Here is a 54,993-nt window from a genome sequence, read left to right as displayed (position 1 = left end):
CAGCCGCGCACCGCCAGCCGTACGTCGGGGCGCTCCTCGAAGACCGGACCGAACTCCGGATCGGCGCCGAGCGCCGCCAGGATCTGCCGCTCCTGCGCCGCGAGCGCCCGCCGGTAGACCCGGCGCACGGCCTGGTCACCGGAGGCGTCGGCACGGTGGAAAGCCCGGTAGCCGTGGGCGTGGGCCGCCACGTACGTCAGATAGGCGTCGAGGCCGGACGCCAGCTGCGCACGGACCGGGATGCCGGGAACCGCCGCCGTCATGCGCAGCATCCGCTCGCTCTCGCGCTCCACGACCGCCGCGAAGAAGTCCCGCTTGGTGGGGAAGTAGTGGTAGAGCAGCCCACGGGAGACCCCGGCGATCTCGGCGACCTGCTCGATCCACACGTCGTCGTACGGGCTCTCCGAGAACAGCCGCGCACCGACCGACAGGAGTTGCTCCCTGCGCTCCTCGGTGCTGAGTCTGCGCCGGGTGCGCTCCCCCTGGTTCGCGGCCATGTCCGCACTTTACTTGACGTCGGTTCAACAGCGGCACCAGACTGAGCGCGCTATTGAACCCACGTACAACATGCTCAACCTGCCGCTGCATCAAGGGAGATCGCGTCATGGCGGAGACGACGGGGACGACAGGGACGCCGGAGACGACAGGAACGACGGGCCGGCCGGCCACGACGCGTCCGACGGGGACGGCGACGGCGGACGCCCTGCCGAAGGGGTTCCGCAGCGCGGAGCTCGGCTGGCCCGAGCTGGAGCGCATACCGCATCCGCCGCGCCGGATCCCCCTGCTCGGCGACGTCCTGGGCGCGAGCCGGCGCACGCCCCTCCAGGACTCCCTGCGGTACGCCGGGCAGCTGGGGCCGATCTTCCGCCGCAAGGCGTTCGGCCGGGAGTTCGTGTTCGTGTGGGGCGCCGAGCTGGCCGCCGACATGGCCGACGAGACGCGGTTCGCCAAACATGTGGGGCTGGGCATCGCCAACTTGCGGCCCGTCGTCGGGGACGCCCTGTTCACGGCGTACAACCACGAGCCGAACTGGCAGCTGGCGCACGACGTGCTGGCGCCGGGGTTCAGCCGCGAGGCGATGGCGGCCTACCACCCGATGATGCTGGACGTGGCGGAGCGGCTCACCGGTCACTGGGACCGGGAGCTGGCCGCGGGCCGTGCGGTGGACGTGCCCGGCGACATGACCAAACTGACCCTGGAGACGATCGCCCGCACCGGCTTCGGGCACGACTTCGCGTCCTTCGAGCGGACCCGGCCGCACCCCTTCGTGACGGCGATGGTGGGCACCCTCACCTACGCGCAGCGCCTCAACACCGTGCCCTCCCCCGCCCTGCTGCGCCGGGCCACGCGCCGCAACGAGGCCGACATCGCCTACCTGAACCGCACGGTCGACGAGCTGGTGCGGGCGCGCCGCGACGGCGGCGGCGGGGACGGCGACCTGCTCGACCGGATGCTCGACACCGCCCACCCCACGACGGGCGAACGGCTGTCGGCGCAGAACGTGCGGCGTCAGGTCGTCACCTTCCTGGTCGCCGGCCACGAGACCACCTCGGGCGCGCTCTCCTTCGCCCTGCACTACCTGTCCCTCAACCCCCGCATCGCGGCCCGCGCCCGCGACGAGGTGGACCGGGTGTGGGGGGACGCGGCCGTACCGGGGTACGAGCAGGTCGCGAAGCTGCGTTACGTCCGCCGGGTCCTCGACGAGGCGCTGCGACTGTGGCCGACGGCGCCCGCGTTCGCCCGCGAGGCCCGGGCGGACACCGTGCTGGGCGGGGAGCATCCGGTGCGGCGGGGCGGGTGGGCGCTGGTCCTCACGGCCATGCTGCACCGCGATCCCGAGGCCTGGGGTCCGGACGCCGACCGGTTCGACCCGGACCGTTTCGACGCGGCGGCCGTACGCGCGCGTGCCCCGCACACCTTCAAGCCCTTCGGCACCGGGGCACGGGCCTGCATCGGCCGGCAGTTCGCGCTGCACGAGGCCACCCTGGTGCTCGGGCTGCTGCTGCGCCGCTACGAGCTGCGGCCGGACCCGGCGTACCGACTGCGGGTCACGGAACGGCTGACGCTGATGCCGGAGGGACTGCGGATGCACCTGGAACGGCGGACACCGACGCCGACACCGGCCGGCGGGCCGGTCGGCGAGGAGCGCGCGTCGACGGCTCCCTCAGAGCGCTGTCCAGTGCACGGGGCGGGTGACTGACTCCGGCAGCCTGGTGCCCGCGCTCCCCCGGGCGGCGTTCAGCTGGGGCTGGGTCAGAAAGAAGGCGTCGGTCAGGTCGGCGTCGGCGAGGCCGGTGTCGCGCAGGTCCGCGCCGATCAGATCCGCTCCGCGCAGATCCGCGCCGGTGAGGTCGGCGGCGATCAGACAAGCCCCGCGAAGGTTGGCGCCCCGCAGGTCGGCGCCCCGCAGTCGGGCGCCCATCAGGTCGGCTCCCCGGCGCTCCTTCTTGCGGCCACGGATTCCCGCCCGGGCCAGTTCGCTGGTCTTCAGCAGCAGCACGTTGACGTCCTGACGGTGCGCCGGGACGTCGAGGGCGATCAGCTCGTCCGGGGACAGCCGGGTGAGTTCCTCGGTCTTCGCCAGGGTCCGGCGCAGCTCGCCGTGGATCGGGCGGGCGGCGGGGAGGCCGAGCGCCTCGGTGAGGTACCAGAGGAGTTCGTGGAGCTGCCGGACGACCGGGAACACCTCGGACATCCGGCGGGCTTCCTCGGGCTCCGCCGTACGCCGGTCCCGGCCGCCGAAGGTGACCTGCGAGACCTTCTGCCCGGCGCCGAAGCAGTCGTAGACCGTGCAGCCGGTGAAGCCGCTCTGCCGCAGTCGCGCGTGGATCCCGCAGCGATGGTCCTCGCCGAGGTTGGGGCACGGCCTGCCCGCGGGCTTGTCGATCGCGAAGTCCGCGGAGCGGGCGAAGGGCAGGGCCACGCAGCACAGGCCGAAACAGTTCTCGCAGTCGCCGCGCAGTCCGGTCCGGTCCACCGTCTTGTCTTGCATGCCGTCCAGCCTACTGACCTGCCCTGCCTACTGACCTGGCCTGACCTGCCCCGGCCTGCCTCGGCCTGCCCCGGCTACCGGTCGGACAGCTCCCCTACCGGTTGAACAGCTCGAACGCCACGGCCGGCCTGCCGCCGAACCGTTCGCCCACCGACTTCGCCACCCCGGTCAGGAAGCCCCGTACATAGCTTTCCGGCTCCTCGTCGGTCAGCGCCTCGATGTAGGTGCGGTGTTCGAGCAGCGAGCCCACCGCCCGTTCCAGTCCCGCCGACGCGTCCACGGCGTGGGTCGGCGTCGCGGAGCCCGCCACCGCGACCCAGCGCACGCCGTTCCAGGGCTCCAGGCCCTGCTCGACGAGTTCCGGGAAGATCCAGCGGTTCCCCGCGTCCCCGGCCGCGTCGAGGGTGGCGCGGCCGACCGCGACATGGTCGGGGGTGTTCCAGGCGACCCCACCCCAGGTGTCGCGGTGGTTGAGGGTGATCACCAGCTCGGGGCGGTGCCTGCGGATCGCGGCGGCGATGTCGCGGCGCAGCGCGGGACCGTACTCGACCACGCCGTCCCGATGGTCCAGGAACTCCACCCGCGACACACCCACCACGGCGGCACTGGCCCGCTGCTCCCGCTCGCGCAGCGGACCGCACTCGGCGGGCGCGAGGGTGTCGATGCCCGCCTCGCCGCGGGTCGCCAGCACATAGGCGACCTCACGGCCGGCGTCGGTCCAGGCGGCTACCGCCGCGGAGCACCCGTACTCGAGGTCGTCCGGGTGCGCCACCACGGCCAGGGCGCGCCGCCAGTCCTCGGGCATGGGCTGGAGCCGGCTGCTCGTCGGATCGGTCATGCCCGCAGACTAACGCGTGAGGGGGTCGTCACACCTCGTCACGGGCGAGGGCGAGCAGCCGGTCCAGGACGCGCGGGCCGCCGGCCCGGACGCCGTCGTGCTCGAACTCGTCGGTCACCCAGGTGCGCAGGCCGCGGATGGCGTCGGCGGTGCGCAGGGAGTGGACGGTGTCGACGTACAGGTCGTCGTGGTAGATCGCCGCCGCGACGGGCACCTCGTTGGCGGCGAGGCGCGCGGAGTCGTACAGGGCCGGCCAGTCGGTGCGGGCGGCGAGGAGTTCGGCGGTCTCGCGGAGCGGGCGCAGCGCGGGATCGGTGTCGAACATCCACGGGTGGACCGTCTCGCCGGTGAGCAGCAGCGGTCCGTCGCCGGTGAGCGTCTTCGCCGCGTCGAACTGCGGGAACTCGGCGCGCACCCGGTCGGCGGCCCAGTCGGTGGGGCGGCCGCCCTGGCCGTAGATCGCCTCGTGGAGGAGGGCGTAGAGGGGGTGCCCGGCGAAGGAGAGCTGGCTCTGCATCTCCTCCTGGAAGGCGTCGGACAGCGCCGGACCGTGCGGGGTGGGGACGAAGGCCTCTTCGAGGAGGTGGTGCAGCCGGTGGCTGCCCTCGCCGCCGCCGAGGAGGATGCCGAGCGTCTGGAAGGCCTCGACGGTGAGGCGGTAGCCGTTCGGGAGGGTCACCTCGTGGTGGAGGAGGTGGTCGGCGATACGGCGGACTCGTTCGACGTCCTGCGGGTAGCGCGCGTAGTGCGCGGCGACCTTGCGCTCCATGCGCGGGTAGGCGGCGCGGTACACGTCGTCGGCGTGCGCGTCGAGGGCGGGCAGACCGCCGGTGATCAGCGCGGTGGCCAGGCCCTCGGGGGCGAGGGAGAGGTAGGCGACCGTGCAGAAGCCGCCGAAGCTCTGGCCGAGCACGGTCCAGGGGGCGCCGCCGGTGACCTCCGGGCGGATCAGCTCGCAGTCGCGGACGATGGAGTCGGCGCGGAAGTGCGCCAGGTAGTCGGCCTGTGCGGCCGGGCCGCCGCGCAGCGGGAGCGTCTGGCGGTTGGCCGGGGTGGAGTGGCCGGTGCCCCGCTGGTCGAGGAGGAGGACGCGGTACTCCTTCAGGGCCCGCCCGAGCCAGGCCGGCCTGCCCACGAACCGGTTGGCGCCGAAGCCGGGGCCGCCCTGGAGGTAGAGCAGCCAGGGCAGGTCCTGGTCCGCCTTCTCGCTCGCGACGACCTCGCGGGCGTAGAGCCCGATCGTCTCCCCGCCCGGGTCGGCGTGGTCGAGGGGCACGGTGAAGCGGCGGTCGGTGAGGACGACGCCGGGCTGGCGGTAGCTGACGGACAACGGAGGCTCCCGGGACGATCGGTGTACGGGCCGCGTCCCAGTTCAGCACATGTCCGGGCGGTGTCGGAGCCCGGGGGATCATGAACAGCTACTGAACGGGCACTCAGCGCGGTACTGAACCGCCGCTCAGCGCGCCGAGAGGCTGGACCTGCGCACCACCAGCTCCGGCTGGAGCACCACCCGCCGGTGTTCGTGCCGGCCTGCGCCCGCGCCTCCGGCCCCTCCCACCCCTCCTTCTTCGGTCTCCTCCAGCAGCATCTCGGCCGCCAGGGCGCCCATGGTGACGGCGGGCTGCCGTACCGAGGTGAGGGGGACGGCCGCGGCGGCCGCGAACTCGATGTCGTCGTAGCCGACGATGGCCAGGTCCTCCGGCACCTTGACCCCCGCCGAGTACATCGCCTGGAGCACGCCGAGGGCGAGCAGGTCGTTGGCGCAGAACACGGCGGTGGGGCGGCGGTCGCCGAGGCCCAGCAGGCGGGCGCCCGCGTCCCGCCCGGCGGCCACGTCGAGGCGTTCGGTGGGCAGCTCACGCAGGCATTCGGGGCCGAGGCCCGCCTCGGCGAGCGCGTTCAGGGCTCCGGTACGGCGGTCGCGGACCTGGGTGAAACCGGGCGGACCGCTGACATAGGCGATCGAGCGGTGCCCGGCGTCGACCAGATGGCGGACGGCGAGCGCGCCGCCCGCCACGTCGTCCACGGACACCGAGCACTCGGTGGTGCCCTCGGAGACCCGGTCGACGAGGACGAAGGGGATGCCGTGCCGGCGGAAGGAGGCGATGTTGCGGCCGGTCGCGTCGGCCGGGGTGAGCAGCACGCCGCGCACCCGCTGCTCGGCGAAGAGCGACAGGTACTCGGCCTCCTCGCCGGCGCTCTCGGCGCTGTTGCAGACCATCACGCCGAGCCCGGCGTCGCGGGCGGCCCGCTCGGCGCCGCGGGCGACGTCCACGAAGAACGGGTTGCCCATGTCGAGCACGAGCAGCCCCATGATCCGGCTGCGTCCCGCGCGCAGCTGGCGGGCGGACTCGCTGCGCACGTAGCCGAGCCGGTCTATCGCCGAGAGCACCCGCGCCCGGGTCTCCGCGGCGACGGTGTCGGGGCGGTTGATGACGTTCGACACCGTGCCGACGGAGACTCCGGCGGCACGGGCGACGTCCTTGATTCCCACCGGCTGGGCCATCAGGCGGGGACCTCCAGGTGAACGGGGTACGGCGGGACGGCCTTCACATTACCGTCACCCCGCCGCGCCCCTGTCCGAGTACGGATACGGGTCATGCGGGCAGTGCGAAGTCGATGACGTGGAGTGCCGAGGGGGTCGTCCCGCTCGACTTCTCCTGGTACATGAACGACAGCACGTTGTCGGCCTTGACGCGCAGTTCGTCGATCACGACCTCGCCGAAGGCGTTGAGGCCGCTGCCGTCGAAGAGCACCGTCCAGTCCGTGTAGCCGGAGGCCTTGGAGGCCCCGGCGATCCGGCCGAAGGGGAAGATCGCGTAGGCGTTGTCGTACTTGTCCAGGACCAGCTTGGTGCGCTGGCTGGAGCCGAGGACGACGGGGATCTCCGTCTTCTGCCAGCTCCCGGAGGAGTTCTTGCGCAGATGGAAGGCGCGGCCGTTGGCCGTGCGGTCGCCGACGTAGTCGGTGGTGCACTGGCCGAAACGGCCGGGCACGTAGCTGATGATCGCGTGCGGGAGGCCGGTGGAGTCGGTGGTCTGGCTCTCCTGGTTCATCAGGGAGTGGTCGGGGTTGAGCGCGTCCACGACGAGTCCGGCGTCCGTGACGGCGACCTTGTCGGAGCCGCCGGTGGTGCCGACGACGGCGCCCGCGTTGTTGCGCCAGGTACGGCCCCGGTCGGTGGAGTAGACGTAGCCGGTGTCGTGGTTGGTGATGCCGCCGCTGGAGCACATCACGGCGCCGTTCTGCTCGCGCCAGGTGAAGAAGGAGTGCAGCCGGCCGTTGACGTCGTAGTCGATGCCGTGCAGGTACATGTTGCGGACGGTCGAGGTGCCGTGCTCGCTGGTGTAGGTGCCGGTGGAGCTGGACCACTCGCCGAGGTTCGTCCAGGCCGAACCGTCGTACTCCGCGAGGGCGTTGCGGCCGTTGCCGGAGATGCCGACCCGGTAGCTGAGCTGGAGCTTCCCCTCGGGGGTCGCGACGAACTGCGGGTAGGTGAACTGGGTGGTGAGCGCGAGGCCGTCGAGGGTGGTCTGTACGGCGCCGAAGACGGACGACGTCCAGGAGGTGGTCGCCGGGTTGTCGAGGAGTCCCGCGGCCGACTTCACGTAGAAGAAGCCGTCGCTGTGGGAGTCCATGTTGAGGTGCAGACGCCCGTCGACCTTGGAGACGCCCATGGAGATGACGTTGTGCGAGTCGCCGGCCTTGAGCTGGTGCGCGAGGGTGACCGTGGACCAGGTGGTGCCGCCGAGGACGCGGCGGGCGACGACCGCGTTCTTGGTGGAGGTGTACCAGGCGGCGTACTGATAGCCCTTGTAGGTCAGCAGACCGTTCTTCTGGAACGAGTTGTTGTTGACCAGGCCGTCGTAGGACACGAAGAACACGGCCGTGGCGTCGAGTCGGGTGGTGGCCTTCTTGGTGACCGAGGGGCCGGGGTCGGCGGCGCGCGCGGTGCCGGCGGCGAGGACGGGGGACGCCGCGGCGCTGAGGAGGGCGCCGGCCAGCAGGGTGCGTCGTCTCATCTCGGGGGGACTCCATCGTCTGCGAGAGCGGGAAACGGAGGGGAACTGAGGGGAACGGAGGGGGCGAAGGGGACGGAGGGGACGGAACGGGTGTCAGGCGAGGTGGAAAACCTCGGTGAGAGGCTTCATCGCCTCGTCGGGCCGGGCTCCGTCGAGGGCCTCGAAGAAGGGGGCCATCTCCGCCTGCCAACGGGCGTTGACGTCGGTGGCCTCCATGCCTGCTTGGGCGGCGGCGAAGTCCTCGGTCTCCAGATAGCCGACGAGCAGGCCGTCGTCTCTCAGGAACAGCGAGTAGTTGTGCCAGCCGGTGGCCGAGAGAGCGTCCAGCATCTCCGGCCACACGGCGGCATGACGTTCGCGGTACTCGGCCAGCCGGTTCTGACGGACCTTGAGCAGGAAACAGACGCGCTGCATGAAGTACCGCTCCTTCGTGGGGGGTTGAAGCGACCGTCGAGCGGTGACTAGAAGTTGAACTGGTCGATGTTCTTGGCGTCGAACACGGTCGGCTTGCCGAGGCTGATCACGCCGTCCTTGCCGATGGTGTACGAGGTGCCGCCGGCCTTGAAGGTCTCGCCCTCCGCGCCGGTGATCTGGCCCGAGACCAGCGCCACCGCCGTCTGGGCTGCCAGCGCGCCGAGCTTCGCCGGGTCCCACAGCTCGAAGGCGTCGACGGTGCCGTTCTTGACGTAGGTGCGCATGTCGTTCGGGGTGCCGAGGCCGGTCAGCTTGACCTTGCCCTTGTACTTGGAGCCCGACAGGTACTGGGCGGCCGCCTTGATGCCGACGGTGGTCGGGGAGATGATCCCCTTCAGGTTCGGGTACTCCTGGAGCAGGCCCTGGGTCTGCTGGAAGGACTTCTGGGCGTCGTCGTCGCCGTACGCGACCTTGACGAGCTTGATGTCCTTGTACTTGGCGTCCTTCAGCTCGTCCTTCATGAAGTCGATCCAGGTGTTCTGGTTCGTCGCCGTCTGCGCGGCGGACAGGATCGCGATCTCGCCCTTGTAGCCGATCTGTTCGGCGAGCAGCTGCACCTCGGTACGGCCCAGGTCCTCGGCGGACGCCTGTGAGACGAAGGCGTTGCGGCACTCGGGGTTGGTGTCCGAGTCGTAGGTGACGACCTTGATCTTGTTGCTCATGGCCTGCTTGAGCGCGGTGCACAGGGCGCCCGGGTCCTGGGCGGACACGGCTATCGCGTCGACCTGCTGCTGCGTGAGGGTGTTGACGTAGGAGACCTGGCCGGAGGTGTCGGTGCCGCTGTTGGTGCCGACCTCCTTGTAGCTGGAGCCCAGCTCCTTCAGAGCCGCCTCGCCGCCCTTGTCGGAGCTGGTGAAGTAGGGGTTGTTGACCTGCTTGGGCAGGAAGCCGACGGTCAGGCCCTTCTTGGTGGCCGCGTTCGGGTCGGCCTTGCCGGCCGAGGCGGCCGCGCCGGTGCTCTCGTTCTTCACGTCCTCCTTGGTCGTGCCGCCGCAGGCGGTGGCGGCGAGCGCGAGGGAGGAGACGGCGGCGAGGGCCGCACAGGCACGACGGAGGGATGACTTGCGCATCACGGGGTTCCTTTACGAGGTGTGCGAGGCGGAGTTAAGCCGTCGGAGTCGGGGCCGTGGCTCTACGACCGGCCCGTGCGACGGAGATCTGCCGTGCGACCCGGGGGCCGAGCACGGAGACGACGAGCAGGACGCCGGTGACGACGATCTGCGACTGGGCGGAGACGTCCTGGAGGCTCATCACGTTCTGCGCGGCGCCGAGCAGGAAGACTCCCGCGACGGCGCCGCCGAGCGTGCCCCTGCCGCCGTCGAAGTCGATGCCGCCGAGCAGGACGGCGGCGATGACGGACAGTTCGAGGCCGGTGGCGTTGTCGTAGCGGGCGCTGGCGTAGTGCAGGGCCCAGAAGATGCCGGTGAGGGAGGCCAGCAGGCCGGTCACCGTGAACAGGATCAGCTTGTGCCGCCTGACCCGGATGCCGGCGAACCGGGCGGCCTCCTCGCTGGCGCCGATCGCGAACAGCGAGCGGCCGAACGGGGTGGCGTGCAGGACGACCACGGCGATCGCGAGCAGGACGACGAAGGGCAGGAAGGCCTGCGGGAGGAAGGTGTCCCCGAGCCGGCCGGCCGCGAAGTCCAGGTACTGGGTGGGGAAGTCGGTGACGGCGTCGGAGCCGAGCACGATCTGCGCGATGCCCCGGTAGGCGGCCATGGTGCCGATGGTGACGGCGAGCGAGGGAAGCCCGAGGCGGGTCACGAGCAGGCCGTTGACGAGCCCGCACACCACGCCGAGCAGCAGGCAGATCGGGATGATCGCCTCGATCGTCAGGCCCTGGTTCCACAGGGCGCCCATCACCGCGCCGGACAGCCCGGCGGTGGAGGCGACGGACAGGTCGATCTCGCCGGAGACGACCAGCAGGGTCATCGGCAGCGCGATGAGCGCGATGGGCAGGGTGTTGCCGATCAGGAACGACAGGTTGAGGGCGTTGCCGAAGCCGTCCACGAGGGAGAACGAGAACAGCAGCAGGACGATCAGGAGGGCGCCGACGACCGTGTCCCACCTGAAGGAGGACCAGCGGACGGCGCGGGTGAGCGACTCAGGCATGGCCCGCGTCTCCCTTCTTGACGGTGGTCTTCTCGGGGGCGGTGGTGGTCCTGGCGGCGGCCGACTTCTTCTTCAGCGCGGACGCCACCCGCAGGGCGACGACCCGGTCGACGGCGATGGCCAGCAGGAGCAGCACGCCGTTGATGGCGAGCACCCAGACCGAGCTGACGCCGAGCGCGGGCAGGACGCTGTTGATGGAGGTGAGCAGGAGCGCGCCGAGGGCCGCGCCGTAGACGCTGCCGGAGCCGCCGGTGAAGACGACGCCGCCGACCACGACCGCGCTGACGACGGTGAGTTCGTAGCCGTTGCCGGTCCCGGAGTCGACGTTGCCGAAGCGGGCCAGGTACATCGCCCCGGCGAGGCCGGCGAGACCGCCGCAGAAGGTGTACGCGGCGAGGATCCGCTTGCGGACCGGGATGCCGGCGAGCCGGGCGGCCTCCGGGTTGGAGCCGAGCGCGTACAGCTCGCGGCCGCTGCCGAAGTGCTTGAGGTAGTACGCGGTGGCGATGAGCACGGCGAGCGCGATCAGTGCCAGCCACGGCACCGCCGAGAGCCCGCCGGAGCCGAAGTCGACGAACGAGTTCGGCAGGTCGGCGGCGGTGATCTGGCGGGAGCCGACCCAGATGGAGTCGATGCCGCGGATGATGTACAGCGTGCCGAGGGTGACGACGAGGGCGGGCACCTGACCGAGGCTGACCAGCAGGCCGTTGAGGAGTCCGAAGCCGACGCCCAGCAGAACGGCCAGCACGATCGCGATCACCGGGTTGCCGCCGCCGTGCAGATACGTACCGGCGGCGAAGGCGCTGATGCCGAGGGTGGAGCCGACCGACAGATCGACGTTGCGGGTGATGACGACCAGGGACTGGCCGGTGGCGACCAGCACCAGGATGGTCGCGTTCAGCAGCAGGTCCTTGACGCCCTGCTCGGACAGGAACTCGCTGTTGCCTGCCTGGGTGACGGCGATCATCACCAGGAAGACGACCAGGATGGCGAGTTCGCGCATCTTGAAGACGCGGTCGACCAGCCGGGTGCCGCTGGACTTGGGCACCTCGGCGACCGGGGCCTCGGGGGAGGTGGTCACCGTCATGCGGCTGCCCTCCCGGTGGCTGCGGCCATCACGGTTTCCTCGGTGGCTTCGGTGCGCGGGATCTCGGCGGCGAGCCGGCCCTCGTGCATCACCAGCACGCGGTCGGCCATGCCGAGGATCTCGGGCAGGTCGGAGGAGATCATCAGGACGGCGACCCCGTCGGCGGCCAGCTCGCTGAGCAGCCGGTGCACCTCGGCCTTGGTGCCGACGTCGATGCCGCGGGTCGGCTCGTCGACGATGAGCACCTTGGGGCCGGTGGCCAGCCACTTGGCGAGCACGACCTTCTGCTGGTTGCCGCCGGAGAGCGTGTTGACGGTGTCGGCGAGCCGGGCGTACTTCACCTGGAGCTTGACCGCCCAGTCGAGGGAGCGGCTGCGCTCGGCGCCGCGGTCCATCAGGCCGGCCTTCACGGTCGTCCGCAGGCCGGTCAGGCCGATGTTGCGCTCGATGGACATGTCCATCACCAGGCCCTGGGCCCGCCGGTCCTCGGGGACCAGCGCCAGGCCGGCCGCCATCGCGGTGGAGGGGGCGCCGTTCGTCAGGGTGCGGCCGTCCACGGCGACCTCCCCGGCGTCCCAGCGGTCGATGCCGAAGACCGCCCGGGCGACCTCCGTGCGCCCGGCGCCGACGAGTCCGGCGAGGCCGACGATCTCACCGTGCCGGACCTCGAAGGAGATGTCGGTGAAGACACCCTCGCGGGTCAGCCGGCGGACGCTGAGGGCGACCTCGCCCGGGGTCACGTCCTGCTTGGGGTAGAGCTCGTCGAGGTCGCGGCCGACCATCCGGCGGACCAGGTCGTCCTCGGTCATGCCGGCCAGCGGTTCACTGGCGATCCAGGCGCCGTCGCGCAGGGTCGTCACCCGCTGGCAGATCTCGAAGATCTCCTCCAGCCGGTGCGAGATGAACAGCACCGCCGCGCCCTGCTCACGCAGGGTGCGCACGACGCCGAAGAGCCGGGCCACCTCGCTGCCGGTGAGAGCGGCGGTCGGCTCGTCCATGATCAGGACCCGGGCGTCGAAGGAGAGCGCCTTGGCGATCTCGACGATCTGCTGGTCCGCGATGGACAGGCCGCGCGCCGGACGGTCGGGGTCGAGGGCGACGCCCAGGCGCCGCATCAGGCCGGCGGTGGCCGCGTGGGTGGCCTTGTGGTCGATCCGGCCGAGGGCGCGCCGGGGCTGGCGGCCCATGAAGATGTTCTCGGCGATCGACAGGTCGGGGAAGAGCGTGGGCTCCTGGTAGATCACGGCGATCCCGGCGTCGCGGGCGTCGCCGGGGCCGTGGAAGACGACGGGCTCGCCGTCGAGCAGCACCTGGCCCGCGTCGGGTCGGTGCACTCCCGCGAGGGCCTTGATGAGCGTGGACTTGCCCGCGCCGTTCTCGCCGGCGAGGGCGTGCACCTCGCCGGGGAACAGCTCCAGGGAGACGCCCCGCAGGGCGCGAACGGCGCCGAAGGACTTGGTCACGTCCTTCAACGCCAGCACCGGGGCCGGTCCCGCGTCGGACGGGTGAGTCATAAATGGCTCCTCGACGACGCCTGGGACATTCCCTCACAGCGTCGTGAAAGGTTTCAACTGGATTGCCGGGACGTTAGGCATCCGGGCCATGTCACGTCAATGGGTACGTCTCGAAAAGTTTTCGATAGTCGAAGGTCACGCGGCGGTCACGGAGAACGAAGCAGTACGGAGGGCTTGACACTCTCTTCGCGGGCTCATAGCTTCCCGTTCTGAATCGTTTCATCCGGGAGTTGTTCCGGACCGATGTCACAGGAGCCCGAAGTGACCGACCTCGCCGCGGTGAAGGCCGCGCTCAAGACCCAGGCCGTCGAGACGCCGTCGTGGGCGTACGGGAACTCAGGCACCCGTTTCAAGGTGTTCGCCCAGGAGGGCGTCCCGCGCACCCCGCAGGAGAAACTGGACGACGCGGCGCAGGTGCACCGGTTCACCGGCGCGGCCCCGACCGTGGCCCTGCACATCCCCTGGGACAAGGTGGAGGACTACTCCGCACTTGCGAAACATGCCGAGGATCGCGGGGTGAAGTTGGGGGCGATCAACTCCAACACCTTCCAGGACGACGCCTACAAGCTGGGCAGCATCTGCCACCCGGACGCGGCGGTGCGGCGCAAGGCCCTCGATCATCTGCTCGAGTGCGTCGACATCATGGACGCGACCGGCTCCACCGATCTGAAGCTGTGGTTCGCCGACGGCACGAACTATCCCGGCCAGGACGACCTCCGGGAGCGCCAGGACCGGCTCGCCGAGGGCCTCTCCGCGGTGTACGAGCGGCTCGGGGACGGGCAGCGGATGCTGCTGGAGTACAAGTTCTTCGAGCCCGCCTTCTACTCCACGGACGTGCCGGACTGGGGCACGGCGTACGCGCACTGCCTGAAGCTCGGACCGAAGGCGCAGGTCGTGGTGGACACCGGGCACCACGCGCCCGGCACCAACATCGAGTTCATCGTCGCCACGCTGCTGCGCGAGGGGAAGCTCGGCGGGTTCGACTTCAACTCGCGGTTCTACGCGGACGACGACCTCATGGTGGGCGCCGCCGACCCGTTCCAGCTGTTCCGGATCATGTACGAGGTCGTGCGCGGGGGCGGGTTCACGTCCGACGTGGCGTTCATGCTCGACCAGTGCCACAACATCGAGGCGAAGATCCCGGCGATCATCCGGTCCGTGATGAACGTGCAGGAGGCCACCGCGAAGGCGCTGCTGGTCGACCGGTCGGCGCTGGCCGCCGCGCAGGCCTCCGGTGATGTGCTGGAGGCGAACGCGGTCGTGATGGACGCGTACAACACGGACGTGCGTCCGCTGCTGCGCGAGGTGCGGGAGGAGACGGGGCTGGACCCCGACCCCATGGCGGCCTACCGGCGGTCCGGGTGGGCCGAGAAGATCGTCGCCGAGCGGGTCGGCGGGGAGCAGGCCGGTTGGGGCGCGTGAGCGTCTGCCCGGATCCGTCTCCTCGCGGGGCACGGGCCGGCCGTGGCTGGTCGCGCCCGCGCGGCGGAAGCCGCGTATCGATACGGCCCCACGCCCCTGAAGAAGCTCCACTCATCCTCTTCACGTAAGGACTGGAAGTTCATGGCACCGCACCCCGAAGCCGCCGCCCTCCTCGGTCGGTCCCATCGGCTGGGCGCCGATCCCCGTAACACCAACTACGCCGGCGGCAACACCTCCGCCAAGGGCGCCGACACCGACCCCGTGACCGGTGGGGACGTCGAGCTGATGTGGGTGAAGGGGTCCGGTGGGGACCTGAGCACCCTCACCGGGGCCGGGCTGGCCGTGCTGCGGCTCGACCGGCTGCGGGCTCTGCGGGACGTCTACCCGGGCGTCGAGCGCGAGGACGAGATGGTCGCCGCGTTCGACTACTGCCTGCACGGCAAGGGCGGGGCGGCGCCGTCGATCGACACCGCCATGCACGGGCTCGTCGACGCCGCGCACGTCGATCATCTGCACCCCGACTCCGGCATCGCGCTGGCCTGTGCCGCCGACGGGGAGAAGCTGACGGCCGAGTGCTTCGGGGACGCGGTCGCGTGGGTGCCCTGGCGGCGGCCCGGGTTCCAGCTGGGACTGGACATCGCCGCCATCAAGGCGGCCAACCCGCAGGCGATCGGAGTGGTCCTCGGCGGGCACGGGATCACCGCCTGGGGCGACACCTCCGAGGAGTGCGAGCGCAACTCGCTGCACATCATCCGCACCGCCGAGGCCTTCCTCGCCGAGAAGGGGAAGGCCGACCCGTTCGGACCGGTCCTCGAGGGCTACGGGGCACTGCCCGAGGACGAGCGCCGGGAGCGGGCCGCCGCGCTCGCCCCGTACGTGCGGGCCATCGCCTCCCAGGACCGGCCCCAGGTCGGGCACTTCACCGACTCCGAGGCCGTGCTCGACTTCGTGGCCCGCGCCGAGCACCCGCGGCTCGCCGCACTCGGCACCTCCTGCCCCGACCACTTCCTGCGGACCAAGGTGCGGCCGCTGGTCCTGGACCTGCCGCCCACCGTCCCGGTGGAGGACGCGGTCGCGCGGCTGAAGGAGCTGCACGCCGGGTACCGCGAGGAGTACGCCGCCTACTACGGTCGGCACGCCGACGCCGACTCGCCCGCCATGCGCGGCGCGGACCCGGCGATCGTGCTGGTCCCGGGCGTGGGCATGTTCTCCTTCGGCAAGGACAAGCAGACCGCGCGGGTGGCCGGCGAGTTCTACGTCAACGCCATCAACGTCATGCGCGGCGCCGAGGCGGTGTCCTCGTACGCGCCGATCGAGGAGTCGGAGAAGTTCCGCATCGAGTACTGGGCCCTGGAGGAGGCCAAGCTCCAGCGGATGCCCGCGCCGAAGCCGCTCGCCACCCGGGTGGCCCTGGTCACGGGAGCCGGCAGCGGGATCGGCAAGGCCATCGCCCGGCGGCTGGTCGCCGAGGGCGCGTGCGTCGTCGTCGCCGATCTGAACGCCGAGAACGCGGCCGCCGTCGCCGAGGAGCTGGGCGGGGCCGACAAGGCGGTCGCCGTCACCGTCGACGTGACCTCCGAGGAGCAGATCGCCGGCGCCTTCCGGGAGGCCGTGCTCGCCTTCGGCGGGGTCGACCTGGTCGTCAACAACGCCGGGATCTCCATCTCCAAGCCGCTGCTGGAGACGTCGGCACGGGACTGGGACCTTCAGCACGACATCATGGCCCGCGGATCGTTCCTCGTCTCACGTGAGGCGGCGCGGGTGATGATCGCGCAGGAGCTGGGCGGCGACATCGTCTACATCGCGTCGAAGAACGCCGTCTTCGCCGGCCCGAACAACATCGCCTACTCCGCCACCAAGGCCGACCAGGCCCACCAGGTCCGGCTGCTGGCCGCCGAGCTGGGCGAGCACGGCATCCGCGTCAACGGCGTCAACCCGGACGGCGTGGTGCGCGGGTCGGGCATCTTCGCGGCCGGCTGGGGCGCGCAGCGGGCCGCGACCTACGGCATCGAGGAGGAGAAGCTCGGCGAGTTCTACGCGCAGCGGACCATCCTCAAGCGCGAGGTGCTGCCGGACCACGTCGCGAACGCGGTCTTCGCGCTCACCGGCGGCGAACTCACCCACACCACCGGACTGCACGTCCCCGTCGACGCGGGTGTGGCGGCCGCGTTCCTCCGGTGACGGCCGTGCGGTCGTACGCGGCGGTCGACCTCGGCGCGGCCAGCGGGCGCGTCATGGTCGGCCGGGTCGGCCCGGACTCGCTGGAGCTGTCGGAGGCGCACCGCTTCCCCAACCGGCCGGTCCGGGTCCCCGAGGGGCTGCGCTGGGATGTGCTGTCCCTCTACGCCGGAGTTCTTCAGGGGCTGCGGGCGGCCGGCCAGGTGGACTCGGTCGGCATCGACAGCTGGGCCGTGGACTACGGCCTGCTCGACGCCGACGGAAGCCTCCTCGGCAACCCGGTGCACTACCGGGACGCCCGCACCGAGGGGGTCGCCGAGAAGGTGTGGGCGACCGTGCCGGCGGCCGAGCTCTACGCGGCCACCGGGCTCCAGTACGCGCCTTTCAACACCCTCTACCAGCTGACGGCGGCCCGCGAGACCCGGCAACTGGCCCACGCCCGGCGCCTGTTGCTCATCCCCGATCTGCTGGCGTACTGGCTGACGGGCGAGCAGGGCACCGAGCTCACCAACGCCTCCACCACCCAGCTGATCGATCCCCGGACGGGCGACTGGTCGTACGACGTCGCCGCCCGGCTGGGCATCGACCTGAAGCTGTTCGCGCCGCTGCGCCGACCCGGCGACCCGGCGGGGCTGCTGCGGGCGGAGGTGCTGGAGGAGACGGGGCTGACCGGGCCGGTGCCGGTGACGACGGTCGGCTCGCACGACACCGCCTCCGCCGTGGCCGCCGTCCCGGCGACCGGGGAACGGTTCGCCTACATCTGCACCGGCACCTGGTCGCTGGCCGGCCTGGAGCTGACGGCGCCCGTGCTCACCGAGGAGAGCCGGGCCGCCAACTTCACCAACGAGCTCGGGCTGGACGGCACGGTCCGCTACCTGCGCAACATCATGGGCCTGTGGCTCCTCCAGGAGTGCCTGCGGGCCTGGGGCGACCCGGACCTGGGCGGGCTGCTGCGGGAGGCGGCCGCCGTGCCCGCGCTGCGCTCGGTGGTGGACGCCGGGGACGCCGCCTTCCTGGCTCCCGGGCGGATGCCGGAGCGGATCGCCGAGGCGTGCCGTGCGTCCGGGCAGCCGGTTCCCGGCACGCCCGCGCAGATCACCCGGTGCATCCTCGACTCGCTCGCCCTGGCCCACCGGCGGGCCATTGACGAGGCGCAGCGGCTCGCCGACCATCCCGTGGACGTCGTGCACATCGTCGGGGGCGGCACCCGTAACGCGCTGCTGTGCCGGCTCACCGCCGACGCGTGCGGGCTGCCGGTGGTGGCCGGTCCGACGGAGGCCGCGGCCCTCGGCAACGTGCTCGTCCAGGCGCGGGCCCACGGCCTGGTCGGCGACCGCGCCGACATGCGCCGGCTGCTCACCCGTACCCAGCCCCTGACGCGCTACGAGCCGCAGGGCGACACCGGGCGGTGGCGCGAGGCGGAGGCCCGGCTCGCCACGCGGTGAGCCGGGGTCTCCCCCGGGCCCCTGCACGGGACTAGTCTGCACTCATCTCTGCACTCATCCGATGACCTAACCGCGAGGAGCCGCGATGCGTGTCGCACTGTTCCTGACCTGTGTCAACGACACGCTCTATCCGGAGACCGGCCGCGCCGTGGTGAAACTCCTGACCAGGATGGGCGTAGAGGTCGACTTCCCGATGGCCCAGACCTGCTGCGGCCAGGCCCACTACAACACCGGCTACCGCCATGAGGCCGAGCCGCTCGCCCGGCATTTCTCCGATGTATTCGGAGAGTACGAGGCGATCGTGACGCCCTCCGGGTCGTGCGGGGCGATGGTGCGGGAGCTGTATCCGCGGATGGGTGAGCGGGCCCGGGCCGAGGGGCGCGGGGACACCCTCGCCGCCACCCTGGCGCCGGTGGTCCCGAAGACCTACGAGCTCACCGAGTTCCTGGTGGACGTGCTCGGGGTGACGGACGTCGGCGCGTACTACCCGCACAAGGTGACCTATCACCCGACGTGTCACGGGCTGCGGGGACTGGGGCTCGGGGAGCGGCCCCGGCGGCTGCTCCAGGCGGTCAAGGGGCTGGAACTGGTGGAGCTGCCGGGAGCCGACGAGTGCTGCGGCTTCGGCGGCACCTTCGCGCTGAAGAACGCCGACGTCTCGGCGGCGATGGGCGCCGACAAGGTGCGCAACGCCGAGTCGACGGGCGCCGAGGTGCTGTGCGCGGCGGACAACTCCTGCCTGATGCACATCGGCGGGACCATGACCCGGCTGGAGACCGGCATGCGGCCCGTGCACATCGCGGAGATCCTGGCGAGCACGGAGGAGGAGCCGACGTCATGAGCGGGACGTTCGTAGGAATGCCGGCCTTCCCCGAGGCGGCGCACGAGGCGGTCGGCAACCAGACCCTGCGCGCGAATCTGCGGCACGCCACGCACACCATCCGGGCCAAGCGGGCGAACGCCGTGGCCGAGGTGTCCGACTGGGCGGAGCTGCGGGAGGCGGGCAAGCGGATCAAGGACCACACGCTGCGTCATCTCGACCGGTACCTGGTGCAGTTGGAGGAGTCGGTGACGGCGGCGGGCGGCATCGTCCACTGGGCCGCCGACGCGGACGAGGCCAACCGGATCGTGGCCGACCTGGTCAAGGAGACCGGCGAGTCGGAGGTCCTCAAGGTCAAGTCCATGGCCACGCAGGAGATCGGGCTCAACGAGGCGCTGGAGGCGGAGGGCATCCGCGCCTACGAGACCGACCTCGCCGAGCTCATCGTGCAGTTGGGCAAGGACCGGCCGTCGCACATCCTGGTCCCCGCGATCCATCGCAACCGGGGCGAGATCCGGGACATCTTCGCCCGCGAGATGAGCGAGTGGGGCCGCCCCGCCCCCGAGGGGCTGACCGACACCCCCGCCGAGCTCGCCGACGCCGCCCGCCTGCACCTGCGCGAGAAGTTCCTGCGCGCCAAGGTCGGCGTCTCCGGCGCCAACTTCATGGTCGCCGAGACCGGCACCCTGGTGGTCGTGGAGTCCGAGGGCAACGGGCGGATGTGCCTCACCCTGCCCGAGACGCTGATCTCCGTCGTCGGCATCGAGAAGATCGTGCCGACCTGGCGGGATCTGGAGGTCTTCCTCCAGACGCTCCCCCGTTCCTCGACGGCCGAGCGGATGAACCCGTACACGTCGACCTGGACGGGCACGACGGACGGCGACGGCCCCGGCGCCTTCCATCTGGTGCTGCTGGACAACGGCCGCACCGACACCCTCGCCGACGAGGTGGGCCGGCAGGCCCTGCGCTGCATCCGCTGCTCCGCCTGCCTGAACGTGTGCCCGGTGTACGAGCGGGCCGGCGGCCATGCCTACGGCTCGGTCTATCCGGGCCCGATCGGCGCGATCCTCAGCCCGCAACTGCGCGGCACCGGGAGCGAGATCGACGCCTCGCTGCCGTACGCCTCGTCGCTGTGCGGGGCCTGCTACGAGGTGTGCCCGGTGGCCATCGACATCCCGGAGGTGCTGGTGCACCTGCGGGAACGGGTCGTCCAGGGCGGCCCGGTGACGCGCGAGGGCAACAAGGTGGTGCTGAAGCCCGCCAAGGGTCATGCCGCCGAACGGGCCGCGATGCGGGCGGCGCGCTGGGCGTTCGGACGGCCCGGCGCCCTGCGCGCCGGGCAGCGGCTGGCGTCCCGGACCCGCCGGCTCCACCCCCGTACGCTGCCCGGCCCCGGCCGGGCGTGGAGCGATACGCGGGATCTGCCGGCGGTGCCCGCGGAGCCGTTCCGCGACTGGTGGCAGCGTACGAACGGCGGGACCACCGGCGAAGGAGCGGCGAAGTGAGCAGCAGGGAGCGGATTCTGGGCCGGGTGCGGCGCGCGCTGGCCGATGTGCCGCAGGACGACCAGCCGTACGGGGAAGCCGTCGCGCGCGACTATCTGCGCGAGCACGGCGCCCGGAGCACCGAGCAGACGGTCGAGCTGCTGGCGGAGAACCTGGCGGACTACCGGGCCGTCGTGCACCGGTGCGGCGCGGACGAACTTCCGTCCGTGCTGGCCCGGTTGCTGACGGAGCGGAAGTCGGCGGCCGTGCTCGTGCCGCCCGGCCTCGACGAGGCGTGGCTGGCGGAGGCGGACACCGCTCGGGTGACGGACCGGGTGGAGAGCGACGCGCACGAACTCGACCGGGTGGACAGCGTGGTCACGGCGTGCGCGGTGGCGGTCGCCGAGACGGGGACGATCGTGCTGGACGGCGGTCCCGACCAGGGGCGGCGCCGGATCACCCTGGTCCCGGACCACCACATCTGTGTGGTGCGCGTCCCCGAGCAGGTGGTGTCGTCCGTGCCACAGGCTCTCGAACGACTCGACCCGGCCCGCCCGTTGACGTGGATCTCCGGTCCTTCGGCGACCAGTGACATCGAGCTGGACCGGGTGGAGGGGGTGCACGGCCCGCGCACCCTGGAGGTCATCCTGGTCGGCTGAGCGCCCTCGACCGCACGGCCCGGAGATCGCGAAGATCCCCGGGCCGGCTCACGCTCTCCCGTCGTACCCCTCCCGGGCCTGCGCCACCTTGGGCAGGTTGCCGGTGGCCCAGTCGGCGAGGTGGGCGAAGAGCGGGGCCAGGCTGAGGCCGAGTTCGCTGATCTCGTACTCGACGCGCGGAGGCACCTCCGGGTGGTAGGTGCGCACCACCAGGCCGTCGCGCTCCAGCTGGCGCAGGCGCTGGGTCAGCACCTTGGGGGTGATGTTGGTGATCGCGCGTTCCAGTTCGCCGAACCGCTGACGGCCGCGGGCGTGCAGCGTCCACAGGATCGGTGTGGTCCAGCGGCTGAAGACGATGTCCACGACGGGGGCGATGGGGCAGGCGAGTTCGGGATCGGTCGGGTCGCCGGTCATGTGTACCCCTCGGGGAAGTCACTTTCCTCTGGGTACCTACTATACCGGCGGTGTTAGCGTCGCTCAGCAACGTCAACAACCCATTCCGAACAAGGAGTTACCCATGATCGTGGTGACGGGGGCGACCGGGAACGTCGGTCGTGAGCTGGTCCGTTCGCTGGCGGCCGCGGGCGAGCGGGTGACCGCCACGTCCCGGAACATCTCGGACGCCGAAGTCCCGGACGGCGTACGGGCGGTGCGCTCGGACCTCATCGACGCGGAGAGCCTGCGGCCGGTGCTCGACGGGGCCGACGCGCTGTTCCTCCAGAACGGCGGCGGCGGCATCCATCTGCTCAGGCCGCGGGATCTCCTCGACGTCGCCAAGTCCGCCGGGGTCGGCCGGGTGGTGCTGCTGTCCTCCCAAGGGGTGGCGACCCGGCCGGAGTCGGAGTCGCACGGCGCCCTGGCGGGCGCGATCGAGGACGCCGTCCGGGAGTCGGGGCTGGAGTGGACGATCCTGCGGCCGGGCGGCTTCCACTCCAACGCCTACGCCTGGGCGGAGCCGGTCCGCGCCCACCGCACCGTCGCGTCCCCCTTCGGCGACGTCGGTCTGCCCACCGTCGACCCGGCCGACATCGCGGAGGTCGCCGCGGTGGCGCTGCGGGAGGAGGGACACCACGGTCGGGTCCACGAGTTGACCGGGCCCGCCCCCACGACGCCCCGGCAGCGGGCGGAGGCCATCGGCAGGGCGATCGGCGAGCCGGTCCGGTTCGTCGAGCAGACCCGGGAAGAGGCACGCGAGCAGATGCTGGCGTTCATGCCGGAGCCGGTCGTCGAGACCACCCTGTCCATCCTCGGCGAACCGACGCCCGCCGAGCGGCTGGTCAGCCCGGACGTGGAACGCGTCCTGGGCCGCGCTCCGCGCACCTTCGAGGACTGGGCACGGCGCAACGCGGCCGCGTTCCGGTGACCTCAGCAGTAGGTCATCGGACAGCCGTGCCGTAGCGAGAACTGGGCGGCGCGCAGATAGAGCGCCGTGTAGAACGCCGTGGCCAGGTCGTCGGCCCAGGTGCCCGGCCGGCCGGCGGCGGCCTTCTCCGCCTCGCCCTCCAGGAACCAGAAGGTCAGTTCCAGGTTGCCGAGGGGCGCCGGGACCAGGTCCAGCGGCAGACCGAGGGCCCCGGCGAGCCGCTCGGCGAGCGCGAGGACGTACGGCGCCCCGACGACCAGCGTCTCGTCCGTGTACGCGGAGCCGACGGGCAGGACGACGGCTTCGTCCAGGGCGAACGGGACCAGGACCGACCAGTCGAGGAAGGCGTGCCGCTCCTCGGGGGTCAGCCGTGTCCGGCACAGCTGGTCGAAGCCGTCCATCGACGGGCTCAGCTTCTCCTCGAACCGGCCCGGGGCCCTGCCGCCCTTCGGTTCGTACGGCGGCCGGCCGCGCCGCGCCAGTTCGGTGTTCAGCGCGGCGGCCACGTCCGCGTGGCCCTCCTCCCCCGCCGTCGACCAGTCGTCCGCACCCACGTCCACGAGATACACACCCATGGGCGCAACGTACCGGGCGCCACCGACAACGCCCCGATCCCTGATGACAACCGGGGTGAACAAGCGCTTAGATAGGTGATCGAACACTCGCCAGGAGCACGACCGATCCACCCGGAGGCCCCGTTGTTCACGTCCGTCGACGATGTCTCCGCCCGGCTCGCCGAGAGCGGCTACCTCGCCTCCCCCGCCGTCGCCACCACCGTCTTCCTCGCCGACCGGCTCGGCAAGCCGCTCCTCGTAGAGGGCCCCGCAGGTGTCGGCAAGACGGAACTCGCCAAGGCCGTGGCCCAGGTGGCGGGGGCCCGGCTGGTGCGGCTCCAGTGCTACGAGGGCGTCGACGAGTCCCGGGCGCTGTACGAGTGGAACCACGCCAAGCAGCTGCTGCGGATCAGCGCGGGCCGCGACGAGAGCTGGGACGAGACCCGCACGGACATCTTCAGCGAGGAGTTCCTGCTCCCGCGACCGCTGCTGACCGCCATCCGCGGCGACGAGCCGACCGTCCTGCTGATCGACGAGACCGACAAGGCCGACGTCGAGGTGGAGGGACTCCTCCTCGAGGTGCTCAGCGACTTCCAGGTCACCGTCCCGGAACTCGGCACGATCACCGCCACGCGCCGCCCGTTCGTGGTCCTCACCTCCAACGCGAGCCGTGAGCTGTCGGAGGCGCTGCGCCGCCGCTGTCTGTTCCTCCACATCGACTTCCCCGAGGAGGAGCTGGAGCGGCGGATCGTCCGGCTGAAGGTGCCCGGCATCGAAGCGGCGCTGGCCGAGTCGGTGGTCCGGGTGATCGGCGCGCTGCGCGCGATGGACCTGCGCAAGGCGCCCTCCGTGGCCGAGACCATCGACTGGGCGCGCACCCTGCTCGCGCTCGGCGCCACCACCCTGGACGCGGACGTCGTACGCGACAGCCTGGGCGTGATCCTCAAGCACCAGGACGACATCCTCAAGGCCGGCGCGAAGCTCGACCTGGACGCCGTGTGAGCGCCGAGGTCGCCGACCGCCTGGTCGGCTTCGTCGCGGCGCTGCGCGCGCACGGCCTGCGCGTCGGCACCGGCGAGACGGTGGACGCCGCCGAGGCGGCGGCGGCGCTGGGGTTCGCCGACCGTGGGCTGCTGCGCGAGGGGCTGGCCGCCACGCTGCTGCACTCCACCGACCAGCGGCGGGTGTTCGACACCGTCTTCGACCTGTACTTCCCGTACGGCGTCGGCGCGCCCGAGGGTGAGCCCGGCGACCGGGACGACCTGCGTGACCGGCTGGCCGCCGCGCTCGCCGAGGGCGACGCGGAGCTGCTGGGCCGGCTGGCGATCGAGGCCGTCGACGGGCTGGGCGGGTACGGGAGTTCACCGGGCGCGGACGGCTGGTCCTCGCACCAGACGCTGCAACGCCTGCGCCCGCAGACGCTGTTGGCGCGGGTGCGGGACGACATCCGCGCCCGGGGCGGTGACGTCGGGTTCACCGACCGGCTCCTCGAGGACGAGATCCGGCGACGCATCGAGGCCTTCCGTGCGCTGGTGGCCGGGGAGGCGCGGCGCCGGGTGGCGGAGCGGCGGGGGCGGGACGAGATCGCCCGGCGGGCGGTGGCGCCGACCGCCGACCGGGTCGACTTCCTGTACGCCGGGAGGGACCGGCTGGCCGAACTGCGGCGGACGGTACAGCCGTTGGCCCGCAGACTGGCGACCCGCATGGCCGCGCGCCGCCGTCGGGCCTCCCGCGGCACCATCGACCTGCGGCGGACCCTGCGCGGCTCGCTCTCGACGGGCGGGGTGCCGATGCGGCCCGTGCTGCGCCGCCGACGCCCGGCCCGGCCCGAACTGGTCCTGCTGTGCGATGTGTCGGGTTCGGTGTCCGGCTTCTCCGACTTCACGATGCTGCTGGTGCAGGCGCTGCACGACCAGTTCAGCAAGGTGCGGGTGTTCGCCTTCGTCAACCGGATCGACGAGGTGACCGGCCTGCTCGAACACGGCGCGGCCGACCCGGAGGGCCTCGGCGCCCGCATCCGGGCCGAGGCGAGCCTGACGGGTTACCACGGCAGCAGCGACTACGGGGTCGCCCTGGGTGAGTTCACCCAGCGGTACGGTGCGGCGGTCGGCCCACGCACCACCGTGTTCGTGCTCGGCGACGCCCGGACGAACATGAGCGATCCGAACCTGGCCGCGCTCCGGCAGATCGCCGAACAGGCCCGTCACGTCCACTGGTTGAACCCGGAGCCCCGGACCCTGTGGGGCACGGGCGACTCGGCCGCTCCCGAGTACGCCGAGTCGGTCGCGATGCACGAGTGCCGCAACGCTCACCAACTCGGCGTTCTGGTGGGCCGGCTGCTTCCGGTCTAGCGCACTGCCGGACCGGTCCCTGCTTCCCGTCGCTTCCCGTCCCTACTCGGCCTTCGCGTAGTCCTTGGCCATCGCTCCGGCGAAGTCGTACACCACGCACTGTTCGTCGCCCACGACCCAGGCGTCATGGCCGGGCGACACCACGAAGACGTCGCCGGGGCCCAGTTCGCCCTCGCCGCCCTCGTCCATGGTGATGTGCATGCGGCCCTGGACCACATATCCGTTGTGGTGGATCTGGCAGGTGGCGGTGCCCGCGAGCGACGCCAGCGACTCGGACCATCGCCAGCCCGGTTCGAAGGTCGCCACGGCGAAGTCGAGCCCCGTCATATGAACGGCCTCGAGGTGGCCACGGGGGAAATCGCGCCGCTCGTCCGGCTTCTCGAGGGCCTTCACTTCCATCATGACGCTCCCTCCTTCCGGCCGCGCCTCACCACGGCCCGGGGACGGTCTCCCCGGCGGCCCTGGGCGTCGCCGGTCGGGGGCCGAGCCCCACCCCTCCATCCTCCGCCCGTCCTGCGGGGGCCGCCAATCGGTGGTACCGGGCCCTCAGGCGCCTCCGCACAGCTCGGCGAAGCGGCCGGTGTCGATGTTGCCGCCGGAGACGATCACGCCGACGCGCGAGGGCAGGGCGCCGGCCCGCCCGGCGAGGAGGGCGGCGAGCGGGGTGGCGCCGCTCGGTTCCACGACGATCTTCAGGCGCTCGAAGGCGAACCGCATGGCCGCGCGGATCTCGTCGTCGGACACCAGGGCGATGTCGTCCACGAGCCGCCGGTTCACCGAGAAGGTCAGCTCCCCCGGTGTGTGCAGGGCCTGGCCGTCGGCGATGGTGCGCGGCACCGGGATCTCGACCCGCCGGCCTGCCTCCAGCGACCGTTTCGTGTCGTCCCCGGCCTCCGGTTCCACGCCGATGATCCGGGTGCCCGGCCGCAGCCCCTTCACGGCGGTCGCGCTGCCGGCGATCAGCCCACCGCCCCCGACCGGCACCAGCAGGGCGTCCAGTTCGCCCGCCTCCTCCAGGAGTTCGAGCGCGGCGGTGCCCTGGCCCGCCATCACGTGCGGGTGCTCGTAGGGCGGGATCAGCGCCAGACCCCGGTCGGCGGCCAGCGCCTCGGCGATGGCCACCCGGTCGCCGGTGTAGCGGTCATAGGTCACGATCTCGGCGCCGTAGCCCTCCGTCGCCGCCCGCTTGGAGCGGGGCGCGTCCTCGGGCATGACGATCACCGCGGTGGTGCCGAGCTCCCGCGCGGCCAGGGCGACGGCCTGGGCGTGGTTGCCGGAGGAGTACGCGGCGATGCCCCGGGCGAGCTGCTCGGGGGCCAGCCGGGAGGCCGCGTTGTAGGCGCCGCGGAACTTGAACGCGCCGACGCGCTGGAAGTTCTCGCACTTCAGCAGGACCTCGGCGCCGACCAGCGCGTCCAGCGTGCGGGAGCGGAGCACCGGCGTGCGGTGCGCGACCCCCTTGAGCCGGGCGGCGGCGTCGCGCACGTCGTCGAGGGTGATCGGCGGGGGTGTGGTCGTCACGGGTGTGCTCCCTCGGGGTTGTCGTCGGTGCTGCCGGTGCCCTCGGTGCCGTCGGCTCCGGTCTCGTGGGCGGCTCTGGCCTGGGAGAGGTAGCTGTAGGCGGAGGCGCGGGAGATGCCGAGGCGGGCGGCGACCTGTTCGATCGCGCGCCGCACGGCGAACACGCCGCGTTCGTCCAGGCTGCGGAACAGCGTCAGCCGTCGTGACCGGTCGAGGCCGGCCCAGGTCTGGCCCTGACGCCGCAGACGGTCGTCGAGGAGGGCGTCGACGACGGAGTCGATGTCGTCGCCGAACGTGGTCACGGGCGCGTCGGCCCGGCCGCCCGCCACTCCCGCGAGTGCGGCCAGCAGGCCCTGCACCCGGTCGACCTCGGTGACGTCCACGTTGACGCACAGCGCGCCGAAGACCGCGCCGGTGGAGTCGCGCAGCACCATCGTGGACGACTTCACCAGCCGTCCCGCGCCGGTGCGGGTGACGTAGTTCAGCTCGTCGACGGCATCGCCGCCGCGGGCGAGGACCCGCATGCCGATCTCGCTCATCGCCCCGCCGACCGTCCTCCCCGTCACCGATCCGGCGACGGCGACGACGGACTTCTCCGGTCGGCGGTAGTCGTGCAGCACCACCTCGCACACCGGCCCGAACGTGGCCGCGATCCCGTCGACGACGGGGGTGAGCGCACGCAGGATCACGTCGCGCTCGGTCTCCCGGGATTCCATGACACCGATTAGACCACACGTCCAGACACTGGACCAGCAGTCCAGATCGGCCGCGCCGCGGCGACACCTTCAGGGGAACCATCGATCAAGGGGGTGGTTCGCCAATTACCGTGTCCCTAGGATGTGTTGTCGACCGCGCCAGCCCGTGGTGCGGTGGCGTTCTGGGGGAAGAGATGCAGCCTGGCAAGCAGCTGTCCACGTCGATCGATGCGGCCGTCCCCACAGCCGCCCGCATGTACGACCACTACCTGGGCGGCAAGGACAACTACGCGGCCGACCGCGCGGCCTGCGAGGAACTCGACAAGGTCGTCCCGAGCACCCGCGCCCTCGCGCTCAACAACCGACGCTTCCTCCAACGGGTCGTGAAGACCCTGACGCAGGAGTTCGGGATCCGGCAGTTCCTGGACCACGGCTCCGGCCTGCCCACCCAGGACAACGTGCACCAGGTCGCCCAGCGCGTCGACCCGACCGCACACGTCGTCTACGTCGACAACGACCCCATGGTGCTCGTGCACGGCCGGGCGCTGCTGGAGCAGGACGAGCGGACGACCGTCATCCACGCCGACATGCGGCAGACCGAGGCGATCTTCACGCACGAGGACACCCGGCGGCTGATCGACTTCTCGCAGCCGGTGGCCGTGCTGTTCAACTCGGTCTTCCACTGCATCCCCGACAGCGACACCGACGGGCCGCAGGCGGTGGTCCGCCGGGTGACCGAGCGTCTCGCGCCCGGCAGCTTCCTGGTGATGTGCCAGCTGGTCAGTGAGGACCCCCAGGTCAGGGAGTTCGTCACCGACTTCATGGACAAGGCCACCCAGGGACACTGGGGCCGGGTGCGTCAGGAGAAGGACGTCGCCGCGTTCTTCGAGGGCACGGACATCCTCGACCCGGGGCTGGTGGAGGTCTCCACCTGGCGGCCCGACACCGAGGTCACGCCCCGTCAACTCACCCAGGAATGGATCGAGTTCGGCGGTGTGGGCCGCCTGAGCTGAGCCGGTTCACCTCACGGAGCGGCGGCATAGCGCCGCTCCGCCGTCTCTCTCAGCAGCGCCATGGACGCACGCGGATCGAGGGCCTCGTCCGCGAGCCGGTCCAGCGCGACCCGGTACTCCTCCGTCTCGTCCCGGTCCTCCAGGAAGGTCGCGCTCCTGATCTGCTCCAGATAGACGACGTCGGGCAGATCGACGCCGCCGAAGCGCAGATAGGTGACCGGTATGGCCGGCGCGGAGGCATGCGTGACGTCCAACGGCACGACCTGGACCGTGACATGGGGCAGGCCGGCCAGCTCCACGAGATGGGTGAGCTGCTCGCGCATCACCTCTCGGCCGCCCAGCACCCGCAGCAGCACCGACTCGTCGAGGACCGCCCACACCCTCGGGGCGTCCGGCCGCCGCAGCAGTTCGGTGCGCCGCGTCCGCAGCTCCACCCGGCGCTCGACCTCCCGGGACGTGGCCGAGGGCAACCCGCGCTCGACGACGGCACGCGCGTACGCGGGGGTCTGCAGCAGACCCGGCACGTACTGGATCTCGAAGGTACGGATCGCGGTGGCCGCCTCCTGGAGACCGACCAGCCGGTCGAACCACTCGGGCATGAGCCGCTTGTCGTAGCGCTGCCACCAGCCCGGCTCGCCCGCCTGCCGCAGCAACCGGAGCAGCACGGAGGCCTCGTGGTCGTCGGTCTCGTACAGCGACAGGAGCGCGCGGACGTCCGCCTCGACGGGCGGCTTGCGGCCCTTGCCCGCCTCGATGCGCGACAGCTTCGCCGCACTGAACCCGACGGCCCGCGCGGCCTGGTCCTGGGAGAATCCGGCGTCCTCCCGGATTCCCGCCAACTGCACGCCGACCAGCATTTTCAGCAAGGTCGGGGCGGGCTCGGCCCGGTTCAGATACGGTTCGAGGCGGGACACTCGAGGCGACTCGACAGACATCCTGACTCCCCGTGGACCGGCAGACGACAGACCGCAGTATCGCATCCGAAGCCCTCCGGCCGCACGCGGCAGGGGAATTGAGCCTCCATGCGGCCGACTCAGACCAGGTGGTCGAACTCCCCGTCCTTGGCCCCGGCCACGAACGCGGCCACCTCGGCCGGCGTGTACACCAGCGCCGGACCGTCGGGGTCGCGGGAGTTGCGCAGCGCGACGCCTCCCCCGTCCAGGGCCGCGACCTCCACGCAGTTGCCCTCGGCGTTGCTGTGACTGCTCTTGATCCAGCGGGCCCCCAGCGAGCTCGCCCGCACTCCGTTCGACACTGACGACATTGAACTCTCCTCGCTCGTACGCGCAATTTCTCGTGAAATTGCACGAGGACCTCGTCAGCGTGGATAATAGCCATGTCGTCAACCGCACTTCCAACCCCACGTCCTGACGTCGCCTCAGGGAGATGCCCCGTGTCATCACCTGCGCAGATCCGGAGCCACGAGTCCGTCCTCGTCCGCGGCTCCCCCAGAACCGCCGCCCTGTACCTCACGGGCAGCCGCCAGGGATTCGCCCAGGCACGGGAGTTCACCCAGCGCACCCTCGACTGCTGGTCCCTGGAGCACTGCACCGACGACGCGCTCACCGTCGTCACGGAACTGGCCGCCAACGCCGTCCTGCACGGACTCCCGCACACCTCGACGGACGAGTTCCACGTACGACTGCGGCTCACCCTGCGCCGCGCGCACCTGGTGTGCGCGGTCACCGACCCGAGCGACAACCTGCCCGTCCACTCGAGCACCGCGGGCGCCCTCCTGGAACACGGCCGCGGACTGAACATCATCGAGGCCCTCTCCGAACACTGGGGCTGGACCCGGCGCTCCCCCGTGGGCAAGACCGTCTGGGCGATGCTGCCGACCCGCTCCCGTCCTGACCCCGACCCGACATCTGACACCTGACATGACTGCCACGAAGAGACCCGCACCGCTGAAGGACCTGGGACACGTACCGTGGCCCGAGATCAAGGACTCCACCGGCTCCGCGGCGGGCATCCCGTTCCTGCTCACCACGCTCGCCCGCGGCGACGCCGACAGCGCCGGCTCCGCACTCGGCCAACTGCGCCGCCGGATCTGCCAGTTCGGATTCGTCGTCGACGAGGCGACGGCGGCCACGGTGCCCTTCCTCTGGGAACTCGTCCGGCTCCCCCAGGTCACCTGCCGCGCGGAGATCCTGCGCCTGCTGAAGAGCATCGCCGACACCCGGCAGTGGGAGACCACCGCCGCCGCGTATCCCAAACTGCTGCACCACCCCGACAACTACGTGACATGGGAACGCGCGGCCCGGCACGCCGTCCACGCCCAGCGCGACGTCCTGCGTCAACTGCTCGCCGAGCGGGACACCGAGATCGTGCGGGCCACCACGGAACTCGCCGCGGCCCTGGCCGACTGAACACCCCGCCGAAGGGCACACCGAACCCGACGCCGTTCCTTCTGCGCACGGTCGCCGCACCCGACCGCTAGGTTGACCGCATGAGCAACCTTGACCGCGCGCCCGTACCGAGTGTGTGCGGCGGCCGTGGATTCGTCGTCGCCGAACCCGTCCGCGAACTGCTGAGCCCCCGGCACGTGAAGCTCGGCGGATCGACGGAGGTGCGCCGGCTGCTGCCGAACCTCGGCAGGCGCATGATCGGCGCCTGGGCGTTCGTCGACCACTACGGCCCCGACGACATCGCCGACGAACCCGGCATGCAGGTCCCGCCGCATCCGCACATGGGGCTCCAGACCGTCAGCTGGCTGCACGAGGGCGAGGTGCTGCACCGCGACTCGACCGGCAGCCTCCAGACCATCCGGCCCAGGGAACTCGGGCTGATGACCTCGGGGCGGGCGATCAGCCACTCCGAGGAGAGCCCGCGGTCGCACGCCCGGTATCTGCACGGCGCCCAGCTGTGGGTGGCGCTGCCGGACACCCACCGGCACACCGACCCCCGCTTCGAGCACCACGCCGACCTGCCCACGGTCACCGCTCCCGGCCTCACCGCCACCCTGCTCCTCGGCGCCCTCGACGGCTCCACCTCCCCCGGCACGACGTACACCCCGCTCGTCGGCGCCGACCTGGCACTCGCCCGGGGTGCCGACGTCCGGCTGCCGCTGCTCCCCGACTTCGAGTACGGCGTGCTGTCGATGTCCGGCGAGGCGCACGTCGACGGGGTGCCGCTGCTCCCGGGCTCGATGCTCTACCTCGGCTGCGGCCGCACCGAACTGCCCCTGCGGGCCGAGTCCGAGGCGGGCCTGATGCTCCTCGGCGGCGAGCCGTTCGAGGAGGAACTCGTCATGTGGTGGAACTTCGTCGGCCGGTCCCAGGAGGAGATCGCCCAGGCCCGCGAGGACTGGACGCAGGGCACCCGCTTCGGCGAGGTGAAGGGCTACGACGGCGGGCCCCTGCCCGCACCGGAGCTGCCGGCTGTCCCCTTGAAACCCCGCGGGAGGGTGCGCTGACCTGGCGAAACGCCGGATCTTGAGGCGCAAGCCCCGTACCGCAGCTCTGGTCGGACGACTGCTCACCGCGCCTGCAGTTTTCCCACCAGCTGGGCCGCCTTCGGCGGGACGCCCTTCTCCGACACGGTGTCCTGCAGCTGCTTGACCAGCGCGTCCACGTCGATCTGGGCCAGCACCACGTTGGTGACCCGGTTGGTGACCGCCTTCTGCACGTCCGGATCGGAGGCCAGCGGCCCCACGGTGGCGACGTAGCGGTCCGTGTCCCGCACGATGCTGTTCGCCCAGACCGCGACGACGGACAGCAGCGACAGCAGCGCCGCGAAGAGAATCAGCAGGACCGAACCCGTGGACCGGAACGGGTGATGCCGCGCCGCCCGCGGGCGCGCTTCGCTCTCCAGGGCGCCCACTCGGTGCCGCAGCTCTTCGAGTTCACTGCGCTCCCGGTTCGATAGCGGCTCGCCGCCTGCGTCGGTCATGGGCACCAGAAGATCCGCCCGATGCCGAACCGGCGACCCGGGTGAGCCTGACGGGTGAACCGCGCACGACGTGCGACCGCCCCGGTCCGGTGATCCAATGGAACGGGGAAGCCACGAGCCCAGAGGTGACGCCGTGAGCGACGTATTCGACGACGTCGACATATCCGGCGATATGGGGCCGATCGACTGTCTGGTCATCGAGTTCCCGGGCAACCGAATGACCGGCGGGGGCCTCCCCCTCCTGCTCGATCTGGCGGACCGCGGTCTCATCCGGATCCTCGACCAGACGTTCATCCGCAAGGACACCGACGGCTCGGTGACCGGCCTGGAGATCGGCGACCTCACCGGCGACATGACCAGCAAGATCGAACAGCTGAAGCAGCTCGGCGAACTCAAGACCCAGGGCGTCCTGACGGAGGCGGAGTTCGAGGAGCAGAAGCGCAGGCTCCTCGATTCCTGAGCGCCCCTGCGACGGGTGGTCCGAGGGCATCGAACTCCGTGATCACTGGGAGGTTCCCTCCCGGTCTGTGCCGGCCGGCGGGTTTGGGGCTGACGGCCATCGGAGAAGTAGCGTCGTCGCAGCGGCTCCGGCCGCCGTGCCTGTTCCGCGGGGGACCGGGTCGACCACCGGCGCGGTCATCTCCGACGGGCGGCCCGCCCCCATGTCTCGCGGGCACCGGATTCGCGTGGGATCAGCCGGTGATGGCCGTTTGCCGGGCGCCGGAATCGTTCTTCTCTGTCTGCGTCCCGCGGTAATCGCCCGTCACGGGTGAGTCCGGTTTTACGCGGGCTCCGGTGCTATAGGGCAAGGACGTCCTAAGGACGTCCGCACGTGGGAGGTCGCATGAAGACGGCAGCACATGCAAGGAAGCGCCCGGCTCCGCGCTGGACAGCACGTCTGGCCCTGGTTGCGGGAGCGGCGGCGGTGGTGGTCCTGCTGTTGTTCGCCGGACTCCAGAGCCTCCTGCTCGTGGCAGTGGGAGGGGCCGGGCTGGTGATCGCGGCCGCGGGCGTGTGGTGGGCGCTGGCGCGCACGGGGGCGGCCAGGGCGCTGGCCGTCGTACTGGCATGCGCCGCGCCCGTCGCCGTAGTGGTGCTCTACGCGGTGGCAGGGCTGCTGTGGGTTGCGCTCGTCTCGCTCGCCCTGTGGGTACTGGCCATCACCTGCGGCCGAGCCGCGCTGGCCGCCGTCCGCGGACCGGCGGCCGCCCGGGAACGCGCGGTCGCCGCCCCGCTGCGGCCGTTCCTCATCATGAACCCGCGCTCGGGCGGCGGAAAGGTCGAGGCGTTCCACCCGGAGGAGAAGGCGAAGGCCCTCGGCGCGCAGGTCGCCGTCCTGGACCCGGACCATCATCAGGACGTGGCCGCGCTCGCCCGGCAGGCCGCCGACCACGGCGCCGACCTGCTCGGCGTCGCCGGCGGCGACGGCACCCAGGCCCTGGTCGCCGGAGTGGCGGCCGAACGGGGCCTTCCCTTCCTGGTGATCTCCGCCGGTACCCGCAATCACTTCGCCCTGGACCTCGGCCTGGACAGGGACGACCCCTCGCTGTGCCTGGACGCGCTCACCGACGGCGTCGAACTCCGCATCGACCTGGGCTACATCGGCGACCGCATCTTCGTGAACAACGCCTCCTTCGGCGCCTACGCGACCGTCGTCCAGAGTCCCGCATACCGCGACGACAAGGCCGGTACCGCCCTTCAGCTCCTCCCCGACCTGCTGACCCACCACAACGGCCCGCGTCTCACCGTCCGCGCGCAGGGCACGACGGCGGTGATCGAGGCACCCCAGGCCGTACTGGTGAGCAACAACCCCTACCGGATGGACGATCCGGCGGGCATGGGCCGTCGCGAGCGGCTGGACTCCGGCGTCCTCGGGGTGCTCGGCATCAAGGTCGACAACGCGGCCCAGGCAGTGGGTGTGCTCCGCGGCAGGCACTCACCCGCTCTCGCCTCGCTGACCGCCCAGGAAGTCGTCGTGGACGCCGACGCCCCCACCGTGCCCGTGGGCGTCGACGGCGAGGCACTCGTCCTGCCCACCCCGGTCCACTGCCGTATCGAGCCGCGCGCCCTTCGCGTCCGCGTGCCCCGCCACCGCCCCGGCGTCCCCCAGGGCAGGCCCCCCATGAACTGGCGCCGGGTGGAACGGCTGGCGCGGACGATGGGACGAACCGCGGCGGGGCACCACCACGGCTGACACCCCGGCACGAAGTAGGCGCCCCCACGTGCACGGACGAGAGCGCGCAGCGGCTTCCCGCAAGCCGAGGAGGAGCACATGAACCATCCGGATCCTCCCCCCGATCACGCGGCGAGCGCTGCGGCGCGGCCGTCCGGGCCGGCCCGCCGCCAAGCGGTGCTCGCGGTCCTTCGGACGGCCGTGACCTCGACCGGACTCGTCGTCGGGTACTACCTGCTGCCCATGGACTCGGGGTTCTCGGGTGGCTCGGCGGTCGGAATCGTCGTGGGCCTGCTGGCCATGCTGGCGCTCTTCGCCTGGCAGATCCGTACGATCACCCGCTCCCCCTCCCCCCGTCTGCGGGCCGTCGAGACCCTCGCTACGACTCTCCCGCTCTTCCTGCTGCTCTTCGCGGCGGCCTACTACCTGCTCGAGCGCAGCACGCACGGCAGCTTCAGCGAACCCCTCACGAGGACCGACTCCCTGTACTTCACCCTCACCGTGTTCAGCACGGTCGGCTTCGGCGACATCACCGCCGACACGCAGACGGCACGCATCCTCACGATGGTCCAGATCACCGGCAACATCCTGCTCGTCGGCGTGGCCGCCAAGGTGGTGGCCGGGGCGGTGCAGAGGGGTCTGCGCCGGAAGGAGGAAAGTGACAGGTAGCGAGTGGGAGGCCGACGCGGAGACAGGACCTGAGCGATCACGGCGGGCGATCGTCAGGCGCGTACACGGCCTCCGCATCTGCGTCCGACGAAGTGACTGTTTCCGCCCCTCGCAGCGTCCCGGTGAGCTGGGGGTCGTCGACGGATATGTGCGTGAGGTTCTCGACGAGGAATTGCTGGTGGCCCGTCTGCGGTGGGTGGCCGGCGGTGATCCGGCACGGCTGACGGCGGCATGCGGCAGGGGGCGGACAGCGAAGGGACTGACGCCGTCGTGATCGGCGCCGTGCCGACCTGCTCCTCACCGGCATGGGCACGGTGCCGATACGTACGCGTCTGCCTCTCTCCCCCTTGGGCGCGCCTCCCGGTGATACTCCCGGCTTCACCGGCTCGATGCGGCACTGCTCGGCACGTCCTTCCGGCGCAGGGGTCCTCGAACAGCGCCGGGCGGGCTGACTGGGCAGCTGCCCCCACTCATCCTCACCCCCGTCACTGCCAAGCGGCTGACACGCGTGGCGGGTCGCGGGGACCATATCGAATCAATTGCAACTATGCGCCTATGGGATCAACTGCAGACACTGCTGCCAAGTCGGCGACAACCCGTCTCGTCCTGCCGACACTCGCGGCAGGTCAGTTCCTGATGGCCCTCGACAGCTCGGTCATGAACGTGTCGATCGCGACCGTGGCCGAGGACCTGGACACGACGGTGACCGGGGTCCAAGGAGCCATCACCGCCTACACCCTCGTGATGGCGATGTTCATGATCCCCGGCGGCAAGGTCGGCGCCCTGATCGGCCGAAAACGCGCGTTCATGATCGGCTGCATCATCTACGGCTGCGGCTCCCTGACCACGGCACTCGCACCCAACCTGACCGTCCTCCTGATCGGCTGGTCGTTGCTCGAGGGCATCGGAGCCTCGCTCATCCTGCCCGCGATCGTGACGCTCGTGGCGAGCAACTTCACCGTGGAACGGCGCCCCGCCGCCTACGGACTCGTCGCGGCCGCGGGGGCCGTGGCCATCGCGCTGGGGCCGCTCATCGGGGGCCTCGCGACCACGTACTTCTCCTGGCGCTGGGTGTTCGCCGGCGAGGTCGTGATCGTGCTCTTCATCGTGCTGTTCGCCCGCCGCATCACCGACGCGCCAGTCGGCGAACACGCGCGCATCGACCTCGTCGGCACCGTGCTCTCCGCAGCCGGGCTCGGGATCTTCGTCTATGGAGTGCTCCGCTCGGACGAATGGGGCTGGTTCCAGCCGAAGCCCGACGCGCCCTCGTGGCTCGGGGTGTCGCTGGTCGTATGGCTGATGCTGGCCGGCCTGCTTCTGATCTGGCTCTTCCTCCGCTGGGAGGCCCGCGTGGTGAAGCAGCGCAGGGACCCGCTCGTCGACCCCGCCATGCTCCAGAACAAGCAGCTCACCGGCGGCCTCACGATGTTCTTCTTCCAGTACCTCGTGCAGATGGGCGTCTTCTTCGTCGTACCGCTCTATCTGTCGGTCGCCCTCGGCCTGTCCGCACTCGAGACCGGCGCCCGCATCCTGCCCCTCTCCCTGACCCTGCTGGCGGCCGCGATCCTGATCCCGCGCCTCCTCCCGGACGTCTCGCCCCGGCGGGTCGTACGGCTCGGGGTCCTCGCGCTGCTCGCCGGCGCGGTGGTCCTGATGGCCGCGCTCGACACCGACGCCGGCGGGGAGATCGTCACCATCCCCCTCCTGCTGATCGGGCTCGGCATGGGCGCGCTGGCCTCCCAGCTCGGCTCGGTCACCGTGTCCGCCGTGCCAGAGGCGCAGAGCGCCGAAGTCGGTGGAGTCCAGAACGCCGTCACCAACCTCGGCGCCTCGATCGGCACGGCACTCGCCGGCTCCATCATGATCGCCGCGCTCACGACTTCGTTCCTGACCACCGTCGAGCAGAACCCGGACGTCCCGGACCAGGTCAAGAGCCAGGCCAACGTCGAACTCCAGAGCGGCGCGCCCTTCCTGTCGGACGCTCAGCTCGGAGAAGCTCTCGACGACGCCCACGTGAGCGAGGAGAAGTCCCAGGAAGTGCTCGACGCGAACACCGAAGCAAGGCTCGACGGCCTGCGCGCCGCACTCGCCGCCCTCGCCCTCGCCGCCCTGGTCGCCCTGTTCTTCACCTCACGGATCCCCAAGACCCAGCCTGGCGCGGCAAGGCTCACCGCCTGACGACGCTTCGCCGGGCCGAGCGGCCCACGGCCGGAATCCGACGACCGGCTCTGCCCGGCCGGCACGACGGGCGCGAGGCCCCTGCCAGAGCTAGGCTTTTCACATGTGAGACGACCGAAACGAGGCGTGGTCCATGTGCCAGTGGCTCGCTCACCCGGGAACGCTCATCCCGCTCGACGATCTTCTCAACTGACCGGCGCACTCGATCATCGACCAGAGTCTGCACTCACGACTCGGCGTGTAGACCACCCATGACGACGGCTTCGGCATCGGCTGGTACGCCACACCCTGCCAACCTCCGCGACACAGGCCCGGCGTGGAGTTCCCCCTCTCTACCGCTCTCCTTCAGACCCGCGTCGATGCCCTTCGCGCCCTCCACCCCGCGATGGAGGTCCTCCCACATGTCTCCGACGGGACCCGCCTCGCCGTTTCCGAGCCCTTCGGCCCCCGCCAAGAGGCGCGGCGCCCTGTGGCGTCCCATGATTGGTTCATGAGCCATCACCATTACCAGTCCCAACTGTTGGATGACCTGGACACCCGGCTCGTAAGGGCCGGAGCGGTGCTCACCGCCGTCGGCGTGGCGCTGGCATGTTCTGGCATGGCGCTCGCGGGCTTCGCCGTGTTCTCCGCCGGCCGGCGGAGAATCCATCGTATGGAAGTGCCCCCCACCGAGCAGGCAGCGGAAAAGTGGCGGCAGGCCAAGGAAGCGTCCCGGGCGGGCATGCGGGCGTGGCAGGACGCGGCCGCAGGCGGTAACGGGGTGCCGCCGAGCCGGTCCTGATGATGGCGTCCGTCTACGACGTGGTTCGTCGCGAGGGGTTCCCATACCGAGCGGCCTCGGCCGGGCCGTGGCGCACCGGACGGCGCTGACGGCACGGACCTGAGCGCTCCGCCACGAGCAGCCGGGTCCGCCGTGCACGCGCCCTAAGCCTTCCGCAACGGCACCCGCCAGCTCAGCACGGTCCCGCCGCCCTCGGGTTTCCCGACCTCCAGTCCGCCGCCCAATTGCTCGGCCCGCTCTGCCATGTTGCGCAGCCCGCTGCGGCGGCCGCCGGCCGGGATGCCCACACCGTTGTCGGTGACCGACAGGCGCACCTCGCGGCCGTCCGTGGCCAGGACCACGTCGGCACGACTCGCACGGGCGTGGCGGGCGATGTTGGTCAGTGCCTCGGAGAGCACCGCCACCACGTGGTCGGCGGTCTCCTTCGGCACGTCGGTGTCCAGCAGGCCCTCCATCCGCGCACTCGGGGCGAAACCCAGGACCGGTGCCGCCTCCCCCACGACCCGTACGGCGCGGGCCCGCAGACCGGCCTCCCCGGCGCCGTCGCGGGTGCGCAGTCCGAAGATCGTCGATCTGATGATCTTGATGGTCTCGTCGAGGTCGTCCACCGCGCGCGCCACGCGTTCGGAGGCCCCTTCGTGCTCGATGAAACGGCCGGCGCTCTGGAGGGTCATGCCAGTGGCGAACAGCCGCTGGATCGCCAGGTCGTGCAGGTCGCGGGCGATCCGGTCCCGGTCCTCCAGCACGGCGATCTGCTCGGCGTCCTCGCGGCGCTCCGCCAGTTCCATGGCGATGGCGGCCTGCGCGGCGAAAGCCTGCAACGTCTCGGTCTCCGTCGCCGAGAACGCCGGCCCGCCGGCCTCTCGTGCCAGCAGCACCACGCCTCGTGGACCCGCCTCGTCCGTGCCGATGGGCACGGCCACGGCGGGGCCGAGTCCACCGAACCGGGGAGGCTCGAGGGAGATCCGTTCGTCGTGGCCGACGTCGGCGCTGGTGACCGGAGCCGCGCCGGCGAAGGCCAGTCCCATCAGGCTCTTGTCCATGGACAGGACGAGCCCCCGGTGCGCCTCGGCGTCCATCCCGACGGCGATCTCCACAGCGAGCGCCCCGATGTCGCCCATGGGCAGTGCGACCGCGGTCAGGGCGGACTGGGTGATATCGCCCGCTCGCTCGGCGATCAGGCCGAGGACCTCGGTACGCGCACCGCCGGACATGAGGCTGTGGGTGATCTCCGCGTTCGCCCGCAGCCACCGCTCGCGCTGCCGGGACTCGGCGTACAGCCGGGCGTTGTCGATCGCGACTCCGGCCGCCACGGCCAGCGTCAGCGTGACCGAGATGTCGTCCTCGTCGAACTGGGCACCGCCCCGTTTCTCGGTCAGATACAGGTTTCCGAAGACCTGATCGCGCACCCGGATCGGGACGCCGAGGAAGGTGTTCATCGGCGGGTGGTGGGCCGGGAAGCCGTACGAGGCCGGGTGATCGGAGATCTTCGCCAGACGCAGCGGCTCCGGGTGACTGATCAGCTCGCCCAGGATGCCGTGGCCCTCCGGGTACGGGCCGATCTCGGCGATCTGCTCCTCGCTGACACCGACCGTATGGAAGGCGGACAGCCGCTTTCCGTCCGGACCGATCACGCCGAGCGCCGCGTATTCGGCGTCGACGAGCACCGCTGCCGCCTCCACGATGCTGCGAAGGGCCTGTTCCAGGTCCAGCTCGCGGCCGACCGCCAGTACCGCCTCCAGCAGGCTGTGCACCCGGTCGCGGGTGCCGCGGGCAGCGTCCAGCCGCGCCTGCAGCTCCTCCAGCAGCTCGTCCAGTCGCAGCTGCGGCAGCCGTACGCGGGCCTCCTCGGGGCTCACCACCTGTGTTCCTCCCAGGTCCCCTCAACGCTCGGACGCCCACCGGTCCGGTCATGTGCCACGTTAGTGCTCGGCCGGAGCGCGCGGTAACCGATCGGGCCGAGTGCACGGTGTTTCCCGCCTGGGCCGACCGGCCCCGCGGAGGGGCCCGACAGCCCCTGCCCCTCCCGTCCCGGCAGTCCGACGCTGGAGCTGTGTCCAGCCCGCGGACCCACGGAGGAGACCGGCGCCATGGTCCGTTACGTGTACGACTTCGCAGAGGGCCTGCGGCGGCACCCTCTCGACGACGGAGGTTCGCCCCCTGACCCGCCCCGACGAACCCGGCGCGACCGCCGGCCCCGCCGGCGCGCCGTTCGACATCGCCATCGCGGTGGACCGGCTGGTGACGAACGGGCTCAAGGCACTCGCCGACTACGAGGCGCTCGACCAGGAGCAGGTCGACCACATCGTGAGAAGGCGTCGGTCGCCGCCCTCGACCAGCACACGGCGCTCGCGATGCTCGCGGTGGAGGAGACCGGTCGCGGCGTCTTCGAGGACAAGGTCCATGTTTCGACGACCGTCAGGTCCGCGACCGCACTCTCCCGCGCCGGCGCGTGCACCGCGCCGCCCTCCACGGCGACGGTCACCACCGGCAGACCCGGCTGCCGCCGCCATGTCCGCGACGCGGCGCAACGAAGGACCGGTGCGGCCTCGTCGCGGTCCGGGACCGCGTACAGCGGACGAAGGGCGACGCCGTGCCTCTCGGCCTCCGCCGCGGCCCAGTCCGACGCCCGTACTGAGATCAAGGAGCCGTTCACTCCTACGGCTATGTGACGTGAGGTCATGGCTGTCCCCCTGTTGTGGGTATCTGCCCGGTGGAGGCGTCGCGTGCCATGGGCACCGGCCTCCTCGGACCATGCTGCTCGGGCTCCGAGGCCCGCGGCAGACGCCGAGCGGGCCCGCCCGAGTGCCGAACGGCCCTTGTGGCAAGGGCCGTTCAGAAGGGGAGGCGTACGCCGTACAGGGTGCGTCCGGCCGCGAGTTCGCGACCGGTGACCAGCTCCGGATCGATGCGTACGAAGATCTCCCGAGGCGCCGACACCCAGGAACGCGGTCCGGTGCGCAGCAGCCGTTCGTGCTCGGCGGGGTCGGTGATCAGGCCGGCGGCTCCGGTGACCACGACACTCCACCCGGAGTGTGTGGCCGCGTCGACCTCGTCGGCCTCGAAGGCGACCACCGCTCCGTCGATCGCGCGCACCAGTTCCGAGGCGGCCGAGGTGCGTATCAGCACGGCGTCGTCGCGGTCCAGGGCGAAGTTGACCGGCAGGACGGCCGGCAGCGCGTGCCGGGTGTACACGATGCGTCCCACGGGCACCTTGGCCAGCAGGCGTAGGCACTCCCGCCGGTCGAGTTCGCGGAATCCGTCGTTGGCGTCCATCTGCCTTCTCGTCTCTCACCTGGTGAATCCGGGCCGCGCTGGGCCGTCCTCAAGCCGTGAGGAGCCTGTGGCCAGGGACCTTCGGTGCCTGGCCGGCCTGAGAACGACCCCGTTCAGACCGTGATGCGGCGTCCCGTGACGGCGTACGGCTCGACGCGCACCCACACGTCACGCCGACCGCCCGCCCACGGTGTGCTGTAAGCCTGTCGCGCGAGCCGTCGCGCCTCGTCGACATCCGTCACCCTGCGCGCGTGCCCGCGTACCAGCACGCTCCAGCCCTGGCTGAAGGCGTCGTCGATGCGATCGATCTCGAAGGCGACCTCGCTGCCGACCCCCAGCGCCGGCGTCGCGCCGCTTGCGGTCCTGAAGACGATCGTGCCGTCGACGACGCTGTAGTTGACAGGGACGATCACCGGACCCTGGGCGGTGGACACCGCGAGCCTTCCGACACCGTGCGTCGAGAGCAGGTCGCCGCACTCGGTCCTGCTCAGCTCGGTGAACTCGGGTGAGTGCCCGGCCCGTCCGGGACCGGGCGGCAGGTCGGCGTCCCCTCCTGCGAGCGACAGGACCGTGGTCTCCAGGGCCCCCGCCAGTCTGAGCAGCGCGCCGTGGCTCGGTGAGGCGTCGGGATGTTCCTCCAGGTGCCTCAGGTAGCCGGGATCCATGCCTGCCCGGCCGGCCGTCTCCTCACGTGTCAGTCCGAGCTGGGTGCGGCGTGTGGCGAGCCGGCGGCCCAGATCTCCCGACGGTGCTCCCTCCGGCGCCTTCGCCGTGTGTTGTTCGGTCATGACCTGTCACGTCCTCTCGTCAGGCCGCCCGGACAGCGACCTCCTCGTGCGACTGCTCGCCGAGGACCACCTTGAGCGCGCCGGTGTCGGCGGCCCGCGCGAAGACGTCGTACGCCTCCTCCATGCGGTCCAGCGGGAAGGTGTGGGTGACCAGCTGCGCGGTGGGCAGCCTGCTCGCGGCTGCCATGCGCAGCAGGGTGGGCGTGGAGTGGGTGTCCACCAGACCCGTGGTGATGGTCACGTTCTTGATCCACAGGTCTTCCAGGTGCAGGGTGGCGGGCTTGCCGTGCACGCCGACGTTGGCGACGTGGCCGCCGGGCCGCACCACGCGGGTGCACAGCTCGAAGCTCTCCGGCACACCGACCGCCTCGATGGCCACGTCCGCGCCGACCCCGTCGGTGAGATCGGCGATCAGCAGCTCGGGGTCCTCGCGGGCATCGGCCACGGCATCGGCGCCGAGGCGTTTGGCCGCCTCCAGCCGGGACGCGGCCAGGTCGACGGCGACGATCCGCTCGGGTGCGAACAGGCGCGCGGTGGCGATCGCGGCGAGGCCGATGGGCCCGGCTCCGACGACGGCGACGGTGTCTCCCGGACGGACCCGTCCGTTGAGCACGCCCACCTCGTATGCGGTCGGGAAGATGTCCGCCAGCAGGACGGCGTCCTTGTTCTCCACCGCGCTGGGCAGGGCGTGCACCGACAGGTCGGCGAAGGGGACACGGACATACTCGGCCTGGGTCCCGTCGATCAGATGGCCGAGGATCCAGCCCCCGCCGCCCCGGCACTGGCCGTAGCTGCCCTCTCGGCAGAAGCGGCAGCGACCGCACGCGCTGATGCAGGAGACCAGCACACGGTCGCCCGGGCGGACGGTCCGGACGTCGCTGCCGACCTCGACGATCTCGCCGACCGCCTCGTGGCCCAGGACGGTCCCCGGACGCACCTCGGGCACGTCACCCTTGAGAATGTGCAGGTCCGTACCGCAGATGGTGACGGCGCCCACCCGCACGACGGCGTCGGTGGGCTCCTTGATGCCAGGGTCCGGGACCTCCTCCCAGGCGGACTGCCCGGGGCCGTGGAAGACGAAGCCTTTCATGTCGCTCCTCACCATCCCGTTGTTCGCGTGCCGAGTCGCCCTACACATCCAGCTTGTCTGGTGATCACCCGATCCGCTTGGGCCGTCCGGCCCACCTCGCGCGCCGGACGGTCCCTTCACGGCGGGTGCCCTCTTCGGCGCGGTCGAGGGCGGCGCGCAGGTAGGTGCGGCCGATGCGGCCGAAGCCGTTGATGCCGACGCGTACGGTCATGGCGGTGATTCCTCCCAGGCGGTGAGGCGCGGGTCAGCTGTTCCAGGTCCACTCGGCGACCTCGGGCAGGTCGGTGCCGTGTTCGCGGATCCAGGCCTGGTGCCGGGTGCGTGCGTCGGCCATCTGCTGGCGTACGGCGGCGGCGCGCACCGCGAGGCCGGGGACGCGGTCGATGACGTCCATGACGAGGCGGTAGCGGTCGAGGTCGTTGCGCACGACCATGTCGAACGGCGTGGTCGTGGTGCCGGACTCCTTGTAGCCGCGTACGTGCAGGTTGCGGTGGCCGGTGCGGCGGTAGGCGAGGCGGTGGATCAGCCAGGGGTAGCCGTGGTAGGCGAAGATCACCGGCTTGTCGGTGGTGAACAGGCCGTCGTACTCGAAGTCGCCCATCCCGTGCGGGTGTTCCTCACGCGGCAGTAGCCGGGTCATGTCGACGACGTTGACCACGCGGACGGCGAGGTCCCCCAGGTGCCGGCGCAGCAGCTGGGCGGCGGCGAGCACCTCCTGGGTGGGGACGTCGCCGGCGCAGGCCAGCACGACGTCCGGCTCACCGCCGTTCTCCGTGCCCGCCCACTCCCAGATCCCGGCGCCGCGGGCGCAGTGGGCGCGGGCCTCGTCCATGGACAGCCAGTCGAAGCACGGCTGCTTCCCGGCCACGATCACGTTCACGTAGTCCCGGCTGCGCAGGACGTGGTCGGCCACCGACAGCAGGGTGTTGGCGTCCGGCGGCAGGTAGACGCGTACGACGTCCGGGCTCTTGTTGAGGACGTGGTCGACGAAGCCGGGGTCCTGGTGGGAGAAGCCGTTGTGGTCCTGGCGCCAGACATGCGAGGTGAGCAGGTAGTTGAGGGAGGCGATGGGCGCGCGCCAGGCCAGCTCCCTCGACGTCTTGAGCCACTTGATGTGCTGGTTCACCATCGAGTCGACGATGTGGACGAACGCCTCGTAGCAGGAGAACAGTCCATGCCGGCCGGTCAGCACATACCCCTCCAGCCAGCCCTGGCAGGTGTGTTCGGAGAGGATCTCCATCACCCGGCCATGGTGTTCGAGGTGCTCGTCGACGGGCAGGTGTTCGGCCTGCCATGCCTTTCCGCTGACGTCGAAGACGGCCTGGAGCCGGTTGGAGGCGGTCTCGTCCGGGCCGACGAGGCGGAAGTCGCGGCGCCCGACCGTGCCCTTCATCACCCGGGCCAGGAGGTCTCCCAGGACGCGCGTCGGTTCGTGCAGGGTGGTGCCCGGCTTGTCGACGGGTACGGCGAAGTCGTCGAGCGGCGGGAGGGGCAGGTCCCGGACGAGCAGGCCGCCGTTGGCGTGCGGGGTGGCGCCGAGCCGCTTGGCGCCGTCGGGGACGCAGGCGAGGACGTCGGCGACAGGCCGTCCGTCCTCGCCGAAGAGCTCCTGGGGCCTGTACGAGCGCAGCCACGTCTCCAGCTGGCGAAGGTGCTCGGGGTTGTCCCGGGCCTGGGCCAGGGGGACCTGATGGGCGCGCCAGGTGCCCTCGACGGGTACGCCGTCCACCTCGGCGGGGCCGGTCCAGCCCTTCGGCGTGCGCAGCACGATCATGGGCCACTGCACGCGCTCGGTGACGCCGTCCTCGCGTGCGGTCCGCTGCATCACGGCGATCCGGTCCAGGGCGTCGTCCATCGCCGCCGCCATGGCCCGGTGCACCTAGAGGGCAGGACGCTCAAGCGGTTCGCCGGACATCGCAACCCGGGCGTGGCCGGGCCGGCTGAACACGTTCGCCCACCTGCTGTCGTTCGTGCCGTACCGCGAGGTGCCACCGTCGGTGCCGAAGCTCCCGGAGCGGTCCCCGTCGACCAGCTGCCGGCGACCGCCGCGGGATCAACGGGCCCATGTCCACGCGGCGAGCCTCCGAGCAGCCGGCCATCGCTCTCACATCCCCTCGGGTACGACCGCGACGGCGCAGCCGGCGTGGTGCAGCACCGCATGGGCCACGCGCCCCAGCTGGAGCCCGAGGTGTCCCTGGTTGCGGCGGGAGCCGACCACCAGCAGGTCGGCCTCGTGCGAGGCGTTCAGCAGAACCCTGCGGGCCGGGCCCTCGACCGTCAGCCGGTGCAGGTCCACGTCTGCGGGCGTCTCCTTCAGCGCCCTGTCCAGGGCCTCGACGGCGTGCTGTTCGTGCAGCCGCGCGGGTTCGCCGACGAGCAGGGGGTGGTCGGTGCTCTCGTGCGCGGGGCACCGCCAGGCCCGTACGGCGTCCAGGCTCGCATGGCGCAGCCCCGCCTCCCGGACGGCGAAGCGCAGCGCCGCGGAGTCCGCGCCCTGCTCCCCGACGCCCACGACCACGCGGCCGCGCGCACCCACACGGACCTGGTTGTCGTTGCCGGGACGCACCACGATCACCGGGCAGTCGGCGTGCGCGGCGACGCTCAGGCTCACCGACCCGAGCAGCATCTCCGCCAAGCCGCCGCGCCCTCGGGTGCCGAGCACCAGCGCGACGGCTCTGCGTCCCTCGCGAACGAGGGCGTACTCGGGCTCCTCCGGCAGCACGTCGGTGGAGATCTCGACGGCTGCCCGGCGCAGGCGGGCGCGTTCCGCGGCCACCCGCACGATGTCCTCGGCCCGCACCTGCTCGGACGGTTTGCCGATGTCCTCCGCGAGGGACTCGCCCTCGTAGCGCTCCCAGAGGGAGGCGTACACCACCCGCAGTGGGATCCCGCGCAGGGCGGCCTCGTCGGCCGCCCAGTCGACGGCCCGCAGGCTGGGCCCTGATCCGTCGACCCCGACGACGATCGGGAGGTCCATCGTCCTCACCGTCCCGCGTCGAGGTCGAACACGATGCGGGCCTTGACCTCGCCGCGCAGCACCTCGTCGATGCACTCGTTGACGGAGGCGAGCGGGCGGGCCTCGTAGACGACCTCGGTGCGGCCCGCGGCGTGCAGCTGGAAGACTTCGGCGAGGTCCTGCCGGGTGCCGACGATCGAGCCGATCACCGAGGTGCCGTTCAGGACGGTGTCGAAGATGGGCACGCGGACGGTCCCATGAGCGGGCAGGGCGACCATGACCAGCTTGCCGCCGCGTCGCAGTCCGGAGTTGACGGCTTCGAAGGCCGCGTCGTTCACCGCGAGGGCGATGGCGGCGTGGGCGCCGCCGTGCCGCTTGAGGACCTCGCCGACATTCTCCTTGCGGGCGTCGATGACGATGTCCGCACCGAGTTCGGCGGCCAGCCGGAGCTTGTCGTCGGTGACGTCGATCGCGGCCACGGTCGCACCGGCGATCTTCGCGTACTGCAGGGCCAGATGGCCGAGACCGCCGATGCCGGAGATCGCGACGAGCTGGGCGGGCCGGACGCCCGCGACCTTCAGCGCCTTGTACGTCGTGACGCCCGCGCAGGTCAGGGGAGCGGCTTCCAGGGCGGTGATGCCGTCGGGCACCGGCTGCGCGAAGTCCGCCCGGGCGAGCATCTTCTCGGCGTGTGCGCCGTCGCAGCCGTAGCCGGTGTTGATCTGCTGCTCGCACAGGGTTTCCCAGCCGGACAGGCAGTGCTCGCACCGCCCGCACGCCCGGCCGAGCCAGGGCACGGCGACCCGCTGCCCGACGGACAGGTGGGTCACGCCCTCGCCGAGCGCCTCCACCAGGCCGACGCCCTCGTGCCCCGGGACGAACGGCGGGTTCGGCTTGACCGGCCAGTCGCCGTGGGCCGCGTGGATGTCGGTGTGGCACAGCCCGGAGGCCTCCACCCGGACGCGGACCCGGCCGGGGCCGGGCTCCGGGTCGGGGCGTTCCTCGATGACCAGTGGCTCACCGAACGCTCGTACGACCGCTGCCTTCATGGTTCTCTTCTCCTCGCACGTGAGGGGACGTTGTCCGGGGGCGCGTCAGCCGTGGGGGACGACGGCGACGGGCGCGGTGGAGTGGTGCAGGACGGCATGCGTGACATGACCGATGTGCGCGCCGAAGGGGTTGCGGCGCATCCGCCGACCCACGACCACGAGGGAGGCCTCGCGTGCGGCCTCCACGACGTGGACGGCCGCGCTGCCGTAGCGGGACGCCTCGATGACCTCCACATCCGGGAACTTGCGCCGCCAGGGCCGCACCGCCTCGGCGAGAGCCTCGGCGTCCCCGAGGGCCAGTGCCTCGTGCAGCGCGGGATTGGCGGGCGTGCCGTACGCGTAGTACGGCGGCGGGTTCCAGCCGTGGACGACCCGCAGGGACGTCGCCCGGCGCCTGGCTGCGTCGAAGGCGAACTCGATCAGCGTCTCGTCCGGGTGCTCGACGTCGAGCCCGAGAACCACGGGCAGGAAGGGCGTCGCGACGGAAGGAACGCCGACCGGATCCGCCTCGTGCTCGTCGGCCGCCACTTCCAGGGCCCGCACCAGCACGACGGGACGGTCCGCGTGCGCGAGGGTGGACAGACCGACCGAGCCGACCATGGACCCGCCGAGCCCGCTGAGGCCGCGCGAGCCGAGGACGAGCAGTTCGGCGCTGTTCGCCGCCTCGGCCAGCGCCTCGGCAGGATGACCGGACACCTGCTCGGTGCGCACGTCGACGCCGGGGTGGCGCATCCGGAGACCTTGCGCGGCTTCCCGGGGGATCCTCTCGGTCCAGTGCTGCTGGGTCTCGGCTCCAAGGAGCGGCGCCTGGGCCATGGGCTCCGGCACCGGCTCCCACACGTGGACGATCTTCAGGGGCAGGCCGCGCAGCTTCGCTTCGCGGGCCGCCCATTCCGCGGCCGCCCGGCTCTCCCGCGAGCCGTCGAGACCTACGGTGATGCTGCGGAGCATGATCTCCACCTCCTGGGACAAGGGATCCGATTCCAGAGTCGTCTTCGAGCGGTTCCTCGTGCAGGGGCCACTGGTCCCGAATCCGGGCCGAGCGACCCCGTACGGCTCGGCGCGGCGGACCTGATGACCGGCAATCGCGTCGGCGTTGTTCAGCGCAGCCAGCTGTGGTCGCGGACGATGGGCAGCCTGGCCCAGAGCCTGCCCGCGCCCAGAGTGTCGTCGGCGGCGGCAGCGGCCACGACGATCAGGGCGACGGCGTAGATCAGGTGGTAGTCGACGAACGGATTCGTCGACATGCTCGCCGAACCGTCCGAGAGGTGCTTGGCCGGCGGCCACTCGGCGATCCACATCAGCGCCATCATCGCGGTCCCGGCGACGGCGGCGATCCGCAGCGCGACTCCCGCGATCAGGGCGAGGCCGATCCCGAGCAGACCGAGCATGAACAGCCAGTTCGCCCACGGATCGCCGGCCCAGGAGTGGAAGGTGGACTCCATCGGCCCGACGGCGACGGATCCGAGGAAGCCCTTCGTCGGCGACCCTCCGTCGATCCACCCCTTGCCGGATGGGGTGGCGTAGCCGAGGCCGAAGGTCTTGTCGAGGAAGGCCCAGAGGAAGACGAACCCGGTGAGCAGACGCAGGGACGCGAAGGCGTAGGCCCGCGGGGTGTGCGTGTCGGTGCGTGCCGACACGGCCGGCTCCGAGGCGGGGGCGGTCCGGTTCCTGCGTAACGAGGCAAGGTGGAAGCCGGAGCTCCGGTGCGGGTGCTCGTGAACGGCCATGGTGGTGGTTCCCTTCGGGGACGGTCGGGTCGTTGCCTGACGCGACTCACTCTGGTCCCGCACGTCGGCCGGCGCCGGATGCCGAAGGTCTGCGTCGGTGGGGCCGAACGGCCCTGTGTGCGGGGGCCGTTGGGCTCGATGCGGCGCTGCGGACGCGCCGGACCTGGCCAGAGGTCTCGGACCTGGTCACACAGCGGTGGATCACGAGGGCGGACGGCGGAAGGTGGCAGATGTCCAGGAGTTCGGCCAGGCGCGTCCCGGGGTGGCGCCGGCTGGTGCCCGGGCTCGCTACCCTCCTCGATTACCGGCGCGCGTGGCTCCCGGGTGATCTGCTCGCCGGGGTGACCGTGGCCGCGTACCTGGTACCGCAGGTCATGGCCTACGCGGGGGTGGCCGGGCTGCCCCGGTCACCGGTCTGCGGGCGACGGCCCCGGGCTCGACGCCGACCAGGTTTCCTCGCCCTGGGCGCGGCCAATCCCGGCGCCGGGGCACTGCACGGCTTTCCGGTGAGCAGCAGCGCCAGCGGCACCGCGCTGCCTCCTCGGCGGGCGTCCGGAGGCAGGCGTACTCACTGGTCGTGGGCACGGTGGCACGCGCCATGCTGCTCTTTCCGGGCCCGCTGCTGACGCGCACACCGTCCGCCGTGCTGGGCGCGCTCATCGTCTGTGCGGCGGTCCGCATGATCGATCTCGCGGGCGACTGCGTGTGTTCGGCGTCCCGGTAGGTGGGGTGCCGGCGGACCTTGGCCATGAAGGACTCCACAGCGGCCACTCGGGCCCGCCGGCGTTCCCGAAGGTCCCGACCCGGAAGGGCCGTGCAGCCCCAACTCGCCTTGGGGGCATTCAGCCGATCGATGCCGAAAGGCCCCGATCACTGGGCCACATGGCCCATGGTCCTCGCCGAGGGCCGAGCGCACGCTGGCACTACAAGTTCGTAGCCCGCAAGGGAGGCATGTCATGCTCGCCACCTCCACCCCCGACATGGTGCGCTCGCTGTCCGCCGAACACCGCGAGCGGCTCATGCGCTGCGCCCGCGAGGTCTCCGTCCCCCAGGGAACGCGACTGGTCGAAGAGGGCGAACGCGCCGACCGCTTCTGGATCATCCGCACCGGCATGGTCGAACTCGACATGCACGTGCCGGGCCGTCGGGCCGCCGTCATCGAGCGCCTCGGCCACAACGAGCTGGTCGGCTGGTCCTGGCTGTTTCCCCCGCACGCCTGGCAGATGGGCGCCGAGGCGATGACACCGGTACGGGCCTACGAGTTCGACGCCACGGCCGTCCGGTCCATGTGCCACGACGACCCGGCCCTGGGTAACGAGGTCGGCCAGTGGGTGGGCCGGGTCCTCGCCCACCGTCTGCGCTCCGCCAGGACCCGCCTCCTCGACCTGTACGCCCCTCACGGGGCCGGCAGCCTCATCTGACCCGGCCGATTCCGACGGATACCGAAGGAGAGGCCATGCACGGCACCCCGCACATCGTCAGTGATGTCATGACCCACACCGTCGCCGCGATCGGCCGAGGGGCGGCTTTCAAGGAGATCGTGCAGCTGATGCAGGACTGGAAGGTCAGCGCCCTGCCCGTCATCGAGGGCGAGAGCCGGGTCGTCGGTGTCGTCTCCGAAGCGGATCTCCTGCCCAAGGAGGAGTTCCGCGACAGTGACCCGGACCGGTACACCCAGCTGCGCCGTCTGTCCGACCTGGCGAAGGCCGGGGCCGTGACCGCGGGGGAACTCATGACCTCCCCCGCCCTCACCGTGCACCCGGACACCACGCTCGCCCAGGCCGCCCGGACCATGGCCCGCGCCAGGGTCAAGCGGCTTCCGGTGGTGGACGCCGTGGGCCTGCTGCAAGGCGTCGTCAGCCGGGCCGACCTGCTCAAGGTCTTCCTCCGCACCGACGACGAGATCGCCGAGGAGGTTCGGCGCGAGGTCGTGTCGTACCTCTTCCCCACCCCGGACTCGCGCGTACGCGTGGAGGTACTGGACGGCGTCGTGAACCTCGCCGGCCAGGTCCGCGACACCGCCTTGGTGCCGGTGGCGGCACGGCTGGTCCGCGGCGTAGAAGGGGTCGTGGATGTGGCGTTCGACCTCACACGGATGCCGCCCGTGCAGGAGTAGGGCCGGTCGGCCCTGGTGCATTCGACCCCGGCGCGTGATGATCGGAATCAGGGGCAGGTAGCGGTAGCGGTCTGTCCGCCGCCGGGGAACGAGGGGTCACCATGCCGGAGCAGCCACGCACCTTCAGCGAGCAGAACCCGATCCGGGTGTTCCTGCTGGACGACCACGAGGTCGTCCGCCGCGGCCTGGCAGACCTGCTCGAGTCCGAGCCGGACATCTCGGTGATCGGTGACGCGGGCACCGTCGACCACGCCCTCGCCCGGGGCCCCGCGCTGCGCCCCGACGTCGCCGTCCTGGACGTGCGGCTGCCGGACGGCGACGGGATCTCGGTCTGCCGGGAGCTGCGCAGCCAGATGCCGGACCTGGCGTGTCTGATGCTGACCTCGTTCGACGACGAGGAGGCCCTGCTCGACGCGATCATGGCCGGCGCCTCGGGGTACGTCCTCAAGCAGATCAAGGGATCCGACCTCGTCTCGGCGGTGCGCACGGTGGCCTCGGGCCAGTCGATGCTGGACCCGGCGACCACAGCCCGCCTGATGCGCTCGCTGCGGGCCGACCCGATGGACACCCCCGCCGTGCCGTCGGAGCTGGCGGGCCTGTCACCGCGCGAGAGGGACATCCTGGCCCTCATCGGCGAGGGTCTGACCAACCGCGAGATCGGCAGGAAGCTCTACCTTTCCGAGAAGACGGTCAAGAACCACGTCTCCCGCCTCCTGGCCAAGCTGGGCGTACAGCGCCGGGTACAGGCCGCGGTCCTCGCCTCCCACCTGGAGCAGCCGGAGGCGGGGGAACACCGGGCGAAGTGACGACGGGAAGTCCCAGCGAAGTCCGGCGGTCGGCCTCGGAACCTTGCTGTCCGGCACCATGACGGCCGCCGAGGTCCTGCGGACATGGCCGATCACCCGAAGGAGCGGCGACGGCAGCACCTTCCCGACCGCCCGGCCACCTGGCCACCTGGCCACCTGTGCCGGTCTCGCCCCGGCCACCCGGAACTCGGGGGCTCCTCGATCCGCGGCGAACAGCCTTCCCGGAGGGGAAACAAGCAGCTCAAGAGGGCCTTCTTCCTCTCCGCGTTCGCCGCCCTGGGCGATCCGGCATCGCGGGCCTACTACGACGGGAAGATCGTCCAGGGAAAGCACCACACCCGGGCCGTGCCCCGCCTCGCCAGACGCCGGACCGACGTCCTCTTCGCGACGCTCCGCGACGGAACCTTCTACGAACCGCAGCCCGTTCGGGCTGTCGCTCTGCAGACCTAGACCATGGTCAGGAGGTGATCCGTCGGTCCGTAGTCGATCTTCCAGTCGGCATAGACCCCGCAGAACCCATCCTTGATGCACCGCAGACCCACGGTCACCCAGCGGACGGATCCGTCGGCACCGAGCGAGAACGCGACCGCGGCCTCGAACTCCTCGCTCCCGCACGGGCAGCCGGCCGCACCGGGCTCGTCGTCCTCCCAGGACTCCTCGTTCCAGTACTCCTCGCTGTCCGCGATGAGCGCACGGCTGCCGCAGCCCGAACACTCTCGTTCCGCGCCGCACGCGTTGACCAGCACGAAGAACACATGACCGCCGCACCTCTCGCAGACGGAACGAGCGATCTTCACCGGGCGGCCGTCGCGGACAGGAACGTGGCGTCGAGGCCAAAAGGCATGACCGCGGTCATGGCCTACTCCCTGAATTCGGTCGAAGCGGGCCGGCGTTGGGTGTTCCTTTCGGCTCCGCATCTCGACGCCAGAAGCGCCCATTGTTAACAACGAGTGCATGGCATTCACTTATATAGTTACCGTCATGCAACTGGATTTGAATCTGCTCACCGCCCTGGACGCGCTGCTGGAAGAAGGCAGCGTGGCCGGGGCCGCGGCCCGGCTCCACGTCACCGCACCCGCGATGAGCCGCTCACTGGGCCGCATCCGCAAAGCCACCGGGGACCAGATCCTGGTCCGCACCGGACGCCACATGACGCCCACCCCCCGTGCGCTGGCCATGCGCACGGAGGTCCACGCCCTGGTACAGCAAGCTCACCAGTTGCTGTCCGCCCATACGGACCTCGACCTGGCGGGCCTGGAGCGGGTGTTCACCGTCCGCTGGCACGACGCCCTCACCACCGCCTGCGGGACCGCCCTCGTCGCCGCGGTGCACCGCCAGGCCCCAGGGGTGAAGATGCGTCTCACGGTCGAGCCCGGCCACGACACCCCTGAGCTGCGTCGCGGGGAGGTCGATGTGGCCTCAAGTGCCGACCCGCCGTCTCAGCCCGACATCCGTCACCGACTCATCGGCCAGGACAGGATCATTCTTGCTGTCCGGGCGGGTCATCCGCTCACCGAAGGGCCGGTGACCGTCGAGAGGTACGCGGCGGCCGATCACGTGACCGTCTCCCGGCGTGGAAGCCTGCTCGACCGGGTCGACGAGGTCGTCGCCGCCCTCGGCCACGAGCGCCGTGTCATCGTCTCCGCCCCTGCGACGGACACCGCGCTACAGCTCGCCCGTGACGCCGACGTCGTGGCCACCCTCCCCGACGCGGTCACCCGCTCTGCCCGCGACCAGCTGGGCCTGACCACGCTTCCGCTGCCATTCGACCTGCCGCCCGTACCTCTCTATCTGCTCTGGCACCAGCGTTACGACGACGACCCTGCCCACACCTGGCTGCTCAACCTGGCAACACAGACTCTCCAAGCCCTGTTCACCACCCCACACGGCCCTGATCATTAGCGACCCGCCGCGTTCCCACCACCTACGGTCCCGGTCTCGCGCAGCACCTCTCCGCTCTCGCTCCGCAAGGGGTCGACATCGCTCTCGACACCGCGGCCTGCGGATCCTTGGACGACCTCGTCGCGACCACGGGCGACCCGACGCGCGTCGCGACGGTCGCCGACCACGCAGCCGGGCAACGCCTGGGCACGCATGTGGTCAACGCGGAGAACGACTCAACCCTCCTGTCCGCAGCCGCGGAACTAGGCCGGCAAGGCCTCTACACACCCCGTATCGAACAGACCCATCCCCTGGAACGGATCGCTGACGCCCATGCGCACGCCGAGCGCGGACGCACACGCGGAAAGATCGTGATCTGCATCTGAAAGCGGGCCCGGGCTGGTGGGCGGTTCCGCCACCCGGCTCTGAGGCATCAGAAGCGCCGGCCCGCCAAGCGATGATCTTGGCGGGCCGGGCGGGGTGGGCGGGGTAGGCGACCACGTCGCGATCTCGGGATCCTCGGTGCGGCGCTGGGCGCGAACCTCGTAGTGGAGTTCCGAGGCCGCCAACAGCGTGTCGAGCTCACTCACACGGTCGCCGTCGGGTGATCGACCTGCCGATGACATGACCACCGGCCAGGACCTGCCCCCTTGCCGTGCGCCGGCCCCGCCCGACGCTTCGCCCCACCGAGTCGGCCGTGACATGCAGGCCCTCAGCGACTCGGCGTCCCCGCCGTCCTTCAAGTGCTCATCGAGCGCGGCGAGGAGACAACAGACTCAATTGCATGAGAGTCAACCCAGAAGTGCTTTACATGCACTTGAAGTTAATCATCGGTTCTTCTACTTTCAAGCTGCAGGCGCGAACGCAGCACCATTTCGCCTGGTCCGCTTGTTCACCCTCCTCAGATGGGAGCACCACCATGTCCGAGTCGATTCAGACGACCGAAGTTGCTGCGACCGCCGGCTCCTCGTCCGACGCCTACCTGCTCGCCCAGACCGCGATCGCCGTGCGTGAGGCGGGTTCGGCGCTGCGCGAGCGCTTCGGCGAGGTGGTCCGTTACCAGAG

General features: G+C 71.2%; 54 protein-coding genes and 5 pseudogenes (1 of these 59 only partly in view). 29 read left to right on the top strand and 30 right to left on the bottom strand.

The window, feature by feature from the left end:
• Positions 1–497 carry the 5' portion of a TetR/AcrR family transcriptional regulator gene (locus tag ACIRPU_RS37865; protein WP_384114748.1) on the bottom strand. It extends 118 nt beyond the left edge of the window, so the window shows 497 of its 615 coding nt (coding positions 1–497); its start codon is at positions 495–497; its stop codon lies beyond the left edge, outside the window.
• 107 nt (positions 498–604) lie between these two features.
• Between ACIRPU_RS37865 and ACIRPU_RS37860 the strand changes: the two genes are divergently transcribed.
• On the top strand, positions 605–2,200 hold the full coding sequence (locus tag ACIRPU_RS37860) for a cytochrome P450 (RefSeq protein ID WP_403875718.1): 1,596 nt from the start codon (positions 605–607) through the stop codon (positions 2,198–2,200).
• On the opposite strand, the gene ACIRPU_RS37855 is transcribed toward ACIRPU_RS37860, so the two are convergent.
• From ACIRPU_RS37855 to ACIRPU_RS37810, 10 genes are all read right to left on the bottom strand, one after another.
• Positions 2,165–2,992: a pentapeptide repeat-containing protein gene (locus ACIRPU_RS37855; protein ID WP_403875716.1), complete on the bottom strand. Its 828-nt coding sequence runs from the start codon at positions 2,990–2,992 to the stop codon at positions 2,165–2,167. The two genes, ACIRPU_RS37860 and ACIRPU_RS37855, sit on opposite strands and share 36 nt — an antisense overlap.
• 94 nt (positions 2,993–3,086) lie before the next feature.
• Entirely contained in the window at positions 3,087–3,830 is a 744-nt protein-coding gene (locus tag ACIRPU_RS37850) for a PIG-L deacetylase family protein (RefSeq protein ID WP_403875714.1), read from the bottom strand.
• A 28-nt stretch (positions 3,831–3,858) separates the two neighbouring features.
• Entirely contained in the window at positions 3,859–5,160 is a 1,302-nt protein-coding gene (locus ACIRPU_RS37845; protein WP_403875712.1) for an alpha/beta fold hydrolase, read from the bottom strand.
• Positions 5,161–5,286: 126 nt separating this feature from the next.
• The gene (locus ACIRPU_RS37840) at positions 5,287–6,336 is read right to left on the bottom strand and encodes a LacI family DNA-binding transcriptional regulator (RefSeq protein WP_403875709.1); all 1,050 of its coding nucleotides are present in this window, start codon (positions 6,334–6,336) and stop codon (positions 5,287–5,289) included.
• 91 nt (positions 6,337–6,427) lie between these two features.
• Positions 6,428–7,852, bottom strand: a complete 1,425-nt coding sequence (locus ACIRPU_RS37835; protein WP_403875706.1) for a BNR repeat-containing protein — start codon at positions 7,850–7,852, stop codon at positions 6,428–6,430.
• Between the two features lie 93 nt (positions 7,853–7,945).
• Entirely contained in the window at positions 7,946–8,266 is a 321-nt protein-coding gene (locus ACIRPU_RS37830; RefSeq protein ID WP_403875703.1) for an L-rhamnose mutarotase, read from the bottom strand.
• 47 nt (positions 8,267–8,313) lie between these two features.
• Entirely contained in the window at positions 8,314–9,396 is a 1,083-nt protein-coding gene (gene rhaS / locus ACIRPU_RS37825) for a rhamnose ABC transporter substrate-binding protein (RefSeq protein WP_403875700.1), read from the bottom strand.
• 34 nt (positions 9,397–9,430) lie between these two features.
• A complete protein-coding gene (locus ACIRPU_RS37820; protein ID WP_403875697.1) occupies positions 9,431–10,438 on the bottom strand; it encodes an ABC transporter permease in 1,008 nt (335 codons plus the stop codon).
• Positions 10,431–11,525, bottom strand: coding sequence for an ABC transporter permease (locus ACIRPU_RS37815; protein WP_403875693.1), 1,095 nt, complete (start codon positions 11,523–11,525; stop codon positions 10,431–10,433). Before ACIRPU_RS37815 ends, ACIRPU_RS37820 begins: the two co-directional genes overlap by 8 nt.
• Positions 11,522–13,039, bottom strand: coding sequence for a sugar ABC transporter ATP-binding protein (locus tag ACIRPU_RS37810; RefSeq protein ID WP_403875690.1), 1,518 nt, complete (start codon positions 13,037–13,039; stop codon positions 11,522–11,524). Before ACIRPU_RS37810 ends, ACIRPU_RS37815 begins: the two co-directional genes overlap by 4 nt.
• A gap of 261 nt (positions 13,040–13,300) precedes the next feature.
• Here ACIRPU_RS37810 and rhaI point away from each other — a divergent pair, with 261 nt between their 5' ends.
• The 6 genes from rhaI (at position 13,301) to ACIRPU_RS37780 (ending at position 21,047) form a co-directional block, all read left to right on the top strand.
• On the top strand, positions 13,301–14,461 hold the full coding sequence (gene rhaI / locus ACIRPU_RS37805) for an L-rhamnose isomerase (protein ID WP_403875687.1): 1,161 nt from the start codon (positions 13,301–13,303) through the stop codon (positions 14,459–14,461).
• Between the two features lie 141 nt (positions 14,462–14,602).
• Complete coding sequence (locus ACIRPU_RS37800; protein ID WP_403875684.1) at positions 14,603–16,642, top strand: bifunctional aldolase/short-chain dehydrogenase; 2,040 nt, start codon at positions 14,603–14,605, stop codon at positions 16,640–16,642.
• A gap of 5 nt (positions 16,643–16,647) precedes the next feature.
• The gene (locus ACIRPU_RS37795; RefSeq protein ID WP_403875839.1) at positions 16,648–18,084 is read left to right on the top strand and encodes a rhamnulokinase family protein; all 1,437 of its coding nucleotides are present in this window, start codon (positions 16,648–16,650) and stop codon (positions 18,082–18,084) included.
• A gap of 85 nt (positions 18,085–18,169) precedes the next feature.
• The gene (locus ACIRPU_RS37790; protein ID WP_403875681.1) at positions 18,170–18,925 is read left to right on the top strand and encodes a (Fe-S)-binding protein; all 756 of its coding nucleotides are present in this window, start codon (positions 18,170–18,172) and stop codon (positions 18,923–18,925) included.
• Positions 18,922–20,409 (top strand): LutB/LldF family L-lactate oxidation iron-sulfur protein, encoded by a 1,488-nt coding sequence (locus ACIRPU_RS37785; RefSeq protein ID WP_403875678.1) that lies wholly within the window; start codon positions 18,922–18,924, stop codon positions 20,407–20,409. Before ACIRPU_RS37790 ends, ACIRPU_RS37785 begins: the two co-directional genes overlap by 4 nt.
• Positions 20,406–21,047: a lactate utilization protein C gene (locus tag ACIRPU_RS37780; RefSeq protein ID WP_403875675.1), complete on the top strand. Its 642-nt coding sequence runs from the start codon at positions 20,406–20,408 to the stop codon at positions 21,045–21,047. The genes ACIRPU_RS37785 and ACIRPU_RS37780 overlap by 4 nt, the downstream gene beginning before the upstream one ends.
• Before the next feature lie 48 nt (positions 21,048–21,095).
• Here the strand turns inward: ACIRPU_RS37780 and ACIRPU_RS37775 are convergent, their stop codons facing one another.
• Positions 21,096–21,461 (bottom strand): helix-turn-helix domain-containing protein, encoded by a 366-nt coding sequence (locus tag ACIRPU_RS37775; RefSeq protein WP_355702119.1) that lies wholly within the window; start codon positions 21,459–21,461, stop codon positions 21,096–21,098.
• A gap of 103 nt (positions 21,462–21,564) precedes the next feature.
• On the opposite strand from ACIRPU_RS37775, the gene ACIRPU_RS37770 reads away from it, so the two are divergent.
• Complete coding sequence (locus ACIRPU_RS37770) at positions 21,565–22,410, top strand: NAD(P)H-binding protein (protein WP_403875672.1); 846 nt, start codon at positions 21,565–21,567, stop codon at positions 22,408–22,410.
• A gap of 2 nt (positions 22,411–22,412) precedes the next feature.
• Here ACIRPU_RS37770 and ACIRPU_RS37765 read toward each other — a convergent pair whose 3' ends face one another.
• Positions 22,413–22,985: a hypothetical protein gene (locus ACIRPU_RS37765; protein WP_403875670.1), complete on the bottom strand. Its 573-nt coding sequence runs from the start codon at positions 22,983–22,985 to the stop codon at positions 22,413–22,415.
• A gap of 123 nt (positions 22,986–23,108) precedes the next feature.
• Here ACIRPU_RS37765 and ACIRPU_RS37760 point away from each other — a divergent pair, with 123 nt between their 5' ends.
• Both ACIRPU_RS37760 and ACIRPU_RS37755 read left to right on the top strand, forming a co-directional pair.
• Complete coding sequence (locus ACIRPU_RS37760; protein WP_403875667.1) at positions 23,109–23,966, top strand: AAA family ATPase; 858 nt, start codon at positions 23,109–23,111, stop codon at positions 23,964–23,966.
• Positions 23,963–25,315: a VWA domain-containing protein gene (locus ACIRPU_RS37755; RefSeq protein WP_355702123.1), complete on the top strand. Its 1,353-nt coding sequence runs from the start codon at positions 23,963–23,965 to the stop codon at positions 25,313–25,315. The genes ACIRPU_RS37760 and ACIRPU_RS37755 overlap by 4 nt, the downstream gene beginning before the upstream one ends.
• Before the next feature lie 42 nt (positions 25,316–25,357).
• Here ACIRPU_RS37755 and ACIRPU_RS37750 read toward each other — a convergent pair whose 3' ends face one another.
• The 3 genes from ACIRPU_RS37750 to ACIRPU_RS37740 all read right to left on the bottom strand — a co-directional run bounded on the left by ACIRPU_RS37750 (position 25,358) and on the right by ACIRPU_RS37740 (position 27,552).
• On the bottom strand, positions 25,358–25,717 hold the full coding sequence (locus ACIRPU_RS37750; protein WP_403875664.1) for a cupin domain-containing protein: 360 nt from the start codon (positions 25,715–25,717) through the stop codon (positions 25,358–25,360).
• A gap of 144 nt (positions 25,718–25,861) precedes the next feature.
• Positions 25,862–26,836, bottom strand: a complete 975-nt coding sequence (locus tag ACIRPU_RS37745; protein WP_403875661.1) for a threo-3-hydroxy-L-aspartate ammonia-lyase — start codon at positions 26,834–26,836, stop codon at positions 25,862–25,864.
• A complete protein-coding gene (locus tag ACIRPU_RS37740) occupies positions 26,833–27,552 on the bottom strand; it encodes a transcriptional regulator (protein WP_403875658.1) in 720 nt (239 codons plus the stop codon). The genes ACIRPU_RS37745 and ACIRPU_RS37740 overlap by 4 nt, the downstream gene beginning before the upstream one ends.
• A gap of 173 nt (positions 27,553–27,725) precedes the next feature.
• Here ACIRPU_RS37740 and ACIRPU_RS37735 point away from each other — a divergent pair, with 173 nt between their 5' ends.
• Positions 27,726–28,544 (top strand): SAM-dependent methyltransferase, encoded by an 819-nt coding sequence (locus tag ACIRPU_RS37735; RefSeq protein ID WP_403875655.1) that lies wholly within the window; start codon positions 27,726–27,728, stop codon positions 28,542–28,544.
• 11 nt (positions 28,545–28,555) lie between these two features.
• On the opposite strand, the gene ACIRPU_RS37730 is transcribed toward ACIRPU_RS37735, so the two are convergent.
• Entirely contained in the window at positions 28,556–29,479 is a 924-nt protein-coding gene (locus tag ACIRPU_RS37730) for a helix-turn-helix domain-containing protein (protein ID WP_403875653.1), read from the bottom strand.
• A gap of 98 nt (positions 29,480–29,577) precedes the next feature.
• Entirely contained in the window at positions 29,578–29,808 is a 231-nt protein-coding gene (locus ACIRPU_RS37725; RefSeq protein WP_355702129.1) for a DUF397 domain-containing protein, read from the bottom strand.
• A gap of 129 nt (positions 29,809–29,937) precedes the next feature.
• On the opposite strand from ACIRPU_RS37725, the gene ACIRPU_RS37720 reads away from it, so the two are divergent.
• The 3 genes from ACIRPU_RS37720 to ACIRPU_RS37710 all read left to right on the top strand — a co-directional run bounded on the left by ACIRPU_RS37720 (position 29,938) and on the right by ACIRPU_RS37710 (position 31,959).
• Positions 29,938–30,423, top strand: a complete 486-nt coding sequence (locus ACIRPU_RS37720; RefSeq protein ID WP_403875651.1) for an ATP-binding protein — start codon at positions 29,938–29,940, stop codon at positions 30,421–30,423.
• Position 30,424: 1 nt separating this feature from the next.
• On the top strand, positions 30,425–30,913 hold the full coding sequence (locus ACIRPU_RS37715; RefSeq protein WP_403875648.1) for a hypothetical protein: 489 nt from the start codon (positions 30,425–30,427) through the stop codon (positions 30,911–30,913).
• 80 nt (positions 30,914–30,993) lie between these two features.
• Complete coding sequence (locus ACIRPU_RS37710) at positions 30,994–31,959, top strand: pirin family protein (RefSeq protein ID WP_403875646.1); 966 nt, start codon at positions 30,994–30,996, stop codon at positions 31,957–31,959.
• Between the two features lie 62 nt (positions 31,960–32,021).
• Here ACIRPU_RS37710 and ACIRPU_RS37705 read toward each other — a convergent pair whose 3' ends face one another.
• Positions 32,022–32,435 (bottom strand): hypothetical protein, encoded by a 414-nt coding sequence (locus tag ACIRPU_RS37705; protein WP_403875644.1) that lies wholly within the window; start codon positions 32,433–32,435, stop codon positions 32,022–32,024.
• Positions 32,436–32,568: 133 nt separating this feature from the next.
• On the opposite strand from ACIRPU_RS37705, the gene ACIRPU_RS37700 reads away from it, so the two are divergent.
• From ACIRPU_RS37700 to ACIRPU_RS37675, 6 genes and pseudogenes are all read left to right on the top strand, one after another.
• On the top strand, positions 32,569–32,895 hold the full coding sequence (locus tag ACIRPU_RS37700) for an SHOCT domain-containing protein (RefSeq protein WP_403875641.1): 327 nt from the start codon (positions 32,569–32,571) through the stop codon (positions 32,893–32,895).
• Positions 32,896–33,279: 384 nt separating this feature from the next.
• Positions 33,280–34,629, top strand: a complete 1,350-nt coding sequence (locus ACIRPU_RS37695; protein ID WP_403875638.1) for a diacylglycerol/lipid kinase family protein — start codon at positions 33,280–33,282, stop codon at positions 34,627–34,629.
• A gap of 78 nt (positions 34,630–34,707) precedes the next feature.
• Complete coding sequence (locus tag ACIRPU_RS37690) at positions 34,708–35,277, top strand: potassium channel family protein (protein WP_403875635.1); 570 nt, start codon at positions 34,708–34,710, stop codon at positions 35,275–35,277.
• Positions 35,278–35,832: 555 nt separating this feature from the next.
• The gene (locus ACIRPU_RS37685) at positions 35,833–37,455 is read left to right on the top strand and encodes an MFS transporter (RefSeq protein ID WP_403875632.1); all 1,623 of its coding nucleotides are present in this window, start codon (positions 35,833–35,835) and stop codon (positions 37,453–37,455) included.
• Between the two features lie 133 nt (positions 37,456–37,588).
• Positions 37,589–37,790, top strand: a pseudogene (locus tag ACIRPU_RS37680) (class II glutamine amidotransferase); the annotation flags it as partial.
• A gap of 155 nt (positions 37,791–37,945) precedes the next feature.
• Positions 37,946–38,236, top strand: a complete 291-nt coding sequence (locus tag ACIRPU_RS37675) for a hypothetical protein (RefSeq protein WP_403875629.1) — start codon at positions 37,946–37,948, stop codon at positions 38,234–38,236.
• Positions 38,237–38,379: 143 nt separating this feature from the next.
• Here the strand turns inward: ACIRPU_RS37675 and ACIRPU_RS37670 are convergent, their stop codons facing one another.
• The gene (locus ACIRPU_RS37670) at positions 38,380–40,098 is read right to left on the bottom strand and encodes a GAF domain-containing protein (protein WP_403875626.1); all 1,719 of its coding nucleotides are present in this window, start codon (positions 40,096–40,098) and stop codon (positions 38,380–38,382) included.
• A 298-nt stretch (positions 40,099–40,396) separates the two neighbouring features.
• Between ACIRPU_RS37670 and ACIRPU_RS37665 the strand changes: the two are divergent.
• A pseudogene (locus ACIRPU_RS37665) lies at positions 40,397–40,635 on the top strand (hypothetical protein); the annotation flags it as partial.
• 436 nt (positions 40,636–41,071) lie between these two features.
• Here the strand turns inward: ACIRPU_RS37665 and ACIRPU_RS37660 are convergent.
• From ACIRPU_RS37660 to ACIRPU_RS37620, 9 genes and pseudogenes are all read right to left on the bottom strand, one after another.
• Entirely contained in the window at positions 41,072–41,512 is a 441-nt protein-coding gene (locus ACIRPU_RS37660) for a pyridoxamine 5'-phosphate oxidase family protein (RefSeq protein ID WP_403875623.1), read from the bottom strand.
• Positions 41,513–41,625: 113 nt separating this feature from the next.
• Complete coding sequence (locus ACIRPU_RS37655; protein ID WP_403875619.1) at positions 41,626–42,300, bottom strand: helix-turn-helix domain-containing protein; 675 nt, start codon at positions 42,298–42,300, stop codon at positions 41,626–41,628.
• A gap of 19 nt (positions 42,301–42,319) precedes the next feature.
• Positions 42,320–43,390 (bottom strand): zinc-dependent alcohol dehydrogenase family protein, encoded by a 1,071-nt coding sequence (locus ACIRPU_RS37650; RefSeq protein ID WP_403875616.1) that lies wholly within the window; start codon positions 43,388–43,390, stop codon positions 42,320–42,322.
• Positions 43,391–43,454: 64 nt separating this feature from the next.
• On the bottom strand, positions 43,455–43,601 hold the full coding sequence (locus tag ACIRPU_RS37645; RefSeq protein ID WP_403875862.1) for a hypothetical protein: 147 nt from the start codon (positions 43,599–43,601) through the stop codon (positions 43,455–43,457).
• A 33-nt stretch (positions 43,602–43,634) separates the two neighbouring features.
• A pseudogene (locus tag ACIRPU_RS37640) lies at positions 43,635–45,269 on the bottom strand (phosphoketolase); the annotation flags it as partial.
• Positions 45,270–45,494: 225 nt separating this feature from the next.
• Complete coding sequence (locus ACIRPU_RS37635; RefSeq protein WP_403875613.1) at positions 45,495–46,367, bottom strand: universal stress protein; 873 nt, start codon at positions 46,365–46,367, stop codon at positions 45,495–45,497.
• Between the two features lie 5 nt (positions 46,368–46,372).
• Positions 46,373–47,395 carry a zinc-dependent alcohol dehydrogenase gene (locus tag ACIRPU_RS37630; protein ID WP_403875610.1) on the bottom strand — a complete coding sequence of 341 codons (1,023 nt, stop codon included), beginning with the start codon at positions 47,393–47,395 and terminating at the stop codon, positions 46,373–46,375.
• Between the two features lie 45 nt (positions 47,396–47,440).
• The gene (locus tag ACIRPU_RS37625; protein ID WP_403875607.1) at positions 47,441–48,346 is read right to left on the bottom strand and encodes a universal stress protein; all 906 of its coding nucleotides are present in this window, start codon (positions 48,344–48,346) and stop codon (positions 47,441–47,443) included.
• A 149-nt stretch (positions 48,347–48,495) separates the two neighbouring features.
• Complete coding sequence (locus ACIRPU_RS37620; protein ID WP_403875604.1) at positions 48,496–49,125, bottom strand: hypothetical protein; 630 nt, start codon at positions 49,123–49,125, stop codon at positions 48,496–48,498.
• 230 nt (positions 49,126–49,355) lie between these two features.
• Between ACIRPU_RS37620 and ACIRPU_RS37615 the strand changes: the two genes are divergently transcribed.
• The 6 genes and pseudogenes from ACIRPU_RS37615 to ACIRPU_RS37590 all read left to right on the top strand — a co-directional run.
• Positions 49,356–49,751: a SulP family inorganic anion transporter gene (locus ACIRPU_RS37615; RefSeq protein ID WP_403875601.1), complete on the top strand. Its 396-nt coding sequence runs from the start codon at positions 49,356–49,358 to the stop codon at positions 49,749–49,751.
• Positions 49,703–49,849 carry a hypothetical protein gene (locus tag ACIRPU_RS37610; protein ID WP_403875859.1) on the top strand — a complete coding sequence of 49 codons (147 nt, stop codon included), beginning with the start codon at positions 49,703–49,705 and terminating at the stop codon, positions 49,847–49,849. Before ACIRPU_RS37615 ends, ACIRPU_RS37610 begins: the two co-directional genes overlap by 49 nt.
• A gap of 232 nt (positions 49,850–50,081) precedes the next feature.
• Entirely contained in the window at positions 50,082–50,546 is a 465-nt protein-coding gene (locus ACIRPU_RS37605) for a Crp/Fnr family transcriptional regulator (protein WP_403875598.1), read from the top strand.
• Between the two features lie 35 nt (positions 50,547–50,581).
• The gene (locus ACIRPU_RS37600; protein ID WP_403875595.1) at positions 50,582–51,241 is read left to right on the top strand and encodes a CBS domain-containing protein; all 660 of its coding nucleotides are present in this window, start codon (positions 50,582–50,584) and stop codon (positions 51,239–51,241) included.
• 101 nt (positions 51,242–51,342) lie between these two features.
• Positions 51,343–52,047 carry a response regulator gene (locus tag ACIRPU_RS37595; RefSeq protein ID WP_403875592.1) on the top strand — a complete coding sequence of 235 codons (705 nt, stop codon included), beginning with the start codon at positions 51,343–51,345 and terminating at the stop codon, positions 52,045–52,047.
• Positions 52,048–52,192: 145 nt separating this feature from the next.
• Positions 52,193–52,497: pseudogene (locus ACIRPU_RS37590) on the top strand (transposase); the annotation flags it as partial.
• On the opposite strand, the gene ACIRPU_RS37585 reads toward ACIRPU_RS37590, so the two are convergent.
• The gene (locus tag ACIRPU_RS37585; protein WP_403875589.1) at positions 52,494–52,844 is read right to left on the bottom strand and encodes a hypothetical protein; all 351 of its coding nucleotides are present in this window, start codon (positions 52,842–52,844) and stop codon (positions 52,494–52,496) included. The pseudogene ACIRPU_RS37590 and the gene ACIRPU_RS37585 overlap by 4 nt on opposite strands.
• Positions 52,845–53,028: 184 nt before the next feature.
• Here ACIRPU_RS37585 and ACIRPU_RS37580 point away from each other — a divergent pair, with 184 nt between their 5' ends.
• Together ACIRPU_RS37580 and ACIRPU_RS37575 are read left to right on the top strand one after the other, a co-directional pair.
• Positions 53,029–53,949, top strand: coding sequence for a LysR family transcriptional regulator (locus tag ACIRPU_RS37580; RefSeq protein WP_403875586.1), 921 nt, complete (start codon positions 53,029–53,031; stop codon positions 53,947–53,949).
• Between the two features lie 11 nt (positions 53,950–53,960).
• A pseudogene (locus ACIRPU_RS37575) lies at positions 53,961–54,314 on the top strand (zinc-binding dehydrogenase); the annotation flags it as partial.
• Positions 54,315–54,993: the final 679 nt, after the last annotated feature.

This window comes from Streptomyces sp. NPDC102259 (assembly GCF_044766465.1).
GTDB lineage: Bacteria > Actinomycetota > Actinomycetes > Streptomycetales > Streptomycetaceae > Streptomyces.
This window is presented reverse-complemented; position numbering and strand designations above follow the sequence as displayed.

Excerpts from the sequence above, each read along its gene's own strand:
- ACIRPU_RS37650 (WP_403875616.1), bottom strand. The coding sequence starts at position 43,390 with ATGAAAGGCTTCGTCTTCCACGGCCCCGGGCAGTCCGCCTGGGAGGAG.
- ACIRPU_RS37710 (WP_403875646.1), top strand. The coding sequence starts at position 30,994 with ATGAGCAACCTTGACCGCGCGCCCGTACCGAGTGTGTGCGGCGGCCGT.
- ACIRPU_RS37740 (WP_403875658.1), bottom strand. The coding sequence starts at position 27,552 with ATGGAATCCCGGGAGACCGAGCGCGACGTGATCCTGCGTGCGCTCACC.
- ACIRPU_RS37750 (WP_403875664.1), bottom strand. The coding sequence starts at position 25,717 with ATGATGGAAGTGAAGGCCCTCGAGAAGCCGGACGAGCGGCGCGATTTC.
- ACIRPU_RS37615 (WP_403875601.1), top strand. The coding sequence starts at position 49,356 with ATGTCCAGGAGTTCGGCCAGGCGCGTCCCGGGGTGGCGCCGGCTGGTG.
- ACIRPU_RS37830 (WP_403875703.1), bottom strand. The coding sequence starts at position 8,266 with ATGCAGCGCGTCTGTTTCCTGCTCAAGGTCCGTCAGAACCGGCTGGCC.
- ACIRPU_RS37790 (WP_403875681.1), top strand. The coding sequence starts at position 18,170 with ATGCGTGTCGCACTGTTCCTGACCTGTGTCAACGACACGCTCTATCCG.
- ACIRPU_RS37645 (WP_403875862.1), bottom strand. The coding sequence starts at position 43,601 with ATGACCGTACGCGTCGGCATCAACGGCTTCGGCCGCATCGGCCGCACC.
- ACIRPU_RS37850 (WP_403875714.1), bottom strand. The coding sequence starts at position 3,830 with ATGACCGATCCGACGAGCAGCCGGCTCCAGCCCATGCCCGAGGACTGG.
- ACIRPU_RS37695 (WP_403875638.1), top strand. The coding sequence starts at position 33,280 with ATGAAGACGGCAGCACATGCAAGGAAGCGCCCGGCTCCGCGCTGGACA.
- ACIRPU_RS37860 (WP_403875718.1), top strand. The coding sequence starts at position 605 with ATGGCGGAGACGACGGGGACGACAGGGACGCCGGAGACGACAGGAACG.
- ACIRPU_RS37715 (WP_403875648.1), top strand. The coding sequence starts at position 30,425 with ATGACTGCCACGAAGAGACCCGCACCGCTGAAGGACCTGGGACACGTA.
- ACIRPU_RS37785 (WP_403875678.1), top strand. The coding sequence starts at position 18,922 with ATGAGCGGGACGTTCGTAGGAATGCCGGCCTTCCCCGAGGCGGCGCAC.
- ACIRPU_RS37600 (WP_403875595.1), top strand. The coding sequence starts at position 50,582 with ATGCACGGCACCCCGCACATCGTCAGTGATGTCATGACCCACACCGTC.
- ACIRPU_RS37635 (WP_403875613.1), bottom strand. The coding sequence starts at position 46,367 with ATGGACCTCCCGATCGTCGTCGGGGTCGACGGATCAGGGCCCAGCCTG.
- ACIRPU_RS37595 (WP_403875592.1), top strand. The coding sequence starts at position 51,343 with ATGCCGGAGCAGCCACGCACCTTCAGCGAGCAGAACCCGATCCGGGTG.
- ACIRPU_RS37730 (WP_403875653.1), bottom strand. The coding sequence starts at position 29,479 with ATGTCTGTCGAGTCGCCTCGAGTGTCCCGCCTCGAACCGTATCTGAAC.
- ACIRPU_RS37675 (WP_403875629.1), top strand. The coding sequence starts at position 37,946 with ATGAGCCATCACCATTACCAGTCCCAACTGTTGGATGACCTGGACACC.
- ACIRPU_RS37855 (WP_403875716.1), bottom strand. The coding sequence starts at position 2,992 with ATGCAAGACAAGACGGTGGACCGGACCGGACTGCGCGGCGACTGCGAG.
- ACIRPU_RS37840 (WP_403875709.1), bottom strand. The coding sequence starts at position 6,336 with ATGGCCCAGCCGGTGGGAATCAAGGACGTCGCCCGTGCCGCCGGAGTC.
- ACIRPU_RS37660 (WP_403875623.1), bottom strand. The coding sequence starts at position 41,512 with ATGGACGCCAACGACGGATTCCGCGAACTCGACCGGCGGGAGTGCCTA.
- ACIRPU_RS37800 (WP_403875684.1), top strand. The coding sequence starts at position 14,603 with ATGGCACCGCACCCCGAAGCCGCCGCCCTCCTCGGTCGGTCCCATCGG.
- ACIRPU_RS37690 (WP_403875635.1), top strand. The coding sequence starts at position 34,708 with ATGAACCATCCGGATCCTCCCCCCGATCACGCGGCGAGCGCTGCGGCG.
- ACIRPU_RS37765 (WP_403875670.1), bottom strand. The coding sequence starts at position 22,985 with ATGGGTGTGTATCTCGTGGACGTGGGTGCGGACGACTGGTCGACGGCG.
- ACIRPU_RS37630 (WP_403875610.1), bottom strand. The coding sequence starts at position 47,395 with ATGAAGGCAGCGGTCGTACGAGCGTTCGGTGAGCCACTGGTCATCGAG.
- ACIRPU_RS37820 (WP_403875697.1), bottom strand. The coding sequence starts at position 10,438 with ATGCCTGAGTCGCTCACCCGCGCCGTCCGCTGGTCCTCCTTCAGGTGG.
- ACIRPU_RS37580 (WP_403875586.1), top strand. The coding sequence starts at position 53,029 with ATGCAACTGGATTTGAATCTGCTCACCGCCCTGGACGCGCTGCTGGAA.
- ACIRPU_RS37685 (WP_403875632.1), top strand. The coding sequence starts at position 35,833 with ATGGGATCAACTGCAGACACTGCTGCCAAGTCGGCGACAACCCGTCTC.
- ACIRPU_RS37815 (WP_403875693.1), bottom strand. The coding sequence starts at position 11,525 with ATGACGGTGACCACCTCCCCCGAGGCCCCGGTCGCCGAGGTGCCCAAG.
- ACIRPU_RS37735 (WP_403875655.1), top strand. The coding sequence starts at position 27,726 with ATGCAGCCTGGCAAGCAGCTGTCCACGTCGATCGATGCGGCCGTCCCC.
- ACIRPU_RS37725 (WP_355702129.1), bottom strand. The coding sequence starts at position 29,808 with ATGTCGTCAGTGTCGAACGGAGTGCGGGCGAGCTCGCTGGGGGCCCGC.
- ACIRPU_RS37605 (WP_403875598.1), top strand. The coding sequence starts at position 50,082 with ATGCTCGCCACCTCCACCCCCGACATGGTGCGCTCGCTGTCCGCCGAA.
- ACIRPU_RS37655 (WP_403875619.1), bottom strand. The coding sequence starts at position 42,300 with ATGACCGAACAACACACGGCGAAGGCGCCGGAGGGAGCACCGTCGGGA.
- ACIRPU_RS37705 (WP_403875644.1), bottom strand. The coding sequence starts at position 32,435 with ATGACCGACGCAGGCGGCGAGCCGCTATCGAACCGGGAGCGCAGTGAA.
- ACIRPU_RS37775 (WP_355702119.1), bottom strand. The coding sequence starts at position 21,461 with ATGACCGGCGACCCGACCGATCCCGAACTCGCCTGCCCCATCGCCCCC.
- rhaS (WP_403875700.1), bottom strand. The coding sequence starts at position 9,396 with ATGCGCAAGTCATCCCTCCGTCGTGCCTGTGCGGCCCTCGCCGCCGTC.
- ACIRPU_RS37625 (WP_403875607.1), bottom strand. The coding sequence starts at position 48,346 with ATGCTCCGCAGCATCACCGTAGGTCTCGACGGCTCGCGGGAGAGCCGG.
- ACIRPU_RS37810 (WP_403875690.1), bottom strand. The coding sequence starts at position 13,039 with ATGACTCACCCGTCCGACGCGGGACCGGCCCCGGTGCTGGCGTTGAAG.
- ACIRPU_RS37835 (WP_403875706.1), bottom strand. The coding sequence starts at position 7,852 with ATGAGACGACGCACCCTGCTGGCCGGCGCCCTCCTCAGCGCCGCGGCG.
- ACIRPU_RS37770 (WP_403875672.1), top strand. The coding sequence starts at position 21,565 with ATGATCGTGGTGACGGGGGCGACCGGGAACGTCGGTCGTGAGCTGGTC.
- ACIRPU_RS37620 (WP_403875604.1), bottom strand. The coding sequence starts at position 49,125 with ATGGCCGTTCACGAGCACCCGCACCGGAGCTCCGGCTTCCACCTTGCC.